General features: G+C 59.4%; 61 protein-coding genes (1 of these 61 running past the window's edge). 41 read left to right on the top strand and 20 right to left on the bottom strand.

The window, feature by feature from the left end:
* The 9 genes from DFP86_RS14205 to DFP86_RS14245 all read left to right on the top strand — a co-directional run.
* The coding region (locus tag DFP86_RS14205; RefSeq protein WP_133682376.1) for a DUF2345 domain-containing protein at window positions 1-1419 on the top strand (1419 nt) is incomplete at its 5' end.
* Window positions 1416-1934, top strand: a complete 519-nt coding sequence (locus DFP86_RS14210; RefSeq protein ID WP_133682378.1) for a hypothetical protein — start codon at window positions 1416-1418, stop codon at window positions 1932-1934. The genes DFP86_RS14205 and DFP86_RS14210, both read left to right, overlap by 4 nt.
* Window positions 1934-3772: a LysM peptidoglycan-binding domain-containing protein gene (locus DFP86_RS19755; RefSeq protein WP_133682380.1), complete on the top strand. Its 1839-nt coding sequence runs from the start codon at window positions 1934-1936 to the stop codon at window positions 3770-3772. Before DFP86_RS14210 ends, DFP86_RS19755 begins: the two co-directional genes overlap by 1 nt.
* Window positions 3732-4373, top strand: coding sequence for a hypothetical protein (locus DFP86_RS14220; RefSeq protein WP_133682382.1), 642 nt, complete (start codon window positions 3732-3734; stop codon window positions 4371-4373). Before DFP86_RS19755 ends, DFP86_RS14220 begins: the two co-directional genes overlap by 41 nt.
* On the top strand, window positions 4339-4911 hold the full coding sequence (locus tag DFP86_RS14225; protein ID WP_133682384.1) for a hypothetical protein: 573 nt from the start codon (window positions 4339-4341) through the stop codon (window positions 4909-4911). Before DFP86_RS14220 ends, DFP86_RS14225 begins: the two co-directional genes overlap by 35 nt.
* A 43-nt stretch (window positions 4912-4954) precedes the next feature.
* The gene (locus tag DFP86_RS14230) at window positions 4955-5521 is read left to right on the top strand and encodes a hypothetical protein (RefSeq protein WP_133682386.1); all 567 of its coding nucleotides are present in this window, start codon (window positions 4955-4957) and stop codon (window positions 5519-5521) included.
* 314 nt (window positions 5522-5835) lie between these two features.
* Window positions 5836-6093 (top strand): hypothetical protein, encoded by a 258-nt coding sequence (locus DFP86_RS14235; protein ID WP_133682388.1) that lies wholly within the window; start codon window positions 5836-5838, stop codon window positions 6091-6093.
* 252 nt (window positions 6094-6345) lie between these two features.
* On the top strand, window positions 6346-7413 hold the full coding sequence (locus DFP86_RS14240) for a hypothetical protein (RefSeq protein ID WP_133682390.1): 1068 nt from the start codon (window positions 6346-6348) through the stop codon (window positions 7411-7413).
* Between the two features lie 20 nt (window positions 7414-7433).
* Window positions 7434-7925 carry an Ivy family c-type lysozyme inhibitor gene (locus DFP86_RS14245; protein WP_133682392.1) on the top strand — a complete coding sequence of 164 codons (492 nt, stop codon included), beginning with the start codon at window positions 7434-7436 and terminating at the stop codon, window positions 7923-7925.
* Window positions 7926-8092: 167 nt separating this feature from the next.
* On the opposite strand, the gene DFP86_RS14250 is transcribed toward DFP86_RS14245, so the two are convergent.
* The 5 genes from DFP86_RS14250 to DFP86_RS14270 all read right to left on the bottom strand — a co-directional run bounded on the left by DFP86_RS14250 (window position 8093) and on the right by DFP86_RS14270 (window position 12776).
* Complete coding sequence (locus tag DFP86_RS14250; RefSeq protein ID WP_133682394.1) at window positions 8093-8833, bottom strand: M48 family metalloprotease; 741 nt, start codon at window positions 8831-8833, stop codon at window positions 8093-8095.
* 173 nt (window positions 8834-9006) lie between these two features.
* The gene (locus DFP86_RS14255) at window positions 9007-9534 is read right to left on the bottom strand and encodes a NuoB/complex I 20 kDa subunit family protein (RefSeq protein ID WP_208108348.1); all 528 of its coding nucleotides are present in this window, start codon (window positions 9532-9534) and stop codon (window positions 9007-9009) included.
* A gap of 78 nt (window positions 9535-9612) precedes the next feature.
* Window positions 9613-10485 (bottom strand): AraC family transcriptional regulator, encoded by an 873-nt coding sequence (locus DFP86_RS14260; RefSeq protein WP_133682396.1) that lies wholly within the window; start codon window positions 10483-10485, stop codon window positions 9613-9615.
* 210 nt (window positions 10486-10695) lie between these two features.
* Window positions 10696-12186, bottom strand: coding sequence for an aldehyde dehydrogenase (locus tag DFP86_RS14265; protein WP_133682398.1), 1491 nt, complete (start codon window positions 12184-12186; stop codon window positions 10696-10698).
* Window positions 12187-12230: 44 nt separating this feature from the next.
* On the bottom strand, window positions 12231-12776 hold the full coding sequence (locus DFP86_RS14270) for a cupin domain-containing protein (protein ID WP_133682400.1): 546 nt from the start codon (window positions 12774-12776) through the stop codon (window positions 12231-12233).
* 266 nt (window positions 12777-13042) lie between these two features.
* On the opposite strand from DFP86_RS14270, the gene ald reads away from it, so the two are divergent.
* The 9 genes from ald to DFP86_RS14315 all read left to right on the top strand — a co-directional run bounded on the left by ald (window position 13043) and on the right by DFP86_RS14315 (window position 22636).
* Window positions 13043-14167: an alanine dehydrogenase gene (gene ald, locus DFP86_RS14275; protein WP_133682402.1), complete on the top strand. Its 1125-nt coding sequence runs from the start codon at window positions 13043-13045 to the stop codon at window positions 14165-14167.
* A gap of 13 nt (window positions 14168-14180) precedes the next feature.
* Entirely contained in the window at window positions 14181-14936 is a 756-nt protein-coding gene (locus tag DFP86_RS14280) for a gamma-glutamyl-gamma-aminobutyrate hydrolase family protein (RefSeq protein ID WP_133682404.1), read from the top strand.
* 61 nt (window positions 14937-14997) lie between these two features.
* Complete coding sequence (locus DFP86_RS14285) at window positions 14998-16332, top strand: glutamine synthetase family protein (protein WP_133682406.1); 1335 nt, start codon at window positions 14998-15000, stop codon at window positions 16330-16332.
* Window positions 16333-16422: 90 nt separating this feature from the next.
* Window positions 16423-17787 carry an aspartate aminotransferase family protein gene (locus tag DFP86_RS14290; protein WP_133682408.1) on the top strand — a complete coding sequence of 455 codons (1365 nt, stop codon included), beginning with the start codon at window positions 16423-16425 and terminating at the stop codon, window positions 17785-17787.
* A gap of 159 nt (window positions 17788-17946) precedes the next feature.
* Window positions 17947-18807: a flagellar motor stator protein MotA gene (gene motA / locus DFP86_RS14295; protein ID WP_133682410.1), complete on the top strand. Its 861-nt coding sequence runs from the start codon at window positions 17947-17949 to the stop codon at window positions 18805-18807.
* 15 nt (window positions 18808-18822) lie between these two features.
* A complete protein-coding gene (gene motB / locus DFP86_RS14300) occupies window positions 18823-19719 on the top strand; it encodes a flagellar motor protein MotB (protein WP_133682413.1) in 897 nt (298 codons plus the stop codon).
* Window positions 19720-19763: 44 nt separating this feature from the next.
* Window positions 19764-20474, top strand: coding sequence for a class I SAM-dependent methyltransferase (locus DFP86_RS14305; protein ID WP_243729408.1), 711 nt, complete (start codon window positions 19764-19766; stop codon window positions 20472-20474).
* On the top strand, window positions 20461-21789 hold the full coding sequence (locus DFP86_RS14310) for an HDOD domain-containing protein (protein ID WP_133682417.1): 1329 nt from the start codon (window positions 20461-20463) through the stop codon (window positions 21787-21789). Before DFP86_RS14305 ends, DFP86_RS14310 begins: the two co-directional genes overlap by 14 nt.
* A gap of 52 nt (window positions 21790-21841) precedes the next feature.
* Window positions 21842-22636 (top strand): TrmH family RNA methyltransferase, encoded by a 795-nt coding sequence (locus DFP86_RS14315; RefSeq protein WP_133682419.1) that lies wholly within the window; start codon window positions 21842-21844, stop codon window positions 22634-22636.
* Here DFP86_RS14315 and DFP86_RS14320 read toward each other — a convergent pair.
* The 6 genes from DFP86_RS14320 to DFP86_RS14340 form a co-directional block, all read right to left on the bottom strand.
* Window positions 22618-23199, bottom strand: a complete 582-nt coding sequence (locus DFP86_RS14320; RefSeq protein ID WP_133682420.1) for a GNAT family N-acetyltransferase — start codon at window positions 23197-23199, stop codon at window positions 22618-22620. The genes DFP86_RS14315 and DFP86_RS14320 overlap by 19 nt on opposite strands.
* A gap of 62 nt (window positions 23200-23261) precedes the next feature.
* On the bottom strand, window positions 23262-23993 hold the full coding sequence (locus DFP86_RS14325; protein ID WP_133682422.1) for a helix-turn-helix transcriptional regulator: 732 nt from the start codon (window positions 23991-23993) through the stop codon (window positions 23262-23264).
* A 154-nt stretch (window positions 23994-24147) separates the two neighbouring features.
* Complete coding sequence (locus tag DFP86_RS14330; RefSeq protein ID WP_133682647.1) at window positions 24148-25371, bottom strand: multifunctional CCA addition/repair protein; 1224 nt, start codon at window positions 25369-25371, stop codon at window positions 24148-24150.
* A gap of 14 nt (window positions 25372-25385) precedes the next feature.
* Entirely contained in the window at window positions 25386-27302 is a 1917-nt protein-coding gene (locus tag DFP86_RS14335) for a lytic transglycosylase domain-containing protein (protein ID WP_133682424.1), read from the bottom strand.
* Window positions 27303-27633: 331 nt separating this feature from the next.
* Entirely contained in the window at window positions 27634-27780 is a 147-nt protein-coding gene (locus tag DFP86_RS19360) for a hypothetical protein (protein ID WP_166642281.1), read from the bottom strand.
* An 80-nt stretch (window positions 27781-27860) separates the two neighbouring features.
* Entirely contained in the window at window positions 27861-28439 is a 579-nt protein-coding gene (locus DFP86_RS14340; RefSeq protein WP_133682426.1) for a LexA family protein, read from the bottom strand.
* A gap of 205 nt (window positions 28440-28644) precedes the next feature.
* Here DFP86_RS14340 and DFP86_RS14345 point away from each other — a divergent pair, with 205 nt between their 5' ends.
* Complete coding sequence (locus DFP86_RS14345) at window positions 28645-28872, top strand: hypothetical protein (protein ID WP_133682428.1); 228 nt, start codon at window positions 28645-28647, stop codon at window positions 28870-28872.
* 9 nt (window positions 28873-28881) lie between these two features.
* Here DFP86_RS14345 and DFP86_RS14350 read toward each other — a convergent pair whose 3' ends face one another.
* Window positions 28882-29517 carry a LysE family translocator gene (locus DFP86_RS14350; RefSeq protein WP_133682430.1) on the bottom strand — a complete coding sequence of 212 codons (636 nt, stop codon included), beginning with the start codon at window positions 29515-29517 and terminating at the stop codon, window positions 28882-28884.
* 215 nt (window positions 29518-29732) lie between these two features.
* Between DFP86_RS14350 and DFP86_RS14355 the strand changes: the two genes are divergently transcribed.
* The gene (locus tag DFP86_RS14355) at window positions 29733-31250 is read left to right on the top strand and encodes a peptide MFS transporter (protein WP_208108349.1); all 1518 of its coding nucleotides are present in this window, start codon (window positions 29733-29735) and stop codon (window positions 31248-31250) included.
* Window positions 31251-31298: 48 nt separating this feature from the next.
* Here DFP86_RS14355 and DFP86_RS14360 read toward each other — a convergent pair whose 3' ends face one another.
* Window positions 31299-31850, bottom strand: coding sequence for a thymidine kinase (locus DFP86_RS14360; RefSeq protein ID WP_133682434.1), 552 nt, complete (start codon window positions 31848-31850; stop codon window positions 31299-31301).
* Between the two features lie 153 nt (window positions 31851-32003).
* On the opposite strand from DFP86_RS14360, the gene DFP86_RS14365 reads away from it, so the two are divergent.
* Complete coding sequence (locus DFP86_RS14365) at window positions 32004-32489, top strand: YajQ family cyclic di-GMP-binding protein (protein WP_133682436.1); 486 nt, start codon at window positions 32004-32006, stop codon at window positions 32487-32489.
* Between the two features lie 90 nt (window positions 32490-32579).
* Here the strand turns inward: DFP86_RS14365 and DFP86_RS14370 are convergent, their stop codons facing one another.
* From DFP86_RS14370 to DFP86_RS14385, 4 genes are all read right to left on the bottom strand, one after another.
* Window positions 32580-33563, bottom strand: coding sequence for an FUSC family protein (locus tag DFP86_RS14370; RefSeq protein ID WP_133682439.1), 984 nt, complete (start codon window positions 33561-33563; stop codon window positions 32580-32582).
* Complete coding sequence (gene nudC, locus DFP86_RS14375; RefSeq protein ID WP_133682441.1) at window positions 33560-34360, bottom strand: NAD(+) diphosphatase; 801 nt, start codon at window positions 34358-34360, stop codon at window positions 33560-33562. Before nudC ends, DFP86_RS14370 begins: the two co-directional genes overlap by 4 nt.
* Before the next feature lie 63 nt (window positions 34361-34423).
* The gene (locus tag DFP86_RS14380) at window positions 34424-35539 is read right to left on the bottom strand and encodes a YbdK family carboxylate-amine ligase (protein ID WP_133682442.1); all 1116 of its coding nucleotides are present in this window, start codon (window positions 35537-35539) and stop codon (window positions 34424-34426) included.
* Window positions 35540-35557: 18 nt separating this feature from the next.
* Window positions 35558-36757 carry a cation:proton antiporter gene (locus DFP86_RS14385; protein ID WP_133682444.1) on the bottom strand — a complete coding sequence of 400 codons (1200 nt, stop codon included), beginning with the start codon at window positions 36755-36757 and terminating at the stop codon, window positions 35558-35560.
* 127 nt (window positions 36758-36884) lie between these two features.
* Here DFP86_RS14385 and DFP86_RS14390 point away from each other — a divergent pair, with 127 nt between their 5' ends.
* From DFP86_RS14390 to DFP86_RS14485, 20 genes are all read left to right on the top strand, one after another.
* On the top strand, window positions 36885-37070 hold the full coding sequence (locus tag DFP86_RS14390) for a hypothetical protein (RefSeq protein WP_133682447.1): 186 nt from the start codon (window positions 36885-36887) through the stop codon (window positions 37068-37070).
* Between the two features lie 137 nt (window positions 37071-37207).
* The gene (rpsB, locus tag DFP86_RS14395; RefSeq protein ID WP_133682449.1) at window positions 37208-37936 is read left to right on the top strand and encodes a 30S ribosomal protein S2; all 729 of its coding nucleotides are present in this window, start codon (window positions 37208-37210) and stop codon (window positions 37934-37936) included.
* Window positions 37937-38015: 79 nt separating this feature from the next.
* Window positions 38016-38882, top strand: a complete 867-nt coding sequence (tsf, locus tag DFP86_RS14400) for a translation elongation factor Ts (RefSeq protein ID WP_133682451.1) — start codon at window positions 38016-38018, stop codon at window positions 38880-38882.
* Between the two features lie 110 nt (window positions 38883-38992).
* On the top strand, window positions 38993-39718 hold the full coding sequence (pyrH, locus tag DFP86_RS14405) for a UMP kinase (RefSeq protein WP_133682453.1): 726 nt from the start codon (window positions 38993-38995) through the stop codon (window positions 39716-39718).
* 77 nt (window positions 39719-39795) lie between these two features.
* The gene (frr, locus tag DFP86_RS14410; protein WP_133682455.1) at window positions 39796-40353 is read left to right on the top strand and encodes a ribosome recycling factor; all 558 of its coding nucleotides are present in this window, start codon (window positions 39796-39798) and stop codon (window positions 40351-40353) included.
* A gap of 8 nt (window positions 40354-40361) precedes the next feature.
* Entirely contained in the window at window positions 40362-41111 is a 750-nt protein-coding gene (locus DFP86_RS14415) for an isoprenyl transferase (RefSeq protein WP_133682649.1), read from the top strand.
* Between the two features lie 2 nt (window positions 41112-41113).
* A complete protein-coding gene (locus tag DFP86_RS14420) occupies window positions 41114-41920 on the top strand; it encodes a phosphatidate cytidylyltransferase (protein ID WP_133682457.1) in 807 nt (268 codons plus the stop codon).
* Between the two features lie 68 nt (window positions 41921-41988).
* A complete protein-coding gene (gene ispC / locus DFP86_RS14425; RefSeq protein WP_133682459.1) occupies window positions 41989-43170 on the top strand; it encodes a 1-deoxy-D-xylulose-5-phosphate reductoisomerase in 1182 nt (393 codons plus the stop codon).
* Window positions 43170-44513, top strand: a complete 1344-nt coding sequence (gene rseP / locus DFP86_RS14430) for an RIP metalloprotease RseP (protein ID WP_133682461.1) — start codon at window positions 43170-43172, stop codon at window positions 44511-44513. The genes ispC and rseP overlap by 1 nt, the downstream gene beginning before the upstream one ends.
* 10 nt (window positions 44514-44523) lie before the next feature.
* Window positions 44524-46806 carry an outer membrane protein assembly factor BamA gene (gene bamA, locus DFP86_RS14435; RefSeq protein WP_133682463.1) on the top strand — a complete coding sequence of 761 codons (2283 nt, stop codon included), beginning with the start codon at window positions 44524-44526 and terminating at the stop codon, window positions 46804-46806.
* Between the two features lie 14 nt (window positions 46807-46820).
* Window positions 46821-47309: an OmpH/Skp family outer membrane protein gene (locus tag DFP86_RS14440; protein WP_243729409.1), complete on the top strand. Its 489-nt coding sequence runs from the start codon at window positions 46821-46823 to the stop codon at window positions 47307-47309.
* Between the two features lie 47 nt (window positions 47310-47356).
* On the top strand, window positions 47357-48403 hold the full coding sequence (gene lpxD / locus DFP86_RS14445; protein WP_133682465.1) for a UDP-3-O-(3-hydroxymyristoyl)glucosamine N-acyltransferase: 1047 nt from the start codon (window positions 47357-47359) through the stop codon (window positions 48401-48403).
* A complete protein-coding gene (fabZ, locus tag DFP86_RS14450; RefSeq protein WP_133682467.1) occupies window positions 48396-48851 on the top strand; it encodes a 3-hydroxyacyl-ACP dehydratase FabZ in 456 nt (151 codons plus the stop codon). The genes lpxD and fabZ overlap by 8 nt, the downstream gene beginning before the upstream one ends.
* Before the next feature lies 1 nt (window position 48852).
* Entirely contained in the window at window positions 48853-49638 is a 786-nt protein-coding gene (gene lpxA / locus DFP86_RS14455; protein WP_133682469.1) for an acyl-ACP--UDP-N-acetylglucosamine O-acyltransferase, read from the top strand.
* A 3-nt stretch (window positions 49639-49641) separates the two neighbouring features.
* Window positions 49642-50808 (top strand): lipid-A-disaccharide synthase, encoded by a 1167-nt coding sequence (lpxB, locus tag DFP86_RS14460; protein WP_133682471.1) that lies wholly within the window; start codon window positions 49642-49644, stop codon window positions 50806-50808.
* Between the two features lie 2 nt (window positions 50809-50810).
* Window positions 50811-51392 carry a ribonuclease HII gene (gene rnhB, locus DFP86_RS14465; protein WP_133682653.1) on the top strand — a complete coding sequence of 194 codons (582 nt, stop codon included), beginning with the start codon at window positions 50811-50813 and terminating at the stop codon, window positions 51390-51392.
* 7 nt (window positions 51393-51399) lie between these two features.
* A complete protein-coding gene (locus tag DFP86_RS14470; protein WP_133682473.1) occupies window positions 51400-51897 on the top strand; it encodes a DNA-deoxyinosine glycosylase in 498 nt (165 codons plus the stop codon).
* 11 nt (window positions 51898-51908) lie between these two features.
* Window positions 51909-52127 carry a hypothetical protein gene (locus tag DFP86_RS14475; protein ID WP_133682475.1) on the top strand — a complete coding sequence of 73 codons (219 nt, stop codon included), beginning with the start codon at window positions 51909-51911 and terminating at the stop codon, window positions 52125-52127.
* Window positions 52128-52140: 13 nt separating this feature from the next.
* Window positions 52141-52488 carry a 2Fe-2S iron-sulfur cluster-binding protein gene (locus DFP86_RS14480; protein ID WP_133682477.1) on the top strand — a complete coding sequence of 116 codons (348 nt, stop codon included), beginning with the start codon at window positions 52141-52143 and terminating at the stop codon, window positions 52486-52488.
* Between the two features lie 26 nt (window positions 52489-52514).
* Complete coding sequence (locus DFP86_RS14485) at window positions 52515-53525, top strand: alpha/beta hydrolase family protein (protein ID WP_133682479.1); 1011 nt, start codon at window positions 52515-52517, stop codon at window positions 53523-53525.
* On the opposite strand, the gene fliD is transcribed toward DFP86_RS14485, so the two are convergent.
* The 3 genes from fliD to DFP86_RS14500 all read right to left on the bottom strand — a co-directional run.
* A complete protein-coding gene (gene fliD, locus DFP86_RS14490) occupies window positions 53515-55002 on the bottom strand; it encodes a flagellar filament capping protein FliD (RefSeq protein WP_133682481.1) in 1488 nt (495 codons plus the stop codon). The genes DFP86_RS14485 and fliD overlap by 11 nt on opposite strands.
* Before the next feature lie 80 nt (window positions 55003-55082).
* Complete coding sequence (locus DFP86_RS14495) at window positions 55083-55733, bottom strand: DUF1345 domain-containing protein (protein ID WP_133682483.1); 651 nt, start codon at window positions 55731-55733, stop codon at window positions 55083-55085.
* A gap of 7 nt (window positions 55734-55740) precedes the next feature.
* Window positions 55741-56081 carry the 3' portion of a DUF2827 family protein gene (locus tag DFP86_RS14500; RefSeq protein ID WP_133682485.1) on the bottom strand. It continues 814 nt past the right edge of the window, so the window shows 341 of its 1155 coding nt (coding positions 815-1155); its start codon lies off the right edge, out of view; it ends in the stop codon at window positions 55741-55743.

Genomic DNA, 56081 nt, shown 5'->3' on the forward strand with positions numbered 1-56081 from the left:
CGCTCCAGCTGCTGGGTGCGCGTCGCCATGCCCAGTGCCGGCGCCGCCTGGGGCCACCAGTTCATCCCGCGTATCGGCCAGGAAGTGCTGATCGACTTCATCGAAGGCGACATCGACCGCCCGGTGGTGACCGGGGTGCTGTACAACGGCAGTCATAACCCGCCGGCCTTCTCCGCCGCCGGCAACCTGCCGGGCAACAAGACGCTGTCCGGCATCAAATCCAAAGAACATCAGGGTCAGGGCCATAACGAACTGCTGTTCGACGACACGCCGAACCAAGTCCGCACCCGGCTGGCGAGTACGCACGGCGCCACGCAGCTCAACCAGGGCTTCCTCACGCACCCTAGAGCGGACGGCAAAGCCGAAGCGCGCGGCGAAGGCTTCGAACTCAGAACCGACCAGCACGGCGCTGTCCGCGCCGCGCACGGCCTGCTACTTTCCACCGAAGCGCAACAAGGCGCTGCCGGCAATCAACTGGCACGCACTCACGCGCAAAGCCAACTCGACGCCGCACTCGCCTTGAGCCAAAGCCTGGGCGAAGTCGCCACCGCGCAATTGGCCGACACCATGGAAACCGGCCCGCAGCAGATCAACCCGGACAACAGCCCGGGCAGCAAAACCGATCAGGGCCATCAGCAGCACCTGAGCGAAGCGCTGAAAGCCTGGGAGGCCGGCACCAACACCGGCGCCAATACGCAAGGCGCCGGTCAACAGCCACTGCTGGTCATGAGCGCCCCGGCCGGCATCGCCAGCCTGACCGAGCAAAGCCAAACCCTCGCTGCCGGTACCAACCTGGACCTGGTAGCCCAACGCGATCTCAACCACACCGCCGGCCGCCGCTGGCTTGCCAACGTCGGTCAACACCTCAGTCTGTTCGTTGCCGGGGTGAAAGACGCCGTTAGCCTGAAACTGATCGCATCCAAGGGCAAAGTGCAGGTACAGGCGCAAAGCGGCGAGATGGAGCTCACCTCGGCGCAGATACTGCAGATCACCTCCACCAAGGGCAAGGTGACGCTACATGCCGACAAAGAGATTCTGCTGACCAGCGGTGGCGGCTACATCCGCCTAAAGGGCGGCGACATCGAGGTGCATTGCCCGGGCGACGTCAGCATCAAGGGGGCGAATCATGCGCTGGCGGGGCCTGCACAGATGCATCTCCCCATGCCCCAATTTAAGTCAGACTATGCGGGCCAATTCAGAATTCATGACCAGAATGGGAATTCATTGGCCGGGCATCCATACATGATGAAAATCGATGGCAGCCACAAAGTGATCGGGAAGACTGATGCGGATGGCTTAAGCCTTCCTGCATATACTGACGGGGAAAAGGAAATTAAATTGACCCCGATATTTAAGAATGATTGGGATGAGGTTGGGCAAAATTTGCTTCATCCAGACGCCGAGGATATATGGGAATGAAATTTTTTGAAAAGACACTATTGGCGATAGCCGTGTTTAACATTGCAAATGTAGCTTTTGCGCAAGATGTCTATAAAGAATATGTGACTGATTTTTCATGCGGGCGCATGACTGTAGCAGTGATCGCCACATGCAAGCATTCAGAAGATGGGTTTCAACCTGGTGATTGCAAAATGCCGTTCGGAATGCGGTTTTTGAAGGATGGCAAGATCTTAAAAAGTATTTCTATTCCTGCGCTATCTGCTCGTGAAGTTGGAAAATATAATAAAGCAGGCACTTATTCTACGTTATTTCCTCGTGCGCTAGAATGTGTGCAAGATAACAGAAAGCAATACTTGCATGTATTTTATTATGGAAGCTCAAATGCCAGCCCGTTTAATGAATTGCATGAGTATTATCAGGGCGATAACGAGAAGGTGAATGAGGGGGGGGCGAATGCTTTATATCAGCGCACAATGTCGGTAACAGTTTCGCCGAAAAGTGTTGATGTAAATATTGGAGTTGATAAAAGATAATGAGTGATTTGTATTCGCTGCTGTACTGCAAAAAGCAGAAGGAATATAGGGAAAGCTCTATTAAGCCTTATTCGTTGGTGAAACTGCCCATCGAAAAATCGGCAGGCGAACTGGCAGGAAATTCTCGTGTTGGTGGGGACGCCTCTGCTGATACTCAATCCAAGGTGGTCGATAAGATCGTCGAGGTTTGTGTTAGATATGGACTGTCCTTCAGAGAGACTGCTTTCGTTTTGCTAATGGTAAAGGTGGAGTCCGGGTTTAATCCAGATGCTGCTGCAGGCACTACGTCCGCTGCTGGATTGGCCCAATTCACAAATGGTACGGCAAAAGATGCAAAGGGAATGTCAAAGCAGTGGCTTGGTTTTGAGCTAGATATCCTCCTGCCAAAGGATCGTTTTGATGCAGAGAAGGGGGCGTATTCTGCAGTGCTTGCTTATATGAAGTGTAAATCTAAAGCAAAATTGGTGGATGTCACTTCGTATGAAAAATACATATATATATTTCACCATGAAGGTTGGAATAAAAAAGTAGATAAAACAACTGCAACTTCGCTAGATGCATACAAGATTTCTAATGAAAAAATTATTCCGTTTCTTGATTGTGTTGAGTCGGCGTTAAAAAAAGAGAAGAAGGTTTCGTTTTCGCTCAAAGACAGTAAAGGTGATCCAGTATCAAACCAGGCGTATCTGGTGGGGCAAGAAGTTGGTGCTAGTAAAGCGGATCCTGCGCGAGCTAGCTCAGGTAGCCAAGTGAAATGGAGTAAAGGTGTCACTGATGGAGCAGGAAAAACAGCCCCAATCGACTTGAAGGGTGTGGGAGAAGTGGTTTTTGCTATTATAAACAATTCAGCTTTGAATTTTTTTCTTGGCGAAGACCAGGTCGGCAAACGAGAAGTCCATGTGGTAAAAAGAGGGGAAACGCTCTCTAAAATCGCTAAACAAAATAATACAACTGTGGATGAACTGGCAAAAATCAATGCCATCAAGGATCGCAATAAGCTACCGGAAGGTGCGACACTTGAGTTGCCGAAGATAAATTATACGTCAAGAAGTCCTGATGTTTCGATGCTTTCTGGTGCTCTGGCGAAGATGGGGCTTGTCGACGGGGCGATGCTTGATATTGTTGAATATTTTAAAAGCCATGTAGTATTGCCGCGAAATAGCAAAACGCATGCGAATGATACAATCTCTATTAAAGCGGCCCCTGCGAAAACAGTGCCTGCCACCCAGAATAATAAAATGGCAAAGCATAAAACAAAAAAAGATGAAAAAAGTGTAAAGGATACGGCCGTCAAAGCGAGCGACGCAGTGGTGAAGCTTGATTTTTCACTGGATGTTGCAAAGCCAGAGCTTGTGTCTTCTTACACCAAAGACATGATAAAAACGATCATGAAAACCATTGGATTGGATGAGGCAATAATAACAAGTGGGATTAGAACAACCGAGCGACAAGCAAAGACCATGTATGATAATATTGAAAGCTATGGTGTTGATTCCCAGTTAAAATTATACGCACAGCCAGGCAGGGAGGTTGTGGGTTGTTATGCCAAGTTAAAAAAAGAAAATACAGAGAAAAGACAGATAATATCTGCAATGAAAGAGAAGATTGAAGAGCTTTTGACAAATGGTCATCGTGTTTCAAAACATTGTGTAACTGAAGATTTTTATAAAAAATTAAATGTAATAGATATATCGCATAAACGAATGAGATCTTCAAAGAGGAAGGCATTTGAGGCGGAAATAAAAAAATTGCATACCAGTGGTAAAATTTCAAAATTTATTACACCGGGGATGAAAGGTGGAGAACCTGCGTACCATTTGGAAATTCCACAGCCGTAGTATACTTATGGCTGTTTTTTTGTTTGCATCTGCAACTGCTTCTGCGTGCACGATGTTGGGTGATGGCGTTTTTGTTGCAGATGATGACTCAGACTCTTTGCAAGATGGTGGACGCTTGGAGCGGGTCATTTCGCAAATAAATAGCAAAGGAATTCAACAGAAATACTGGGGAACTACGGCGAATTTTTCGTATGCATTTGTTGGTAAAAACGGCAAATTTTCTGTTTTTAGAACAATATCAAATGCAATTGATGAAAAATATGAATCATTGAACGTTTACCTGCCAGCAGTAGTTAAATTAAGCTGCTCAGGTGATTTTTCTATAGAATATGTTGTGACCAATTACTATACTTCGCCTATAAAAATTGGGGCTGAACCGAAGTCCAAGCCGAAAAAATCTCCGGACACAATCAAGGCGAAAGTTTCTGGGCATGCCACCTCAGCAGGGAACATCTTTGTTTCAAAGTGTGATGCGTTTGAGATGAATAACGGCCTCTGGGAAAAAACAACAGATGATCTTGGTGTTTGCCAGCGTAGAAACTTTACGATGTTTAATGTCATGCCTTATGTTTCAGGAAAAAAGGGTTGGGAAATTAATTAAAAATTTTCCATTTTGTATAAAAATGGAACTTGTGACGGCGTTTTCCGTCGCCAGTGCATGTGGTATGGCCTATGGCCAGGACATGCTTACAGTCAAAGACTCACTTTTTCAATTGGCAGCCAAACAAAGCAATGTACTGGGCGCAAATGGCATGAAGTTGGTCGAAGAGACCAGCAAAAAATGTAAAGAGATTGGGTCCGCTAGCTTGAAAGGCCTGCAAGTTTCGACCTACGAGAAGGTGTTTACTTGCACGCTGGATGGTGGCACGGTGAAAGTCGCGTTCCACTTCGACTATACCGGGAAGAAACCCATGGTTGATCGGTTTGGAATTGTGACGGCAATCGCTGATTACGATGCCTTGCTGAAATATGCAGTCGCTGTAAATGGCAAAGATTACACGCATGATGATGGCAAAGATTATCAATCGGCTGCCTGGACTATCAACAAAAAAGGTGGTATCCAAATTTCGCTCGATTTGAGTAAGTATTTTGTGAAAAATGCCACGATTTACCAAGTCGATGTGAATTCCGGCAATTGATGCTGCTGCTCGAATGTTGCCCTGTCGTATTTTAGGAGTTAGCGTGAAAAAGTTTTTGTTTTGCCTTTGTTTTTTCAGTGCCGCCGTACTAGCCGCCGATGAAGTGGCACACCACGCCTCACCGGATCAATCCACTGTCATTGAGCATTCTTGCGGCGAACAAGGGTGCTCTGCCTGGGTTGCCGGTACCAGCGGCAAGACCATGATCGTCGATGAGGCTCACACGCAAGACATCGCCGTGCAGTGGCTGAACAACGATCTGGCCGATGTGCATTTCTCCTGCGGCAGCCCTTGTACTGCACACTTCTTTTACGACAGGCATCGTGGTGTATCGCGACCGATTGGCGATGTGATGGCAGTCGACACCAAGCGCTTGTGCGCATTGCGGCCTACGCAGGAAGGGCTGGAAGTGGTGCCGATGTACGGCCCCAAAGGGCCACGTTTTTGGCAGGTTCGTTATAACGATCCGAAATACGCGTTCGATACCGGTTCGGTGGTGGTATTCGCCGGCATCGAGGCACGCTTTCAAGCGGATGGCGGCCTGTCACTCAACTATACCGACCGCAACGGGCGCCGGGCCAAGCGGCTGGTTCAGCCAAAGTGCCTGTAAGGGCGCCCTCTCTGATTCTACAAAGGCCTCCGCGACGGCAACAACCCATCCTTCGTGGAAAAGCTGCGAGGGTAGCTCGGTGGTCTCGCTGCAAGAGAATGGATGGCCAAGTTACAGCTGTGTCATTGCCACGTCGGGATCGGTATGACGGGGGTGCAATTTTCAGCCTTTTCTGACGGTCACGCTTGGTTGTCAGTTTGTGTCTTGCTGGCTAAGGTAGCGGGTGCGGTATCTGCCGCTAAAGAGGCGCGGGCCCGGGGTGTTGCGAGCACCACCGAACCCGCTAACCAAACCAACTTACAGGACAAGTCAGAATGGCTACTCAAGATGGTAATGCAACCCTCGTTTCTTTTCCAAACCCGGATTCCCGCCAACAGCAGTTACTTTCCCTGATTTCCGTGTTGTGCTTGCCGCGGCGGAGTCGTCCAAATTCTGACGAGTGCCGTTTGATCGTCGATAGCCGCTTGCCATGGGCGTTCGAGCCGATCGATGGCAACACTTCATGGCTGTATCTGCCTAAGGCCGCACAGGCGCGTAGCCTCGCGGGTTGTCTGGTTCTAACGGCCGATTAACGGCCTTTTCCGGAGGCGGGGGGCTAGGCCCCCTGGCCGGGTGCAATTACATCGATTCTCCATAGCGATCCGAAATATGCGTTTAAGAACACGCTCCCGCGAAGGCAATGGGCGACTGTAGGAGCGGCTTAAGCCGCGATATGCCCGCAACCCACGGCGCTGTTCGCGACTAAAGTCGCTCCTACGGGCTCTGTGTGTGAGCAAGCAAACTGCCCGTCGGGGTGTTACTGAAAGTGTGTAATGAAAAAGAAAATGCTACTGATTGTTGGCTTGCTGATTTGGTCGGCAGGCAGCTTCGCGGCCGGGGTGCCACCTTGGCTGGGCATCTGGCATGGCACGCTCGGCAAGCAGGAGGTGATGGTGTGCTTGGCGGACGAGTCGGCCATGGGCGGCTCTACTTATTATTACGTCAAATATCAGTCCAGCATTCCCTTGACCAGCGAGACGCCGCAAAGCGGGCATTGGCAGGAGGGTAATCGCGATAAGCCAAGCGGCATCTGGCAGCTTGGCGCCGTGCAGGGCGATAGCTTGAGTGGGCAATGGTCTGCGCCCGGCAAGGCCGGCAAGCTGCCCATTGCCTTGAAGCGGATTGCTGCGCTGGGGCAAGACCAGTATGCCGCTTGCGAAGTGCCGGCCTTCTTTGCGCCGCGCGATGCCAAGTTTCAAGTTATGAGCGGTAAGGCGCATGTCGTCGATGGCAAGGCTTATACCGAGATCCAGGTCAAAGGACGCGACTTGGCTTCCTTGTGGCTCTCCGGCGCCACGGCGCAGATCGCCAGCATCAACGCTAATTTGGCGCGGCAACTAAAGCGGGATTACTGGTCCTATTTCACCTGCCTCTCAGAGGGGAAGCGCGAGGCGCTCGGCGGCGATTACAGCAGTTGGGCCAACGTCGTGGCCTGGGGACAGCGCTGGTTGGTGATCGGCACAGCCGTCGATAGTTACTGCGGTGGGGCGCATCCGAACCAGGATCTTGATTATCAAACCTGGGATCTGACAACTGGCCAAATGGAAAACCTTTGGCGCTGGTTCAATGCCAAGGGAACGACGGGCGACAAGTCGGCCATGTGGGCATCGCCCGAATTGACCAAGGTGGTCTTGCAGTCGGTCGAGCCGAGAAAAGACGAGTGTGGCGACGATATGCAGAGCGCTTCGTTTTATCGCCTGCGTTTATCCCGGCAAGGGATGGTGTTTATTCCTTCGCTGGGTCATGCCGACCGCGTTTGCGAGGAAGAGGTGACGGTGTCGTATAAAAAACTGCTGCCGTTTCTCAATGAGCGGGGGCAGCACGAGTTGTCTAAGCTGCCGTCGGCGTTTTAGTGAACCCAAAGAACAATACAATGAAAAAAATACTGCTTACGCTGTTTGCTGGGCTGACTGTATGCCAGGTGATGGCTTCGCCATTGGCGTCGGCTGATTGCCGGCATTACCAGGCGTTCTTTTATCAGTTAGCAGAGCAGGGATATACCGACGATAGCGGACAGGTCGCCTATGATGCGCAATTCGATCGGGCCTTCACGCATCTGGTCGCGCCGCTGGTATCGAAAGACCGGCGCTTTCGAGACAAGATCACTTCCGGTCCGTCGACGAGCGGCGAGGTATTTGCCGATGGACAGGGCGTGTACGTCCGGCATGAGCTTTGCCAGGCGCATCAATGTGCGGATTACAAAATGATCACGCTGTACGACGTACGTAGCAAACGCATGGTCGGGTTGTTGCTCGATCACGGCAAGCAACGACCACTGGGAAGTCCGTCCGGCGATGTGTTGCCGCTACTGACAGCCAGCCAGGCAAACAGTCGGTTGGCGCTTTGTGTTTCAAAAGCGCCGTAGCGTGCATTCGCCGAAGGCAATGCACGTTCTGGATATCGCCGAAGTCGTGCGTTGCTTTGCGAACGCACGCTACCCGAAAGACGGTTTGTTAGAGGCGTAAGCGGTGCTGCACCACGAAAAAAGCCAAGCCCGTGGGCTTGGCCTTTTTCATGAGAGCGGGAGGGCGCTTATTCGCCGACCAGCTTCTTTAGATTGGCGACGCGGTCGCTCGAGGCCGGGTGGTCGGCCAGCCAGCTATGGTCGTCGCTGATGGTGCGGATCTTGTCCATCGAGGTGACGGCGGCGTGCAGATTGAATTGGTGTCTTTTCAGGAAGCCCACGCCGTAGGCATCGGCATCGGATTCCTCTTTCTGCGAGAACTGGGCGTTGACCACGGCTTCGGCCAGGTCGCCAAGTGCGGATTGCGACAGTTGTGCCGCTGCGGTGTCGGTGGCTGCGGCGGCGTCGCGGGCGGCGGAGGTGGCGTAGGCGACTTGCAAGGCCTTGCGGACGTGGCCCAGCTTGGCGTGGCCGATTTCATGGCCGAGCACGAAGCGCAGTTCGTCGTCGTTCATCATGTCCATCAGGCCGGAGTAAACGCGCACCGAACCGTCCGCCGTGCAGAAGGCATTGATGTCTTTGGTCAGATAGACCTTGTAGTTGAGCTGCAGGCCGTCTTCGTTGCGCATGTCGCGGGTGAGGTTGGCCAGGCGCTTGCTGTATTTGCTGCTGGCCGGCGCGATGTGGCTCTTGGTGTCTTCTTGCTTGATGCTGGCCAGCGACAGCGACTTGGCGTCGTCGTCGGAGAGGGTGCCGGCGGAGACGAGTTTCATGCCGGCGCTCAGCATGCCGTTCAGGTCGATGGCGTGGCTCGGCGCGGCGGCCAATGCGGCGAGCAGCATCGGCAGGGTGAAAATGTGCTTCTTCATTAGTTCTATTGTCCTTATTCACATTTATGCATTTTTCATGCGCATATATTATATAAAATCCACAATGTATTGTGTAGCGTTTGCTTTTGATTGCTGGGCGTGAATAGAGGGAAGTGTTGCAAATTAGGTGGTTATTTTCAAGTTCATTGTCATTTTTGTGGTGTGTTTATATCTCATTCGGGTAGGGGCGACATAGAAGAGGCTGAATACCCAGGGCGCACGATCTCGCGCGTGCTGGCGGTTTGATTGCGCCGCACTTTCTCTTGCAGCTGCATCAGTCCATAGAGCAGTGCTTCGGCGGTGGGTGGGCAGCCTGGAACGTAGATATCTACCGGAACAATACGGTCGCAGCCGCGCACGACGGCGTAGCTGTAGTGGTAGTAGCCGCCGCCATTGGCGCAGGAGCCCATCGACAGTACGTAGCGGGGCTCGGCCATCTGGTCGTAGACCTTGCGGATGGCGGGCGCCATCTTGTTGGTGAGGGTGCCGGAGACGATCATCAGGTCGGCTTGACGCGGCGTGGCTCGCGGCACCATGCCGAAGCGGTCCATGTCGTAACGCGCGGCGGCGGCGCTCATCATTTCGACGGCACAGCAGGCCAGGCCGAAGGTGAGGTACCACAGACTGTTGCTTTGGCTCATGCCGAATAGGCGGTCGACGGTGGTCAGTAGATAGCCGTCGTGTTCGAGAGTGGGATACATGGCGTTCATCCTGGGTGGCGTCAGGATGACTTTAACCGCGCGGTTTGGGGTCGGCTTGTACCGAGGCGACATGGTCGCTTAGTGCTGGCCGACGCTCAGTCGGATGTCTTCGTTGCCGTTGTGAAGCACCAGCCGCTGCTCGATGGGGCTGTATTGCACGGCGCTGGTTTCCAGTGTGTAGGCGCCGTGAATGCGGCGGGCCAAGTCGCCTGGCGTGTGGCCGGTCAGGGCGCGAAAGTCTTTCGTCATATGGGCTTGGTCGAAATAGCCGCAATCCTGTGCCAGCGATGCCAGCCGGCCGGTGGCATCCGGCCGCGCTATCAGTAGGGCCAGCATATTGATGTAGCGCGCCATGCGGCGCGTGTCGCGCAAGGTCATGCCGTAGCTGCTTAGAATTTTGCGTTGCAGTTGACGCACGCCCAGCCCGTAATGCCGCGCGAGTTCTCGGCTGTCGTCGTATAGCCGCGATGGCGGTAGGAGCAGTGTCGGCGTGTTGTGCGCCGAGCGCGCGGCGAGGTGTTGCGTCAGCCAGCGATCGAGTGCTTCCGCTATGCCGGCGGTGGCGGTCGCTTGCAGCCGTTCGAATAGTTCGTTTTCGGTGCGTTGGCCGATCAGTTCGTGTAGTGGCCAGGCCTGGTTGGCAAGTAGTTGGGTTGGCAGGCCGAACAATACGGGCAGTTGGCCGAGGCGCAGCATGATCGTGGCGAATCGGCTGCCTGGCGCGAGTTGTAGCGTGACCGGGCGATCGAAAGGCCCAGTCACGAAGCAGGGTGGCGATGCGATGGGCGGCAAGGTGTCGACGAGGGTGTGGCTTTGGCCGGTCAGGATGAAGCCGATGCTGGGGAAGGGGGTGGCGGGCAGGTGCATGATGCCGCCGCAGTCTTCCTGTAGATAGTAGTGGCGCACGACCGATCCCAGCGCGGGGTGTGGTGGAATCAGTCGTCGTGTCATGGCGGTTTTCCCGAGTGTTGTATTCCGGAGACGTTAGGCGGGGAGCAAACCGGCGACGTTTGGCGTGGCGCCGGCCGCTTGGGTGTTTAGAATCTCAAACATCATATAGTGTATTTAACTGTATAATTGTAGTTTAGCCAGTTCATTGCACTGGCTGAATGAAAAATCGCCATCGATAAAACGATGGCGATTGGCTTTTTGGCAGTTAAATTAAAGCTTGATCAACGTGCTCTTTAGTTCGGTGTACTTCTCCAGTGCATGCAGCGACTTGTCGCGGCCGTTGCCGGATTGTTTGTAGCCGCCGAACGGGAAGTTCATGTCGCCGCCTTCGTCGTAGCAATTGACCCAGACGGTACCTGCGCGCAGGCGGCGCGATACTTGATGGGCGGTGGTCAGGTCGGCGGTCCAAACCGCGGCGGCAAGGCCATACTCGGTGTCGTTGGCGATGTGCACCGCCTGGTCGACGGTGTCGAACGTGATCACCGACAGCACCGGCCCGAAGATTTCTTCGCGGCAGATGGTCAAATCCGGCCGTTCGCAGTCGAAAACGGTCGGTTCGATGAACAGCCCTTGCGGGTGAATGCCCGCCGATTTGCCGCCGGCTAGCAGCTTGGCGCCTTCGCTTTGCCCCTTGTCGATATAGGACAGCACCTTGTCGTACTGGATGCGGTCGACAATGGCGCCCATGCGGGTGGCCGGGTCGAGCGGATCACCTGGCTGGTAACGCGCGGCGGCCTTTTTCAGTTCGACCAGGAAGGCTTCGCGGATGTCGCGTTGAACTAGCACGCGCGAGCCGGCGGTGCACATTTCGCCCATGTTGTAGAAGATGGCGCCGGCCGCCGCACGCGCGGCGGCGGCGATGTCCTTGCAATCTTTGAGGACGATGTTCGGGCTTTTGCCGCCCAGTTCCAGCCAAACACGCTTGAGGTTGCTCTGCGCGGCATAGCCCGCGATCAGCTTGCCGACGGCGGTGGAGCCGGTGAAGGCCACGCAGTCGACGTCGAGATGCAGTGCCAGCAGTTTGCCGACGTCGCCGGCGCCGGGGAGCACCTGGAAGATGCCGTCGGGAATGCCGGCATCCCGGGCCAGTTGGCCGAGGCGGATGGCGGTGAGCGGCGATTTTTCCGAGGGTTTGAGTAGGACGGCATTGCCGGCTGCCAGCGCCGGGGCGAATTTCCAGCTGGCCATCAGGATCGGGAAGTTCCACGGCACGATGGCGGCGACCACGCCGATGGGCTCGCGGCTGACCAGGCCGACCAGGCTCGGGTCGACCGGTGCCAGTTCGCCGCCGACCTTGTCGATCGACTCGGCGAACCATTCGGTGCAGTAGGCTGCGCCGGGTACGTCGACGCTCAAAGTGTCGCCGATCGGTTTGCCCGCGTCGAGGGTTTCCAATAGTGCCAGTTCTTCGAGGTTCTGGCGTATCAAGGCGGCGAAGCGCTTGAGGATGCGGGCGCGTTCGCGCGGCGCCATGCGCGGCCAGTCGCCGTGGTCGAAGGCCATGCGCGCGCTGGCGACGGCGCTATCGACTTCGGCGGGGCCGCACCAGGCGATCTCGCACAGCGTTTGGCCAGTGGCCGGATTGACGGCGGGGAAGCGTTTGCCGTCGTGCGCGTCCTGGTAGGCACCGTTGATGAACGCGCGCCCTTCGATTCGGATCGCGGCCGCCCGGGCTTGCCAATCTGCATGGGTGTGGCTCATCTCATCTCCTTTGTGTGTGTGCTGCTTTTGTGTCTTGTTCTGGATTAGAAGGTCGGCGGCGAGCTGGCGCTGACGACTTCGCAAGTGCCTTCGCCGACATTGCGGAAGCGATGCGGCAGACGGCTGTCGAAATAATAGGCGTCGCCCGGCCCCAATATCTGGCTTTCGCCGTTGACGGTGACTTCTATCTGCCCGCTGATGACGACGCCGCCTTCTTGTCCCTCGTGGGCCAGCATGTCCGGGCCGGTGTCGGCGCCGGGCTGGTAATGTTCGCGCAGGATGGCGATGTCGCGATGGTCGTGCGCGGTACCCACCAGCAGGAAGCGGATCTGATCGTTGCCGAGGTTGGGTAGTTCTTCCGCCTGGTAGAACACTTTTGGCGTTTGCGGCTCGGCATCGAAGGTGAAGAAGTCGGCCAGCGTCATCGGCAGTCCTTCCAGTACCTTTTTCAGCGAGCTGATCGACGGGCTGACCCGGTTTTGTTCGATCAGCGATATGGTGCCGTTGGTCACGCCCGCGCGCTTGGCCAGTTCTCGCTGCGATAGGCCGTATCGGTCTCGTACCATCCTCAGGCGTGCGCCTACATCCATTGTGTTTCCTCGGCTTGTTTCGATGCCGTGCCGACTGTGCTCGACACTGGCCCGCTATGAATTTTAATGTTAATAATTTTAGACGTTACCGCGATGTGCTGACCGATGCAATCGGCTCGAGTTGCTGCGATGCAAAATCGATAGTGCTTTGCAATACGCAAATTTTATAGTCAAAATCAGTAACAGACAGCAACTTGCATGTAAATTTTTTTAAACGGCTGTCTGAATCTCAATCCGAACCCAGACATCAATCACAGGAGAGAAGTATGTTAATCGGCGTTCCTAAGGAGATCAAAAATCACGAGTACCGCGTTGGCCTGACGCCAAGCGGCGCACGCGAGATGATCGCCCATGGTCACAAGGTGCTGGTTGAAACCCAGGCCGGCCTGGCTATCGGTTTTACCGATGAGCAATACATTGCCGCTGGCGCTTCCATCGCGCCGAGTGCCAAGGCTGTCTTCGATCAAGCTGAAATGATTATCAAGGTCAAGGAACCGCAGCCGGTGGAATGCCGCATGCTGCGTCCGGGCCAGATTCTGTTTACCTATCTGCACCTGGCTCCCGATCCCGAGCAAACCCGCCTGCTGATCGAGTCTGGCGCGATCGCCGTTGCCTACGAAACGGTGACCGACGAACGCGGCGGCCTGCCGCTGCTGGCCCCGATGTCCGAAGTGGCTGGCCGGATGGCGATTCAGGCCGGCGCGCATGCGCTGGAAAAGGCGCAGGGCGGCCGTGGCGTGTTGCTGGGCGGTGTGCCGGGCGTGGCACCGGCCAAGGTGGTGGTGATCGGCGGCGGCGTGGTCGGTTTGAATGCTGCGCGCATGGCCATGGGCATGGGCGCGGATGTGACCATCCTGGATAAGTCGCTCAACCGTTTGAAAGAAATCGATATGGTGTTCGAGGGTCGCATCAAGACCCTGGTGTCCAACACCTCTAATATCGAAGAGCAGTGCGAGGCCGCCGATCTGGTGGTCGGCGCCGTGCTGGTGCCGGGCGCCTTGGCGCCGAAGCTGGTGACCCGCTCGATGCTGAAGAAGATGCAGGCCGGCGCTGTGCTGGTGGACGTGGCGATCGACCAAGGCGGTTGTTTCGAGACCAGCCATGCCACCACGCACCAAGAGCCGATCTACGTGGTCGATGGCGTCGTGCACTACTGCGTGGCCAATATGCCGGGCGGTGTTGCTCGCACTTCGACGCTGGCGCTGTCCAACGCCACCTTGCCGTTCGCGCTCGAATTGGCGAACAAGGGCTGGGCTGGCGCATTGCTCGACAATGTCCATCTGCGCAACGGTCTGAATATCTGCCGTGGCAAGGTGACCTACGAAGCCGTTGCCAAGGATCTTGGCTATCAGTACGTTGAGCCGGTCGAGGCAATCAAGGCATCTTCCTAAAAAAGAGGTGTACATGCAGCAAGCGATTATCGGCATTCCATGCGATAACAAGATGATCGGCCTGCTGCCGTTCCACGCGGTCGGCGATAAATATATCGCCGCCGCGGCGGACGGCGTGGGAGGGGTTCCCATCCTGATCCCTTCTCTTGGAGACGCCTCCCATCGGGAGGCCTTGCTCGAGCTGGTCGATGGCGTCCTATTGCCAGGGTCGCCTTCCAATATCGAACCGCATCATTACAATGGCGAGCCCAGTCGTCCGGACAATCCCATCGATCCGGCACGCGACGCCACCACCCTCCCTTTGATTCCCTATCTGATCGAACGCGGTATCCCGGTGCTGGGTATTTGCCGGGGCTTCCAGGAAATGAACGTCGCTCTCGGCGGCGAGCTGTTTCAGTATGTTCACGAACAGCCGGGCTATCGCGATCATCGCGAGCCTGAGGTCGAGGATATGGCGCTGAAGTATGCGCCGGCGCACGCCGTGCATTTCCCGGAGGAGGGGTTGTTTCGTCAGTGGCTCGGCTTGTCCGAGGCTCGGGTGAATTCGCTGCATGGGCAGGGGGTGCGCCGTTTGGGTCCGGCTTTGCGCGCCGAGGCGTTGTCCGACGATGGCTTGGTCGAGGCATTTAGCGTGCCCGAGGCGCGGGCGTTCGCCATGGCTGTGCAATGGCATCCGGAGTGGCGCTTTGCCGACAATCCGGTGTCGATGGCAATTTTTAATGCGTTCGGCGAGGCATGTCGCGCACGTCGTGCGCAACGCAGCTGCTGAGCAGCGCGTTTTCTAGAGCCGTTTTAGCGGCCGGAAAAGAGAAAGTCGAGAGGGATTCTGTATGAACAACGAAATCATCGAGTGGATGCGAGAGCATCACATCACCGAAGTCGAATGTATTTTGCCGGACATGACCGGCGTGGCGCGCGGCAAGATCGTTCCGCGCGACAAATTCATCAGCGATCCGGAAATGCGCCTGCCCGAGGCGGTGCTGATTCAAACGGTGACCGGCGACTACCCTGACGATAGCTATTTGGACGTGACCGACCCGGATATGGTGTTGTTTCCGGATGCCAGCACGCTGCGTTTCGTACCGTGGGCCGCCGACCCGACCGCGCAAATGATCTACGAGTGCACGCGCTCCGATGGCACGCCGGTGGATGTGTCGCCGCGCAATGTGCTCAAGCGCGTGTTGTCGCTGTTCGACCAACATGATTGGGAACCGGTGGTGGCGCCGGAGATGGAGTTCTATCTGCTGTCGCCCAACCCGGATCCGGATATCCCGTTGGCGCCGCCGATCGGCCGCACCGGTCGCGCGGAGTTCGGCCGCCGTTCTTATTCGATCGACGCGGTCAACGAGTTCGACCCGCTGTTCGAGGATATTTACGACTACTGCCATGCGCAGAATCTGGAAGTCGATACGCTGATCCACGAAATCGGCACGGCGCAAATGGAGATCAACTTCCTGCACGGCAATGCCGTGGCGTTGGCCGATCAGGTGTTCCTGTTCAAGCGCACGGTGCGCGAGGCGGCGTTCCGTCACAATATGTACGCCACCTTCATGGCCAAGCCGATGGAGAACGAGCCGGGCAGCGCGATGCACATTCACCAGAGCATCATCGACCGCAACACCGGCAAGAATATCTTCACCAACCCCGACGGCTCGCCCAGCGAACACTTTTTCCATTTCATCGGCGGTCTACAAACCTACCTGCCGCACGCCATGCCCTTGTTCGCGCCGTTCGTGAACTCTTTCCGGCGTCTGTCGCGTTATACCGCGGCACCGACCAATGTGCAGTGGGGTTACGACAACCGCACGGTGGCATTCCGCGTGCCGCATTCGTCGCCGCAGGCGCGCCGGGTGGAAAACCGCGTGCCGGGGGTGGATGCCAATCCGTATATCGCCATGGCCGCCACGCTGGCCTGCGGCTATCTCGGCATGATTAACAAGATTCCGGCTTCCGAGCCGTGCCAGAGCGACGCCTACGAGCTGCCGTTCCAGTTTCCGCATGGTTCCGAGGAGGCGTTGATTCGACTGCGCGAATGCCCGGAGCTGGCCGAAGTGCTGGGGCCGCGTTTCGTGCGCATGTACGTGGCGCTGAAGGAGAAGGAATTTTCGGAGTATTTCCGCGTGATCAGCCCGTGGGAACGCAAGTTCCTGCTGTTGCACGTATAACAATATCGCGGCAAATGCACGCTACCCCAGGGCGTTCGGTGCGATCGCGTAAGCCCGCACCGGCGCCGGGGAATCAACAGGAGAAAAGAGATGAAGCAGCACAATACCGAAGCCCTGCGCCAGCAGGATGCCGCGCATCACCTGCACCCGTTTTCCGATATGCAGTCGCTCAACCAGCAGGGCGCACGGGTGATTACCCATGCGGACGGCATTTATTTGTGGGACTCGGAGGGTAACAAGATCATCGACGGCATGGCCGGGCTGTGGTGCGTCAATATCGGTTACGGCCGCAAGGATCTGCCGGAAGTCGCCAAGAAGCAGATGGAAGAGCTGGCCTACTACAATACTTTCTTCAAAACCACGCATCCGGCCGTGGTCGAGCTGTCCACGCTGCTCAACGAAGTGGCGCCGCAAGGCTTCAGCCATGTGTTCTATACCAACTCCGGTTCGGAGTCGGTCGATACCATGATGCGCATGGTGCGCCGCTATTGGGATGTGCAGGGCAAGCCACAAAAGAAAACGCTGATCGGGCGTTGGAACGGCTATCACGGCTCGACCATCGGCGGTGCCAGCCTGGGCGGCATGACGTATATGCACGAGCAGGGCGATCTGCCGATCCCGGGTGTGGTGCATGTCGAGCAACCTTGGTGGTACAAGCACGGCAAGGATATGACGCCGGATGAATTCGGCTTGCAGGCCGCGCGCTGGGTGGAAGAGAAAATTCTGGAGATCGGCGCCGATAAGGTGGCCGCCTTCGTCGGCGAACCGATTCAGGGGGCCGGCGGGGTGATTATTCCGCCCGCCACCTACTGGCCGGAAGTCGAGCGCATCTGCCGCAAGTACGATGTCCTGTTGGTCGCCGACGAGGTGATCTGCGGTTTTGGTCGTACCGGCGAGTGGTTCGGTCATCAGACGCTGGGGTTCCGCCCGGATATCTTTACCACCGCCAAGGGTTTGTCGTCCGGTTATCTGCCGATCGGCGCGGTGTTCGTCGGCGATCGCGTGGCCGAGGGGCTGTTGGCCGGCGGCGACTTCAATCACGGCTTTACCTACTCCGGCCATCCGGTGGCGGCGGCGGTGGCGCAGGCCAATGTCCGTGCGCTGCGCGACGAGGGCATCGTCGAGCGGGTGAAGAACGAGACAGGCCCCTATATGCAGAAGCGCTGGCGCGAAACCTTCGGCAATTTTGCGCACGTGGACGATATTCGCGGCGTGGGTCTGATTCAAGCGTTCACGCTGGTCAAGGATCGTTCCAAGCGCGAGCTGTTCCCGGATTGGGGCGAGATGGGGATGAAGTGCCGCGATATTTTCTTCCGCAATAATCTGATCATGCGTGCCTGCGGCGATCATATCGTGTCGGCGCCGCCGCTGGTGATCAGCAAGGAAGAAATCGACAAAATGTTGGACGTGGCCGCGCGCTGTGTCGAGACTTTCGAAAAAGAGGTGCTTTTTTAATCCTTTAACATTGTCTACTGTATAGTAGTTATATCTGATTTCTGCTTTGCGCTTTGAATAGCGGATTTGGTATAATCAAATCCGCTATTTTAGTTAAAAATAAAAACAGACAGTCATTAAAATGACTGGACCTCTACTAAATCTATGGGGCAGTGACGCATGTTTGTCGGTATCGGCTATGTGGTGATCCTCCTATCCACGCTCGGCGGCTTTGTTCTGGCAGGCGGGCACCTTGCGGCACTGCTTCAGCCTATCGAGCTGATGATGATCGCTGGCGCGGCCGGCGGGTCTTTCGTGGTGGCCAACGGCGGCCCGGCGCTGAAAGCGACGATTAAGGTCTTCCCGCAGGTCTTCAAGGGTTCCCCCTACAACAAAGCCTTCTACATGGAGCTGTTTGCCATGCTCTATGAAATCCTTGCCAAGGTGCGCAAGGAAGGCTTGATGTCGATTGAAAACGACGTCGACAATCCAGAATCCAGCCCGGTATTCACAAAATATCCCTCCATCAGCAAAGACCATCATGTGGTTGAATTTATTTGCGATTATTTGCGCTTGATGGTGGGCGGCAATCTGAATGCCTTCGAAATCGAAAACTTGATGGACGTGGAAATCGAAACCCATCACCACGAGGGCGAGATCCCGGTGGCGGCAGTCAAGACCATTGCCGACGGCATGCCGGCTTTCGGTATCGTGGCCGCGGTGATGGGGGTGGTGCACACCATGGAATCGGTGGGGATCCCGCCCGCCGAGTTAGGCTTGCTGATCGCCCACGCCCTGGTGGGGACCTTCCTCGGGATTTTGCTTTCCTATGGCTTCGTCGGCCCGCTGGGCACGATCCTGGAGCACCGCCTGAACGACGGCACCCGGGTCTTCCAGACCATCAAAGTCACCATCCTGGCCAGCCTCAACGGCTATGCGCCGCAAGTGGCGGTGGAGTTCGGCCGTAAGGCACTGTCCTCGCATGATCGTCCGTCCTTCAAGGAGTTGGAGGATCACGTCAAGCAGGCCAAGAACCGTTAAGTAACGAGGCCCGTCATGGCAGATGAATCGCAACGGCCCATTATCGTCAAACGCATCAAAAAAGGCGGGCACGGCCACCACGGCGGCGCCTGGAAGATTGCTTATGCCGACTTCGTGACGGCAATGATGGCGTTCTTCTTGTTGATGTGGTTGCTGGGCTCGGTATCGCAAGGTACGCTCGACGGCATTGCCGAGTATTTCAAGACGCCGCTCAAGGTGGCGCTGTCTGGCGGCCAGGGCGCGGGCGATGCAACCTCGGTGATCAAAGGGGGCGGTACCGACCTCACGCGCAAAGCGGGGCAGGTCAAGAAGAGCCCGACTTCCGATCCCGCCAAGGAAAAAGCGCAGCTGACGCAACTGCAGCAGAAGATCCAGAAGACCATCGATGCCAGCGTGCAATTGAAGGTGTACAAAAACCAACTCAAGCTGGAAATGACGCCGGAAGGCCTGCGCATCCAGATTGTCGACGACCAGAATCGCCCGATGTTCGCCTCCGGCAGCTCGACGCTATTGCCGGCCACCAGCGCCTTGTTGCAGGCGCTGGCCAAAGATCTCAACCAACTGCCTAACCGCTTGAGCATTTCCGGTCATACCGATTCGACGCCGTATAGCGGCGGACTCGGCGGCTATAGCAACTGGGAGCTGTCGGCCGACCGGGCCAATGCCGCGCGCCGGGAATTGGTGGCGGGTAGCCTAGGTGCGGACAAAGTGCTGCGCGTGGTGGGGTTGGCCGATGCCGATCCGTTGATTCACAGCGATGTGTTCGCCGCCGAAAATCGTCGTATCACGATTGTGGTGCTCAATAAGGAAGCCGAGCAGACCATTCTCAACGATGGGGTGAAGCCGGCGCTGAACAACGAGCCGATCGGCCCGATAGCACCCGGTACGCCGGCAGCGGGAGCGAAACCCTGATCGGGGCGGCGCTGGCCCGGCTGGCGCGTGCCCTGACGATTCAGTTGCTGGCCGGGGTGCTGGCCTGGTATTTTGTCGCGCCGGCGGCCCATCCGGCCCGGTGGGCGATTGGTGCAGGCTTGGTCGCGGTCGTGCTGGCACTGGTTTGGCAAAGCCGCGGCGCGAAGGCATGGCTGCATGGGCTGCCCATTCCCGCCGCGCTGTTGGCTTGGTGGGCGGGGATCCCGCCCTGGCTGTTCCTGGCGGCTTTTCTGGCGACGTTGGCCTTCGGCCGTAATGCCTGGCAGGCGCAGGTGCCGCTGTATCGTTCGAGTCGCGAGGCCGCACAGGCTCTGGCCGATGCGCTGGCACCCGGAACGCGCTTGTTGGAGGCCGGCGCCGGCGATGGCCGGTTGGCTCTGTGGCTGGCTCGTTTACGGCCCGATTTGCAATTGACCGCGCTGGAGAATGCCTGGGGCAGTTACTGGCTGGCGTGTTTGCGCTGGCGCTTGGCCGGGCGGCCCGAGAATGTGCGGCTGGGGTCGGATGACTTTTGGGGGCGGGACTGGGGCGAGTACGATGCGATCTATGTGTTTCTTTCTCCGGCGCCAATGAAAAGGGTATGGGACAAATTTCAATCGCAAGCCAAACCGGGCGCCGTATTGATCAGCAATACCTTTGCCATTCCCGACGTCCAACCGGCGCGGTGTCTGCCGCTGTCCGGCCGTTTGCAGCAATCGCTGCTGTTCTGGCGGGCCGAGCATGGAGCTGAATAGCTGGCTGAACGCCATTGCCGCACGCCGCTGGCCGATTTTGCCCGGCACCATGGCCGAATTGCGCCAGGCGTGCGCACGTCATAGCGATCTGATCAATTTTACCGACCTGGCCAATCTGTCACTGTCCGATCCCTTGTTGCTGTTCGATCTGATCCGGGTGGTGGGCGGCTCGCGCGCCTTGCAGCGCAACGAGAGCATGCCGTCGATCGAGCAGGCGATGATGCTGATCGGTCTCGAACCGGTCGTTAGCCGCTTCAATTCGTTGACGGTGCTGGAGCCGCTGGCCGGCCGGCTGCATCCGGGCGTGGTCGAGGATATCGCCATGTGGTTGGCGCATGGCCGCGTGGCGGCGATCATCGCCAAGGACTGGCTGTCTCTGGCGGGAGAACACAAGGTGGAGGATTGCTATATCGCCGCCTTGGTCTATAACCTGCCGGCCTGTTTCTATTTGCTTTACAGCAACCGCACGGCCGATAGGCCGTTGCTGCAGGAGGTCGCCGAGGTATTCGGCCTTGATTACCCCAAGCTGCTGGAGCAGTTCGTCAAGACGATCCCATTGCCGATGGGGCTGTTGAATATTCTATCGACCGATGGTGGCGTCAGTCGGCGCAAACAGTTGTTGCGCCTGGCTGTCGGGACGGCCAATGGGCTGGTGCAGGGGGCTTGGCGACCGCAGTGGTGGGTCGGTATCGAAGCGGCGGCGCGCCTGATCGGGGTTAGCCCGGCGGTGGCCTATAGCGCGATTCCCCACGCCTGCCTGCAGGTCGCCCGCACCCCGCGTGCCATGTCGTACAGTTACCCCCTGCGCGAATTCATTATGCTGCCCGGCGCGTTCCATCAGGCCGAAATGCACGCTATCCCGCCGCGCGACGATGAGGGAGAACTGGATGTGGCGCTGCGCGATACGGTGCGCCATCTGGCTCAGGATCTGCATTTCCGCCGGGTGCTGTTCTTGCGCTACGACAGCGAGGGCCATTGCCTGAAGCTGCGCTACCAAGTCGGCCTGCCGCCGGAGCACCCGTTGCGCAATCATGCCGTCGGCACGGCGCCGGGAACGTTTTTCGCGCTCATGTCGAGCAAGCCGCAAAGCTTTCACGCGCCGCCGGCGGCGCGCGCAAAAATCGCCGAGAGCTATCCGGACGAGTTCTTCAGCTTGCTGGATGGCGATGCGTTCGCCGCCATGGCGATCTTCACCGGCCACCAACTGGTCGGCGTGTTCTATGTCGATTACGCTGACGAGCCGCGCGAGCTCGATGCCGAGATTTATCAACGTTTCAAGGAGCTGGTGGTGTCCCTGACGGGGGCGCACACCTAAGGCTCACGCCGGGCTCACCCGGCGTGCTTCACCGATTCAGAGAGTCCCTGACATGCAGCCGTCCATCAAGCAGATTTCTTCTTCCCATAACGACACATTCAAGCAACTAGTCCGTTTGCTTGAGCAGGGTCGCGAGCGGCGCAAGCAGGGGCTCTTGGTGGTCGAGGGCATTCATGTGGCGCAAAGCGCGCTGGCCGCGGGTTTGGATTGTGGTCAGCTGTTCGTCAATCGACAGGCGCGCGACAAGGCGGAAGTGGCGGACTTGATCCGGGCGCTGCCCGCCGAGGCGTCGGTGTTCGAGCTGGATGAAGGGTTGTTTGCCCGGGTCAGCGCGCTGGCGACGGCGCCGGAGGTGCTGGCTGTTTGCCGGCGGCCCGCGCCGCAGCCGGCTCCGCCGGAGCAATCGCGTATTTTGCTGGAAGACATTCAAGACCCGGGCAATATGGGCACGATCCTGCGCTCTGCGGCGGCGGCCGGCGTGACGCAGGTGTATCTCAGCACCGGATGTGTCGATGTCTACGCCCCCAAGGTACTGCGCGCCGGTATGGGTGCGCATTTCCACTTGTCGTTGCATGAGCAGGCCGACTTGTCGCATGTGCTGGGCGATTTCAAGGGGGTGCGCTTGGTGACGAGCCTGACCGGCGACCGTTCGCTCTATCGGCAGGATTTGACGGGGCCGGTGGCCTTTGTCTTTGGCAACGAGGGCAGCGGCGTGTCGCCAGGCTTGCACGATGCCGCCGATGCGCGGGTGCGCATCCCGATGCCCGGCTACGCCGAGTCGTTGAATGTGGCGATGGCGGCCACCTTGTGCCTATTCGAACGGGTGCGTCAGCTAGAAGAAGTCTGAGCGCGCCAATCGCCGGCTGCGAGTCGATAGAGGACGTGGCGTGCCAGAGGGTGTTCCGGCGGCAATTGCGGGTGTAGAAAATCGCCGTCGATATCGCGCCGCATACCGATGGCCTGCATGACGGCTAGCGAACGCACATTGCCGGGCACAGTGAAGGCGACGATTTCAGCCAGTGCCAACTGTGTAAAACCTAATGCCAGCGCCGCTCGCGCCGCCTCGCGCGCGTAGCCCTGGCGCCAGTACGGTCGTGCCAGGCGCCAGCCGATTTCCACGCAGGGCGTGAAAGCGGCCTGCCACTGCGGCCGATTCAGGCCGCAAAAGCCGATGAACTCTCCGCTGTGCTTGCGCTCCAGTGCCCAGAAACCCCATCCCTGCTCGACAATGCGTTGCTGTAGCCGCTCGGCCAGCGCGTCGCTCTGTTGGGGGGCTAGCTTGGCAGGGAAATGGGCCATGACCAGCGCATCGCCGTTCAAGGCCCGAAAAGCCGCCAGGTCGCTCGATTGCCAGGCGCGCAGAATCAGGCGCGACGTTTCCGCATAGCGACGAGCAGAGGTGTGGAACACGGCAAGGATCTCCAGAACGGCACTGTGCCAGCATACGAAAGGGGGGCTGTTCTGGCAAATCCTCAAGCGTCTCGCAGGATGAGCGACAGCGAGCGCTTGCACAGCCCGGGCGGTAGGTTGTTCAGGAAGCCTTGCTCAATGGCTTTGTCGATCAGTTCGCTTTTGCTCAATGCGGCGAATTTCTCCTTGAGCATGCCTACATGCCACTCGACGGTGCGCGTGGAGATGCCGAGCGCGCGACCGATCAGCCGGGCGGAGCGCCCGCGTAGCAGCAAGAACAGAATCTCCTGCTGGCGCTGAGTGAGTTTGGGGCCATGGCCCGGGTGGCCGATGATGTAGCTGGTGCGGGAGGTGAGCAAGTTGTTGCCGCTCACGGGGCTATCGGCGATTTTCCCCAGCAGCACGCCGAGCTCCAAGAGTTCATGAGAGTCCAGCTCTTGCCCATGGCCAATGACGCCGATGATGTTTTGATCCTGATCGCGCAGCGGTGCCTTGCAAGTGAGTAGCGCACGCCACTGGTTGCCGCCGTAGCGATGGATATCCAGCATGCGCAATATCTGTCCGCTATGGATAACCTCGCGATCCTGCGCACGGAATAAATGCGCGCTTTCCGCCGCGCCGCAGGGTAGATCCAAGTCGGTTTGGCCGACGAATTCTTCTTTGTGTTGAAGTCCGAGCAGTTCCGCATCATGTTGATTGATGTAGAGGTAGGTGGACTGCACATCCTTGCAGTACCAAAAGCCGGGCAAGGTATCGACCAGATGTTTCAGTTGCGGGGTGATGGGCGAATCCATTCGACGTCTCCTTGGTTGGGCGGTGATGACCTGTGCGCACGCACGGGCATCGGGGTTCGATAAGGAGACGCGGCTCGAGGTTTGTCGGTCGAGTCGTGGTGAGGGGTGGGGCTCAGCCGATTCGGGGGTAGGAAGAATCGGCTGCTTTGAAAAATCAGGTCGGCAGGTGGGTTTTGCGCCAGTCGGCAATCAGCGCGATGCGGGCTTGGTCGATGATTTCGGGCAGGCGATGCTTGTCGGCGGTGCCGGCCGCCAATGCGCCGGCGTCAAGGGAGCGGGCGGCGGTCAGCATGGCGCGCAGCCAGTCGGCCTGTGGGTAGGGCTCCGATTCGTGCCCGGTGCGTCCGCGCGAATCGCAGAGGCAGGCATCGAGCATCTGCTGGAAGCGTTCGGGGCGGCGCATCGCATCGCAGTCCTTGAATAGTTTGAGCGTCGTGGCCGGGCGCAATTCGCCGGCGCAATGAACCTTGGTGTGTTGCAGGACGGTCATGCGCGCCAGATCGCGGCAGTCGGCCGGGACGCGCAAACGCTCGCACAATTCGATGAGCGGCGCTTCGCCACGGGGTTCGTGGCCGATGTGGCGCGGCAAAATGTCGGCCGGGGTCAATGCCTTGCCCAAGTCGTGGGCAAGCACGGCGAAGCGGGTGGCGAGCGGATGGCCGCAGGCCGCGGCATAATCGAGCGCCAGCATGACGTGCACGCCGGTATCGACCTCGGGGTGATAGTCGGCGCGTTGCGGCACGCCGAACAAGGCATCGATTTCCGGCAGAATGCGCGCTTGTGCGCCACAGGCGCGTAGCGTCAGGAAAAACCCCGACGGTTTCTCTTCCATCAGCGCGCGCGCCATCTCCTGCCAGACGCGCTCGGCGACCAGCGCGTCGACTTCGCCGTTGTCGGCCATGTCGCGCATCAGTTGCAAGGTCTCCGCTGCCAGCGTAAAGCCGAAACGAGCGGCAAAGCGGGCGACGCGCAGGATACGCACCGGATCCTCGGCAAAAGCCGGGCTGACGTGACGCAGGATGCCCGCGGCCAAGTCGGCTTGTCCGCCGAACGGGTCGACGATCCGTCCTTGTTCGTCCATGGCCATGGCATTGATGGTCAAGTCGCGCCGCGACAGATCCTGTTCCAGCGTGACATCCGGCGCGGCATGGAATGCGAAGCCGTGGTAACCGGGGGCGGTTTTGCGCTCGGTACGGGCGAGTGCGTACTCCTCATGGGTCTGCGGATGCAGGAAGACCGGGAAGTCTTTGCCGACCGGCTTGAAGCCGAGATCCTGCATGGCCTGCGGGGTGGCCCCGACCACCACCCAGTCGCGGTCGCCCGGCGTGCGGCCCAGTAGCGTATCGCGCACGGCGCCGCCGACGATGTAGGCGCGAATCGCCGATGGAAAGATCATGGTGCCATCTCGGTCGTTTGGCCGCCGCGCGCCGGGATGGTGCCCATGCGGGCTTTGAGCGACTGGTGGCCGTTGCCCATGGCGGTGCCGTAATAAGTGGCGTTGGTCATCACTTTTTGCACATAGTCGCGCGTCTCGCCGAAAGGAATGGTCTCGGCGTAGATCGTGCCCTCTATCGGCGCGCTGCCCTGCCAGGCACGGGCTCGGTTGGGGCCGGCGTTATAGCCGGCGGTGGCGAGCACGGGGTTGCCGGACAGCGAGGTCAGAATGTATTTCATATACCAGGTGCCGAGCTGGATGTTAGTGTCGATGTCGCCGACCGCCGGGGCGTTGCCCAGCCCCATTTTCTTGGCGACCCAGCGCGCGGTGTTTGGCATGAGCTGCATCAGGCCGGAGGCGCCGGCGCTGGAGCGCGCCACCGTGATGAAGCGGCTCTCCTGGCGGATGAGGCCGTAGACCCATGCGTCGTCGATGCCGATTTGCTTGGCGTAGCGCTGCGTGATTTCGCGATAGGGCGTCAGGTAGCGCAAGGAAAAATCGTGCTGAGTCTTGGTGCGTTCGGCGCTATAGATGGCCATGTCGTAGAAGCCGGCCTGGCGTGCGATTTCCGAGGCCGCCAAAAGTTGCATGTCGCTGCGGCCGCGCATGGCCCAGCGCCACTCCGCCTGGGCATCGGTGCGCAACTCTGGCTTTCTCGCGCTCTGGGCAATGTCGTGGAGCGCGAGCGCCCTTTCCACGGCCGGGTCGGCTTTCATGGTGGCGCTATCTTGATCGCTCGGCGTGACACGATCCGGCATCGCGGTGAGTGTGGTGCCCAATTCGTCCAGCGCCAGCAATCCATAGTAGCCGCGATCGAGGCTCGCTTTGACGAGCAGTAGATTGGCTTCGTTGACGTGGTTTTGTGCACGCAACGAGCGCGCCAGCCAATACTGCCAAGCGGGCTTGGCCGCCAGCGCGGCGGGCATGGCCTGTATCACCGACTGCACGGTGTCCCATTGCTCCTGCCGCAAGGCCGCGCGTGTCCACCATTCCCACTGGTCATTGTTCAGTTGCGCGCGATCGGCCTTGGCGAACCATTGCAGCGCATCGCCCATTTGCTGTTTGCGCGCCGCTAGCAAAGCCAATTGTCCCCAGCCGTAGCCCGAAGCGGATTTTCCGACCGTGGTTTCGACGCTTTGCAGGGTTTGCGCGGCTTGCGACAAATTGCTGCGCGCCTTCATTTCAACGGCATACAGCATGGCCTCTTGCCCCTGACGGGTATTCAGATCGGCGCGAGCCGGGCTGTTGAGGAGAGCCGGATTGAAGGTTAGGTCGTTGGCGGCCGCGAGCTGGCGCGCCTGAGTCGTGTAATTGCCGGCGAGCAACTGACGTAGCCGTTGCCACAACCAGTCGCGACTGATGATGCCGCGAGCCGCCGCCGCGTTGATCAAGGCGTTGCAACCATCGGGCAATGCGCGACCTTCGAGCAAGCGGTCGAGGTTGTCCGGCGCGCGTCCTTGGCGTAGCGATAACAGGTCGCCATAGCACTGGGTCTCTTCGTCGCGGCTCTCGGCCGGCAGTTTGCTCCATTCGCTTTCGAACGTCCCCCAGTTTTGACGCTTGGCCAATTTTTTCAGCCATTCGCGCCGAACTCGTTCATTCAGCAGGCTGGGCTCGCCTTGAGCAAGAAATTGTGTGACTTGCGCATCGTCGTCGCGATCGAGCGCCTTGAGCGTGAGCCAGTAGGCGGGATAGCGCCGCAAGGGGTCGGCTGGCATGCTGTCGGCGAGTTGCGCGAGTCGAGTGACGTCGTTGGCACGGTAGGCGTCAAGTGCCGCGATTAGGGTGTCCTGGGCGGATGCCCAAGCCAACGCCGGGGCGGAAAGCACCAGGGCGAGTACGGTAGGGCGAAAACAGCGGGTAAAAACAGTCATGCGTCTAGTAATCCTTGAGCGGAGGGAGGCGACTGCGCCGCTTTCCGAGGAGCGCGCCGCCTGCGTGATCGGCGTGGTTTTGCTCTTATTCTACTGGCTGCTTGCCGGCAAGGCAGCAAGTGCGCGGCCTTTATTATAAATATCTATCACGTGGCGCTTGGCGGTAATCGCCGGCAATTCGACTGGCAGACTAGCCAGGCCGCATGGCAGGCAACGGCGCCGTGGCAGTGTACGGCACTTGGCTGGGGAGGGTAGGTTGGCGCAGCAAGGTTGAATCGCTGCGCCTAGCGACCGTTAAGGAAGGGTGAAACGATGCGGTCGGGCGTTCGAGTTAGACGAATTCGACCGGGACAAAGAAGTTGCGACCCGTGCGCGATACCAGTACTTGCGGCTGGCCGGCGACGACGCTGCGAAAAGCGCGTGGCAGGCGGCGCCAGTCCAGGAACTTGATCTTGATGAGTTGCTCGTTTGTTTGCATCTTGTTCTCCTTGTTTTGTCCGCCATGGCCGATGCGGACGGGCAGGCTCCCAGGTCGTCGGCAAAGCCGGGGCTCCGCACTTACTCCACTTGATGGATGACGCGCGTCACCACGCCCCAGATGAAGAACGACGCCTCCTCTGGGACTTCGATCGGAGAAAAATCCGGATTTTCAGGCATGAGCCGAATGCCTGTGGATGTCTTTTCCAGTCGTTTGACCGTTAGCTCGCCGTTGAGTACCGCCACGACGATCTTGCCGTTACGCGGTTCGAGCGAGCTGTCGACCAGCAGCATATCGCCGTCGAGAATGGCCGCGTCGCGCATGGATTCGCCCTTGACGGTGACCATGAAGGTCGAGTCGGGTCGACGCACGAGCAAGGTGTTCAGGTCGACGTCGGCTTCGCGCAGATCGTCTGCCGGCACCGGTGCGCCCGCGGGTACGCGGCTGGCGAACAGCGGTAGCGATATCGCGGATAGCTGGTGGCCCAGCGTGCGAAAATCTTCCGCTTGGCTGTTTTGGACCGTGCGCAACGCACGGTAGTCTGCCAGCCATTGATCCAGCAGGGGCTTTAACGGCTCCGGTACGCGCATGGCGACCGTTTTGTCGGCGCCGAAGCGGGGTTTTCGGCCGGCACCTTCGCGTTTCCCACCTTGTGACATGAGCGCTCCTCAATGTTTTTTTGATTATGTACACAATCACAGGCAAGAACAAGTTTACTGCTTGCCATTGTTGCGTGCGTGCATCACTACTCGGGAATATTTATTTTTTTTCAATGGCTTGCTGGCGGGGCGGGGGTGGGGCGATTGACATGATCTGGCTGCGGCCTACAATCAGAACATTGCTGTCCCGCCCTGAGAGCCTGTCATGTCCGATGTCGCCCCTCTGCTGATCTGCCCCAAATGCTGTTCGCTGGACATCGAGGGCTCAGCCTCCCCCGATGAGCATGATGAGCTGCGTTGCCGCGACTGCGGTCATACCACGACCTACGCTGAAATGAACGCCGAGTTCAGAACGGCGCTTGACGATGCGGTGCGTCTGATCCATCTGCGCGTGGCGCGCAAATTCAAGCTGCCGGCATCGCCAGCCGCCTGATCGTCTGCCTCATTTTCCCTGCGACAGCGCCAGCTTCGCTCCTAGCAGAATGAATACGCTGCCGGCCAGGCGGTCCAGCCATTGGCCGATGCCGGGTTTTTTCTTCAGCGCTTGCCCCACCATCCCGGAAAAGTAACCGAGCACGCCGAACAGCACGGCTCCCTGCATGGCGAATAGCGTGCCAAGCACGGCGATTTGCAGGCCGACGTGCCCACGCTTCATGTCGACGAACTGCGGCAAAAAGGCCAGGAAGAACAGGACGACCTTGGGGTTGATGGCCGAGGCCAGTACGCCGCGGACCAAATATCGGCGCCAAGGTTGGGAGGGCGACGGGGCGCCGGACTCGAAGCGTGCGCCGCCGCTGCGCAGGGCCTGTACGCCGAGATAGATCAAATAGGCACCCCCGGCAAGCTTGAGCAGGGTGAAGGCAGTGGGGCTGGCGGCAATCAAGGCGCCGACACCCAGTGCCGCCAGCACCGTGTGGTTGAGGCAGCCCAGCGCACAGCCGAGGCCGAATAGCATGCCTGGCTTGCGCCCATTGGCAATGCCCAGACTCAATACCGCGAGGTTGTCGGGCCCTGGCGCCAGGGTAATGAGAACCGAAGTGGCCAGAAAGGCGAGCAGTTGGTCGAGGGTGACGGGCATTTGATCCTCCTGAAAGCAAACGACCAGTTTTTGCGACAAGGGCTACTGTTGGCAAGCCCGGTATCGGGGCGCGCATGTCCCCTGCCGGCTGATTCGTGTCGATTGTCGGACAATGCGGCATTTATTTGTGGTGTTTTGAAAAAAACATGGCATAAAGTTTCATGCTTTGGTATTTATATGCATACCTCATTGCTAAGATGGAGATAGGTCATATCGTGAACGCCTCCCCTCAAAGTCAATCATCGCCGTCCGCCGCTACGGGCGGGTCGGTCGCGCTATTTTTTATTCAGATCTTCGCCACACTCGGCTTTGCCGTGCTGTATTCCACACTGGTGCTGTATGCCACCAAACGGCTGGGTTTCAACGAAAGTAGCGCCAATGCCATGATGGGCGTGTTCGGCGCGTTCAATTACGGCTTGCACATGTTCGGCGGTTACCTCGGCGGGCGTTTTTTGAGCAACCGCAACCTGTTCATTTTGGGGATGGTGCTGCAGGTGTTCGGCTGCTATCTGATCGCCGAGATGGGTGTGCTCGGTTTGTATTGGGGCTTGGCGATGTTCTTGACCGGCAGCGGTCTGAACGTTACTTGTCTGAACATGATGCTGACCCAGCGCTTTGCGCCGGATGACGAGCGTCGCGAAAGCGCCTTTCTGTGGAATTACGCCGGCATGAACCTGGGCTTCTTCCTTGGTTTTACCGTTGCCGGTTATTACCAACTATCTGGCGACTATCATTCGCTATTCCTGTTCGCCACTATCGGCAACGTGTTGGCCATCCTGATTTCGCTGTTGTGCTGGCGCACCCTGGCGGACATCAGTACGCCGCTCAAGACGCATCGCGGTCGCCCGTTCTATCTACGCATGCTGGTCGGTCTATCGGTGCTGGTGCTGTTGGTGCCGGTGATCCGCGTATTGCTGACCCATACCGAACTGACCAGTTCGTCGGTGATTGTGCTAGGTCTGGTGGTGCTGGCTTGGTTGACGATGCTGACGTTGCGGCACCCGCATCGCGGCGAAAAGAAGCGCATGGCCGCTTATCTGATTCTGGCGCTGGGTTCCTTGGTGTTTTGGTCGTTGTATCAGTTGGCGCCGATGGGGCTGATGCTGTTCTCCGAACATAATATCAATCTGAACGTGTGGGGCTGGCAGGTGGCGCCGCAATGGATCCAGAACATCAATACCCTGGTGATCGTTGTGGGCGGCCCGTTGATGGCCTGGTTGTTCAATCGTATGCGTAGCCGCGGCCGCGCCATCGATATTCCGGCTCAGTTCGCCGCCTCCCTGTTCTGCATGGGGCTTGGGATGCTGGTGCTGCCGATCGGCATCTCGCTGGCGGGCGCCGATGGTCTGGTTGCCTTCAAGTGGATCGCGCTGAGCTATCTGCTTCAAAGTATCGGCGAATTGCTGATTTCGCCGATCGGCTACGCAATGATCGGCAAGCTGGCCCCCGCGCGCTATCAAGGGGTGATGATGGGTTGCTGGATGATGGTGACCGGTGTGGCTTCGGTGTTGGCCGGCTATATCTCCGGCCTGATGCCGCAAAACGTCGGTTCGACCCCGGTTGCGACCAACCCCGGTTTCAGTTCGGTCTTCAATCAACTCGGTTGGGGGTCGGTGGCGACGGGTGTCGTGCTGCTGCTGTTGATTCCCTTCTTGCGCAAGCTGATCGGCGAAGCGCAGCTCTCGGGAGAGCGACCGGCCGAAGGGTTGGCCCTCGCCGAACAGGCCGAGTAAGGAGTCACGAGGCCGCTGCCCCGAGGTTGGGGGGCGGCCTTGTTTCGTTCAGTCGTAAAAGCAGCGGGCACATACCTGGCGATAGATGCTCGACTCGATCTGTATTTGCTCGCCTTCGCGGATGCGCTCGCCTTGCGCGGTGGTGCGAATATTCATGGTCGCCTTCTTACCGCAGCGGCAGATGGTCTTGATCTCTTCGAGATGGTCGGCCAATACCAGGAGTGCGGCCGAGCCCGGGAAGGGCTCCCCCCTGAAGTCGGAGCGGATGCCGAAACACATGACGGGCACGTTGTGCAGGTGTGCGCAGCGATGCAACTGCCGAACTTGCGCGGGCGTGAGGAATTGCGCTTCGTCGATCAAGACGCAAGCCGCATCGGTCTGCTCGAGCAGCGCAAAGAAGTCGGTGCTTTCGTCGTAGGTCGGCACCTCGCGCTTGAGTCCGATGCGCGAGGAAATGACGCCGACGCCGTCTTGCATGTAGAGGCTGGATGTGAATAGGGCGACATCGCGGCCGTTTTCGTTGTAGTTATGGGCGACCTGCAATAGGTAAGTGGATTTGCCGGCATTCATCGCCGAATACCTAAAGTAAAGACTTGCCAACGACTTGCTCCTTGATGGGTTCGTGCTCGATGCGGCGCCATGGTAACAAAGCGCACGGCGCCAAACCAGTCGAACATTGGTGCGAACAGTGACAAGTCGGGCGCGCGACACTAGAATTTCAGGGTTTACTGAATATCCTCCAAGTGATTTTATATGCCGTCATTCGATATTGTTTCCGAAGTCAATCAAGTGGAAGTCCGCAACGCCGTGGATCAGTCCAATAAAGAGGTGTCCACCCGTTACGATTTCAAGGGCAGCGATGCGCGCATCGAGGTGAGTGAGAAGGTGCTGACGCTGTTCGCCGACGCTGAGTTTCAGCTAGACCAGGTCAAGGATATTTTGCTGGGCAAGCTGTCCAAGCGCGGCGTGGACGTGCGCTGCCTGGATCATGGCAAACTGGAAAAAGTCAGCGGCAATAAGGTCAAGCAGGCGATTACGGTGCGCGAGGGGATCGAGACCGAGCTATCGAAGAAGATTGTGCGCTTGATCAAGGACTCGAAGCTCAAGCTGCAAGCCAGTATTCAGGGCGAAGCGGTGCGCGTCAGCGGCGCCAAGCGCGATATCTTGCAGGAATGCATCGCGCTGATCCGCAAGGAAATCACCGATTTTCCGGTGCAGTTCAATAACTTCCGCGATTAAAACCCGGTTCGGCTGCAGGAGCGGCGTAGGATGCGTTCGCGCAGCAACGCATCAACCTCGGCTTGGCGGGTTGCCTTCGGCGAACCCGCCCTACAGTAACTCCTGCTCGCCGCGCAATTTCGGCAGCAACTGGTCGAGCGATATCTCCAATTCCTCCAAGTGGCGCGCGAGCGTGGCAATCAGCCATGCTTGCTGCGGATTGGTCGGTGTGGAGAGGGCCGGAATCCCTTTTGCGATCGGTAGATCGAAGCGTTGTGCAAGTCGGCCCAATACGTCGATCACCCTGATCTCATCTGCCTGCGTGCCGCCAATCTCCCGCGCCGGGTCGCCGGCTTCGCTGGCAAGAAATTCGATGGAAATCTGCACCCGGTGCAGCAGGCTGAGCGCGCCTTTGAGCTGCTTGGTCGTCAGGCCGGACTCCCGCGCCGCGGCGACGATCAGTTCGCGCATCTTGCCGTGCCGCTTGCTCAACCCCTCTGCCAGGGTGCTGTCGTACTGGCCGCGTGCCGCGAATTCCCGATATAGCCAATTCAATCCTTCCAGGCTTTCTTCCAACATGAAATACCAGTGGTCGCGTGCCCGTTCGGGAAACAGCATGCCGAACGCGATAGCCAGTACCACGCCGGCGTAGACGTTGACCATGCGCCACAATCCGATGTCGAAAGCGCTGTCGGTGGAAACGATGGCAAGCGTAATGCAGGTCAGTAGCGCAATGTAGCCGCCGCCGCGTACCGCCCAGTAGCCGCTGTAGCCGATGATGGCCAGAATGGCGAGCGCGGCCATCGTCGGGCTCTGGTGTGTCAGGAAGATCACCAAAAAGCCGCCGAGCGCGCCCAGCGTGGTGCCTAGAAAGCGCTGTTTGCCTTTTTCGACGATGCTGCCGGTGTGCGGCAGGCTGCCCATGACCACAGCCACGGTGACGGTCATCCATACGGCGTGAGGCTCGTTGATGAACTCGCCGATCCAGCGGGCGGCCAGAAAAGCGAGCGCTAAACGCAGGCCGTGAATGGTGGCCAGCTGACTGTAGCGGAAACGCGGGTGCATCCAGTGGCTGACGAGTCGGCGTAGCGTCATGACGTTGCGGCATCCTCGTGGCGGTGTTGCTCGACGACATGTTGGATCAGTGCCCAGGCGATGCTGGCGCGTAGCGGTAGCGTGGGTAGGGCATCGATATCGAACCAGCGGGCGTCTTCGATCTCGCCGGCTTGCGGCACGATTTCGCCATCGAGATAGTCTGCAACGAAAGCCAGCATCAGCGAGTGCGGAAATGGCCACGATTGCGAAGCGACATAACGCAGATTGGTGATGCGCACGCCGACTTCCTCCATGGTCTCCCGGTGCACGCATTGCTCCAGGGTTTCGCCGGGTTCGACGAAGCCGGCTAGCGCGCTATAGACGCCTGGGGCGAAATGCGGCGCGCGGGCGAGTAGCAATTGCCTGCCGCGCATTACAGCCACCATCATGGCCGGCGCCAGTCGAGGGTAGACGTGCGTGCCGCAACCCGGGCAACGCTTGCCGCTATCGTGATCGTTCTGCAATAACGGCGCGGCGCAAGCGCCGCAGTAGCGGTGTTCGCGTTCGAAGGTGAGTAGTTGGCGCGCGCGCGACAGCGCTTGCTGTTGCGCGACGTCGAGTTCGGCCAACAGCGGGCGCAATGCGCGCCATTCGCCGTTTGCCGGCGACGGGCCGATCAACTCGCCGCTGAAACAGTCGCGGCCATCGATGGCGCCGATGTGCCGACGATGCGTTAAGGTCAATCCCTCGGCCGAGGCGGGCAGCCTTCCGTCGACGGTGAGAACCTGCCCCTCGTGCCAGATGATCCATAGCGCCGCGCCGCCGACTTGCTGTTGTGTTCCGATTGTCAGGCCCACCGGGTTCTCCACGCCTTTGTTCAAGCGCCGATTCTAGCAAGCCCATCGTTTGGCCGATAGCTCTTAAGCGTCGTACATCCAGCGTTCGCTCTGATGGCGCACGGTGTCGGAGAGCGAGCCACTGGTGGCGTATTGCGCGCGCAGCCAGTCGCTGTCGTTGTGCCGTTTGGCGACCCGTTCGCGCAGTTGCAATCGACAATCGTCCAGGTCCAGCGCGTGAGCGCTGTCGCTCAGGCGGTCCAGTGTGCCGAGCAGATCTTCCAATAGGCTGATGCGCTCGTGCCCGCAGCCCGGGATGATGTCGCCGGCGAGGCCGAAGCGGCAGGCCTGGAAGCGGTTGTAGGTGTAAGGCAGGTAAAGCGCCGGTTCGATGCGGTTCCAGCCGGTTTCCAAGCAGTGGTGCGCCAGCATGCGCGCATACCCCGCCAAGAGCGGCGCGAGCCCGAGGGTGAGCGGGGTGTCGCAGATGCGGATCTCAACCGTGCCGAATTCGGGCTTCGGGCGAATGTCCCAGTAGAAGTCCTTCATGCTGGCGACGATGCCCAGTGCGTGCATTTGGCCGAAGTAGTGATTGAATGCCTCCCAGTTGCGCACTTGGGGCATGCAACCCGATAGCGGAAAGGCATTGACGTTCGATAGGCGCGAGGTCTGGAACAACGTGTCGGCCCCCTGGTAGAACGGCGAAGAGGCCGATAGGGCGATAAAGTGCGGAATATAGCGCGACAGGAAATGCGTCAGACGCACCGCGCTGTCGCCATCCGGACAGCCAACGTGGATGTGCTGGCCGAATACGGTGAATTGCTTGGCCAGGTAGCCGTACAATTCGGAAACCAGCTGGTAGCGCTCTTTGGGGTAGATGCGCTGTTCGCCCCAGCGTTGGAAGGGGTGGGCGCCGCCGCCGGCCAGTCCCAGGTTCAGTTTTTCGGCGCATTGGTTGAGTAGGGCGCGAATTTCGCCCAGTTCGTGGCGCATGGTGGACAGATCTTCGTGGATGCCGGTGGCGATCTCGATCATGCCTTGGGTGATTTCCGGCTTGATGTCGTAGCCGTGGCGGTGGCGTGCAAGCAGCGATAGTAGGTCGTCGGATCCGCGGGTGAGGTTGTAGTCGTGTCGATTGACGATCATCAGCTCTAGTTCGACACCGAGAGTCAGCGGCTTGCTGTTTTTGAATTCAAGCATCGAGGGCTCCTTGTCCGTTTAGGTGTGCGGGCGAGTTTCGCCGGCCAACTTCAGTGCGAGCTGAGTCAGCGGCGGGCCGATGAGCTCGGTCAGACATAGCGTGGCAATGGCCAGCGGTAGAATGGCGGAGGCCGAAGCCGGCAGTAGGGCGGGCGAAGTGAGCAGAGCGAGATTGGCCGTGCCGGACATCGGCATCAGTGCCAGCCCCATCAGCGCGCCGCAGCGCCTGGCGAGGCCATTGGCGTGCGCCATCAGCGCGCCGGTCAGAATGTGCAAGGCGCTGCGCACGCAGACAAACAAAAGCGCCAGCGGCAGGTGGTCGCCCAAGACGCGCAGATCGAGCCGGGAGCCGGCGATGACGAACAGTGCGGCGAAGAACACCACGCTGTAGCGCATCACCCAGGGGCTGCCGACGGCATAACCCGACGGCATGTTTCGGGTTGAGAGGCCGAAGATCAGCAAAGCCAGCGCAGGTAGCATATGCAGTGCGCTGGATAGGCCGACGGTCAGCGCAATGAGCGCGAACAGCAGGACTTCCTGGGCTTCGCGGTATTGGGCGCCGATCCAGCGGTTGGCGTTGATGGCGACTAGACCGGCCATGAGTCCGATGCCGGCCGAGCCGAGGAAGGTCCAGCTTGGTTGCAGTAGCCAGCTTTCCAACGCCAGCCCGCCGTTTTGACGGCTCCAGCCAAGCGTCAGACAATACCCTGTCAATGCGAGCAGATTGCCGATGCCGGCGTAAGTCACCAGCCGTTCGCTGACCTGTCCTTCGGCGCGGGTTTCGCGCAATACCTCCAGTAGGGCGGCCGGCGAACAGGAGAGCGCCAGTATCGCCAATACGGCCGCGGTCTCCTGATGGACGCCGAATAGCGATAGTGTTAGGTAGAGCGCCAAAAAGCAGACGGCGCCACCGCCCAATGCCGTGACAAGCAAGGCGCGTTCGTGCCGCAGCCAGCGTAGGTCGATGCGGCGCCCCATCTCGAACAGTGCAATGCCGAGCGCGAGTTGGACGAATATGTCGGAAGTGTCGATCAACGGTTGGCTGATCAAGCCGAGCCCGTGCGGGCCGATAATCAAACCGGTCACGATATAGCCGGTCAGTGTTGGAATGGCGCTGCTCTTGCGCGCGATCTGCCCGCCGAGGATGCCTAGCGCCAGGATGATGCCCAATGCGGTCAGTGGGTTAAGTAAGGAAGTCGAAGCGAAGGGGAGAGTCATAGGTTCTCCTTTTCTTGTTGGCGTAAACTACTGGGACATATATGCGTTCGGTTAAGTTCATGTGGTTGTTCTACTGTCCCGGCGCCGACGGCGTTGTGCCGTCGCGCTCGTCTGGCGCGGAGCCGGTATGTTGATTGTTTTGTTGGCATGGCTGTATGTGGTTGTGCTTTTTGCCGTGGCGCAATCTTCCGTTGCGTCGGCGCTATCAGTGTTGGTGTTTCTCGGTGCCCTGCCTATCTGGCTAATGGGACGGGTGTTGCGGCGTCGGCGCAGGTTGCGGCTGGCGCGCGCGGAAAATCGAAGCAAAACTTGAGTTTGTCTTGTGCGGGATGATAAAATCCCGCGTCCCCCATTTCCGGGGGTAATAACGCACATCCGCGCTAAAGGGTGCCCTGCTTCGGCTGGGGTTGTCTGCACGGATGGAGGCCTAACCCTTTAAGGAGTTTTTGTATGTCCACCAACGTTACCATGCGTCAAATGCTGGAAGCCGGCGTTCACTTCGGTCACCAGACCCGTTTCTGGAACCCGAAGATGTCGCAGTTCATCTTTGGCAGCCGCAACAAGATTCACATCATCAACCTGGAAAAGACGCTGCCGCTGTTCGTGGAAGCCCAGGAGTATGTGCGTCGTCTGGCTGGCAACAAGGGAACCGTACTGTTTGTCGGCACCAAGCGTCAGGCGCGTGAGATCGTGCGTGAAGAAGCGACCCGTTGCGGTATGCCGTTCGTCGATCATCGCTGGCTCGGCGGTATGCTGACCAACTACAAGACCGTCAAGCAATCCATCAAGCGTCTGGAAGACAAGCGCGCCGTGCTCGAAAACGCCGGCGAAACCGGTTACAACAAGAAGGAACTGTTGGAACTGGAACGTGAAGTCGCCAAGCTGGAGCGCTCGCTCGGCGGTATCAAGGATATGAAGGGTCTGCCGGACGCCATTTTCGTCATCGACACCGGTTATCAGAAGGGTGCGATCGTCGAAGCCAAGAAGCTGGGTGTCCCGGTTATTGGTGTTGTCGATACCAACAACTCGCCGGAAGGCATCGACTACGTCGTTCCGGGTAACGACGACTCCAGCCGCGCCATCCGCCTGTACGCTCGCGGCATCGCCGACGCGGTACTGGAAGGTCGTGCTCAGTCGATCCAGGAAATCGTTGCTGCCGAACCGGCAGCGGCCGAATAAGGTCGAGGCAGAAAGGGGCGTCAGCCCCTTTTTTTGACCCGAGCAATACGCATACGGATTAATTTAAGGAGTTCCTAGCATGGCGGAAATTACCGCAAAAATGGTCGCCGACCTCCGCGCCTCGACCGGCATGGGTATGATGGAGTGCAAGAAGGCACTGGTTGAAGCCGAGGGCGATCTGAAGCGCGCCGAAGAAATCCTGCGCATCAAGTCTGGCGGCAAGGCAGCCAAATTGGCTGGCCGCACCGCCGCCGAAGGCGTGATCGCTACCGCCACCGAAGGTGCCGTCGGCGCCATGGTCGAAATCAACTGCGAAACCGACTTCGTTGCCAAGGATGAAACCTTCCTGGCGTTTGCCAAGGCTGCAGCCGAAGCCGTCGTCAAGGCCAATCCGGCCGACGTCGAGGCGCTGGGCGCCGTTGTCGTGGGCGGCCAGTCGGTCGAAGAAATCCGCAAGGCGGCTATCGCCAAGCTGGGCGAGAATATGTCGGTGCGTCGTTTCGTTCGTTACGAAACCGCTGGCAAGATCGCCACCTATCTGCACGGCAGCAAGATCGGCGTCATCGTCGACTTCACCGGCGAAGAACAGCTCGGCCGTGACGTTGCCATGCACGTCGCCGCTTCCAAGCCGATCTGCGTTTCCAAGGATCAGGTTCCGGCCGAAACCCTGGAAACCGAACGCCGCATCTACACCGAGCAGGCTGCGCAAAGCGGCAAGCCGGCCGATATCGTCGCCAAGATGGTCGAAGGTCGCGTGACCAAGTACCTGGCCGAAGTGACCTTGATGGGCCAGCCGTTCGTCAAGGATCCGGATCTGACCGTCGAGAAGCTGTTGGCCCAAAAGGGCGCCAGCGTAAAGGCGTTCGCCATGTTCGTGGTTGGCGAAGGCATCGAGAAGAAGGTCGTGGATTACGCCGCCGAAGTGGCCGCCGCCGCCAAGATCTGATTTTCCTTTGCAAGTAGTGGCACAACGACGGCACCCTGTATCAGGGTGCCGTTTTGTCAGGCGCGCCTGACAGTACGTATCTGATTAAAAACCATTTCGAGGTCTCCGCGATGAGCCAAGTACCCGCCTTCAAACGCATTCTGTTGAAACTTTCCGGTGAGGCCCTGATGGGTGATGACAGCTACGGCATCAACCGGGCCACGATCGACCAGATCGTGCAGCAAATCAAGGAGGTGGCCGACCTGGGGGTACAGATTGGCGTCGTTATCGGCGGCGGCAATATTTTCCGCGGCGTGGCGCCGGCCGCGGCCGGCATGGATCGCGCGACGGCCGACTATATGGGCATGATGGCCACGGTAATGAACGCGTTGGCGCTCAAGGATGCCATGACCCGCGCAGGCCTGGTGGCGCGCGTGCAATCTGCGCTGACCATGCAGCAAATCGCCGAGCCCTATGTGCGCGGCAAGGCGATGCAATACCTCGAAGAGGGCAAGATAGTCATCTTCGCCGCCGGTACCGGTAACCCGTTCTTCACCACCGATACCGCCGCCGCGTTGCGAGGCATGGAAATGAACGTCGACATCATGTTGAAGGCAACCAAGGTGGATGGCGTCTATACCGACGATCCGAAAAAGAACCCCGAAGCGACCCGCTACAGTTCGTTGACCTTCGATGAGGCAATTTCCCGCAATCTCAAGGTGATGGATGCGACCGCTTTTGCGCTGTGCCGCGATCAACACCTGGATATCAAGGTATTTAGCATCTTCAAACCGAGCGCGCTCAAGCGCGTGGTGCTTGGCGAAGATGAAGGCACGCTGGTACACTGCCAAGCCTGAATATGATGATCGGGCGGAAGCGGCGAGCTGCCGCTTCCGCCTTGTTGTTTTTTTCCAGTTTCACTGTTGGAGTCAGCATGATTAACGAAGTCAAGAAATCGGCCGAGCAGAAGATGCAAAAATCTCTCGAAGCCTTCAAACACGATTTGGCCAAGGTGCGTACCGGCCGTGCGCATACCGGCATTCTTGATCACGTCATGGTGGATTATTACGGCACCGACACGCCAATCAACCAGGTAGCTAACGTAACGCTGATCGACGCCCGAACCATCGGTGTGCAGGCATGGGAAAAGAGCATGCTCGCCAAGGTGGAAAAAGCGATTCGCGATTCCGACCTGGGCTTGAATCCGGCCGCCATGGGCGACATCATCCGCGTGCCGATGCCGATGTTGACCGAGGAGCGTCGCCGCGATCTGATCAAGGTGGTTCGCGCCGAGGCCGAAAACGCCCGCGTCGCGGTGCGTAACGTGCGCCGCGATGCCAATAACGAATTCAAGACCCTGCTCAAAGACAAGGAAATCACCGAAGACGATGAGCGTCGCGGCCAGGACGATATCCAAAAACTCACCGACAAGTTCGTTGCCGAGATCGATAAGGCACTGTCGGTCAAGGAATCCGAGTTGATGGCGGTATAAGCGTGGCTCTGTTCGGAAGTTCGACTCAGGCGGTGCCGCCGGTAGCTGCCGTGCCCCGTCACGTCGCCATCATCATGGATGGCAACGGACGCTGGGCCAAGAAACGCCTATTGCCCCGTGTGGCCGGCCACAAGCGCGGCCTCGATGCGGCGCGCAATGTCGTCACCGCCTGCCGTAAGCTGGGTGTCGAATACCTGACCCTATTCGCCTTTTCGACCGAAAATTGGCGCCGCCCTCAGGACGAAGTGTCGTTTCTGATGGAGTTGTTTCTGCGCGCGTTGGAAAGCGAAGTCGGCCGGCTGCTGGAGAACAATATCCGGCTGCGCGTGGTGGGCAACCGTGAGCGCTTTGCGCCGTCCTTGGTCGAGCGTATCGCGGCGGCGGAAGCCCGTACCGCCGGCAATAGCGGGCTCGTGCTAACCATTGCCGCCGACTACGGCGGCCGCTGGGACGTGCTGCAGGCCGTCAATACGCTGCTGGCGGAGGGGGCGACGCAAATCGACGAGGCGGCACTTTCCGAGCGTTTGACCATGGCGTACGCCCCCGAGCCGGATCTCTTCATTCGCACGGGCGGCGAAGAGCGAATCAGTAATTTCCTGATCTGGCAATTGGCCTATTCGGAGTTGTATTTCACCGACGAGCTCTGGCCCGACTTCGATGCCGATTCGCTGGATAGGGCCATTGCTTCCTATCGCGAACGCGAGCGCCGCTTCGGCCGCACGAGCGAGCAGCTGCCTGAAGCGCAGCGGCGGGGCTGATCATGCTGAGAACCCGGATTCTGACCGCCCTGGTATTGCTGCCGCTGATGCTGGCGGCGCTATTCTTGTTCCCCACGCCGGCCTGGGCGGTATTTTCCGCACTGGTATGCGGCTTGGCATTGTGGGAATTTGCGCGCATGGTCGGTTTTTCGCCCTTGCGCAACGCCCTCTACCTGTTGGTGAGCGCACTCATGGCGGCCGGACTCTGGTGGCGTGGCGGCGTGACGTTCTTGCCATTGCATGCGTTGGCGTTGGCCTTTTGGCTGCTGATGGTGCCTCTCTGGCTCAAGCGGCGTTGGCGGGCGCCATCCGGCGTGGCCGCAGCAATTTTGGGTTGGCTGCTGATGTTCCCCGCCTGGTTTGCCATGCTGGATTGGCGCAAGGTGGCGGATGCTGCGCATGCGCGGCAATTGCTGGCCATCATGGCGCTGGTCTGGGTGGCGGACGTTGCCGCCTACTTCGCCGGCAAGGCGTTCGGCAAGCGCAAACTGGCGCCGGCCATCAGTCCCGGCAAAAGCTGGGAAGGCGTGCTGGGCGCGCTGATCGCGGTGGCGTTGTATGCGCTGTGGGTTAGCCATATGGGCTGGATGATGCTGCCGCTCGCCGCATGGCAATGGCTGTTGCTGGCGCTGCCGCTGACCATGGTCAGCGTCGGTGGCGATCTGCTTGAATCCTGGTTCAAGCGCTGTGCGGGCATGAAGGATAGCAGTGCTTTGTTACCGGGGCACGGCGGCGTCTACGATCGCATCGACAGCCTGATCGCGGTTTTGGCGGTCAGCAATGCCTTGCGGGCGCTGGCCGGCTGGTAACTGCTCCGCCTTAGGGTCTTTCGCCGCGCGCCCAGCGTGCGGCGCAACGTTGATTCCCGAGTAAAGTCATGAAACCTCAAGGTATTGCCGTACTGGGCGCGACCGGCAGCATCGGCATCAATACGCTCGATGTGCTGGCGCGTCATCCCGATCATTACCGTGTCGAAGTCCTGACGGGCAATCGTCAGGTTGCGCGCATGCTGGCGCAATGTCTGCAGCACAAGCCCCGTGTGGTCGTCATGGCCGACGAGACGGCCGCCGGCGATTTGCGCCGAGCGCTGGCCGAGCAGGCTTTGTCGCACATCCAGGTTTGGCACGGTGCCGAGGCCTTGGTCGAAGCGGTGCGCTTGGCCGAGGTCGAAACGGTGATGGCGGCAATTGTCGGCGTAGCCGGGTTGCCGTCCGCCATGGCGGCCGCGCAGGCCGGCAAGCGGGTCTTGCTGGCTAATAAGGAAGCGCTGGTAGTGGCCGGACGGCTATTCATGCAGGCCGTGGCGGCCGCTGGGGCCACGCTGCTGCCGGTCGACAGCGAACACAGTGCGATCTTCCAATCGCTGCCGGCCGATTGGTGCGGCGACCTGGATGCCGCCGGGGTCGACAAGATTATCTTGACCGCGTCCGGCGGGCCGTTCCGTACCCGCGCCGCGGGCACCTTCGACGACATTACGCCGCAGGACGCCTGCAACCACCCCAATTGGGACATGGGCCGAAAAATTTCGGTGGACTCCGCCACGCTGATGAATAAGGGCCTGGAGGTCATTGAAGCGCACTGGCTGTTCAACGCGCCGGCGGATCGTATCGAGGTGGTGGTTCATCCGCAAAGCGTCATTCATTCCATGGTGCAGTACCGCGACGGCTCGGTAATCGCTCAGCTTGGGTCGCCGGACATGCGTACGCCGATCGCCTGTGCGCTGGCCTGGCCCGAGCGCATTGTGGCCGGCGTGCCACCGCTGGATCTGTGTTCGCTATCTGCGCTAACCTTCGAAGCGCCCGACCTCGCGCGCTTTCCGAGTCTCGGGCTGGCCTTTGCCGCGCTTTCTGCCGGCGGCGATGCGCCGGCGGTGCTCAATGCGGCGAACGAAGCGGCCGTGGCGGCGTTCCTGGCGGGAAAAATTCGCTTTACCGACATTTCGGCGCTGGTCGACGCCGCGTTGTCGCGCATGGATCTGAGCGCCAGCGATTCGCTCGACGGACTGCTAGCTAAAGACCGGGCTACGCGCGACTATCTTTCGACCCGGATTGGAGTCTGATGTTTACCCTCATTGCTTTCCTGGTGGCGATTGGCGCCCTGGTCACGTTCCACGAATTGGGCCACTACACGGTCGCCAAGCTGTGCGGTGTCAAGGTGCTACGCTTTTCGATCGGTTTCGGCCGGCCGCTAGTGGCCTGGCGCATGTTCGATACCGAATGGGCGTTGTGCCCGATCCCGCTCGGCGGTTATGTGCGCATGCTCGACGAGCGCGAAGCGCCGGTGAGCGATGACGAACGGCCTCATAGCTTCAATGCCCAGCCGGTGCTCAAGCGCATGGCGATTGTCGCCGCCGGCCCGCTGGCCAATTTGCTGCTCGCCTTCCTGCTGTACTGGGTGGTGATGGCGCACGGTGTCGTGCAATGGCGCCCCTGGGTCGGCACGGTGGTCGACAACACCCCGGCGGCAAGCGCCGGTTTTCGTGCGGGCGATCGTGTCGTGGCGATCGGCGATCGCGCGGTGGCCAACTGGCAGGAAATGCGCCTGGCGCTCTTGGATGGGCTGGCCGGCCGCACGCAACCGCTCGACATCCGCGTCATGACCGAGGCGGGCCCGGCGGTGCGTCACCTTGACGTGGCACGCTTCTCGCAGTCGAATGCTCAGGCTTTCGAGTCCGGCGATATCGGCATCATGCCAGTGCGCTATTTGCCCGAAGTCGGCGCATTGGAGCAGGATGGCGTGGCGATGCGCGCCGGGCTGCGTCCCGGGGATCGTATGTTGTCGGCCGATGGCCGTACTTTGCCCGATTGGCAGTCCTGGGTGGCGGTGATTCGCGACAACCCCGGCCGTGCGCTGTCGGTGAACATACTGCGAGAGGGTAAGCCGATGACGATTGTGCTGCGCCCAGCCTCGGTGGATAGCGGGGAAGGGTTTGTCGGTCACGTCGGCATCAGCCCTCGAACCGACGATAGCTGGCGTGCCGCGCTGCAGTTCAGCCAACGCTTCGACTTGCCGCATTCGGCGCAGGCGGCCTGGAACAAGACCTTCGATACCAGCTGGATGAGCCTGAAATTCCTGGGCCGCATGCTGGTTGGCTCTGCTTCGACCGACAATATCAGCGGCCCGCTGGTCATCGCCAGCGTCGCGGGCCAGAGCGCGCGCGAGGGGCTGATTGCTTATCTGGAGTTTTTGGCGCTGATCAGCGTGAGTATCGGAATACTCAATTTGCTTCCGATACCGGTTCTGGATGGCGGGCACTTAATGTATTATACGGCGGAGCTTGTCAGGGGGAGGCCGCTGAGCGAGCGAGTGCAGCTCATCGGACAGCGGGTTGGTTTTGCGCTGCTGTTCGGACTCATGGCCTTTGCAATGCTAAACGATATCAGCCGCCTTTTTGGGGGTTAACAAAGATCCTATGAAATTGAAACTCGTCGCGGCGGCCGTGCTGGGGCTGTCCTCTGCTGCCTGGGCTGTCGATCCGTTTGTCGTCAAGGATATCAAGGTCGAAGGTTTGCAACGTACCGAGGCCGGTACGGTTTTCAACTATCTGCCGATCAAGGTTGGCGATACCTTCAACGACCAAAAGGCGGGCGATGCGATCAAGGCGCTGTTCGCCACTGGCTTCTTCAATGACGTACGGATCGAATCGTCCGAAGGGGTGGTGATCGTCGAAGTGGCGGAACGTCCGGTGATTTCGCAACTGACGATTTCCGGCGCCAAGGAGTTCGATAAGGATCAGTTGAAGAAAGCGCTGAAGGAGAACGGCCTCGCCGAGTCGCGCGTTTTCGATCAGGCACTGCTCGACGGCGCTGTGCAGGAACTCAAGCGGCAGTATTACAGCCGCGGCAAATATTCGGTTGAAATCAACCCTCACATTACCAAGCTCGACCGCAACCGCGTGTCGATCTCGCTCGACATCACCGAAGGCATTACCGCCAAAATTCGCGAAATCCGCATCGTCGGCAACCAGGCGTTCGATACCTCGACACTACTCGACCAATTCGCCCAGACCACCGGGAGCTGGACGTCCTGGATCAGCCACGACGACCAGTACTCCAAGCAGAAGCTGACCGGCGACTTGGAAAAGCTGCGTGCCTTCTATCAAAACCAGGGCTATCTCGAATTCAACATCGACTCGACCCAGGTGTCGATCTCGGCCGACAAGGAGTCGGTCTATTTGACCATCAACCTTACCGAGGGCCAGCGTTATACCCTCGGCGACCTGAAGCTCGGCGGCGACCTCAAGGTGCCCGAGGCCGACTTGCGCTCGCTGTTGCTCGTCAAACGCGGCGATGTCTTCAGCCGGGAAAAGGTCAACGAATCGGTCACGGCGTTGACCGACCGGCTGGGCAAGGAGGGTTATGCCTTCGCCAACGTCAACGTGGTGCCGGATCTCGACCGCGAACACAATATCGCCAATCTGATGTTCTTCGTCGATCCGGGCCGCCGCACCTACGTGCGCCGCGTGAACATCAGCGGCAATACCAAGACGCGCGATGAAGTGATCCGCCGCGAAATGCGCCAATTGGAAGGCAGCTACTACAACAGCGCCAACATCAAACGCAGCAAGGAACGGATCGACCTGCTCGGCTATTTCGAGGATATCAACATCGAAACGCCGGCAGTGGGCGACGCGCCGGATCAGGTCGACGTCAATGTCAGCCTTAAAGAGCGCTCGACCGGTAGCATCAGCGCAGCGGTCGGCTTCGTACAAGGCGAGGGCCTGCAATTGTCGGCCGGGATCTCGCAAAGCAACGTATTCGGTTCCGGCAAGACGGCCGCGCTGAACGTATCGACCGGCAAGGTCAACAAAGTGCTGTCGCTGTCGTTTACCGACCCGTACTACACGGCGGACGGCGTCAGCCTGGGCTACAACGTCTATCATCGTAGCTACAACCCGGACACCATCGACCTGTCCGAGTACAAGACCACCAGTACCGGCGCCAGCGTGACCGCCGGGGTGCCGATTAGCGAGCGAGACCGGGTGAATTTCACCTTGGGCCTCGATCGAACCAACATCACCACCTTCGACAATAGCCCGCAGCAGTACCTGGACTACGTCAGCAAGCATGGCAGCAACAGCACAACGCTCAGCGCCGGCGTGAGCTGGGGGCGCGATACGCGCGATAGCGCCTTGTGGCCGACTCGCGGTTACACCACCGGCATTTCCTTCGATGCCGGTTTGCCGGGCGGCAACGTCAACTATTACCGCCTGGGGCATAACGAGTCGTGGTTCTTCCCGCTCTCCAAGACCTATACATTGATGGTGGGTGGCGAGGTTGGCGCGATCAACGGTTACGGCAAGACATCCACCGTACCGTTCTTCGACAACTACTACCTGGGTGGCATCGGTTCGGTGCGCGGCTTTGAAAGCGGCAGCATGGGGCCGCGGGATGCAAACAACTACGCCTTGGGCGGCACGCGCAAGATGGTGCTGAACACCGAGCTGCTGTTCCCGTTCCCGGGGATGCGCGATAACAAGTCGGTGCGCATGAGCCTGTTCGCCGATGCCGGCACGCTGTGGGACGACAAGACGCCGGGCTCGTCGGCGAACCAGGCCTTCCGCTATTCGGGCGGCCTAGCCTTTACCTGGTTGTCGCCTGTCGGGCCGATGAAGTTCAGCTATGCGGTACCGATGCACAAGCAGGATGGCGATAAGATCCAGCGCCTGCAGTTCCAGCTTGGGACCGTGTTCTAAACGGAGGAGTTTCTGTGAAGCCGAACAAATGGTTTGGGCTGGCCGCCGGGATGCTTTTGGCCTGGCAGTGTCAAGCCGACGATTTCAAGCTGGGTTACGTCAATATCGAACGCGTCTACCGCGAAGCTACTCCGGCACTGGCCATCATGAAACGGCTGGACCAGGAGTTCGGGCCCCGCCGCGAAGAGCTCAAGGGCTTGCAGGCCAAGGGAAAAAAGCTGGAAGCCCAGTTGGTCAAGCCCGATTTGCCCGATAGCGAACGCAAGAGCGATCAGCGCGAGCTGGATGCGGTCATCCGCGACTACAATGCCAAATCGGCCTCGTTGAGCGAAGATTTCAACCAGCGCCGGGCGGAAGAGTTCGCCGCCTTCCTGCAACGTGCCAATCAGGCGGTGCGCGATATTGCCGAGAAGGGGCACTACGACCTGATCTTGCAGGATTCGGTGTATGTCAGTCCGAAGTACGATCTGACCGACACCTTGCTCAAGGCGCTCGATCAATAACCCTATTACAGTCGGGAGAAGCCGGCCCCGGGTCGGCTTTGTTTTTGATGTCATATACTTTATCGGAAATTGTTGCCAGATTAGGCGGGGAGTTGCGCGGAGCCGACGTCGTCGTGGCTCGCGTTGCGCCGCTCGAGGCCGCGCGCCCCGGTGAACTGAGTTTCATCACCCATGCCAAGTATCGTCGCCAACTGGACGACTGCGAGGCGAGCGCGATTATCGTTTCCCCGCGCATTCTGGAGTCGGTATCCATCGAACTGCCGATGATCGTCACCCCCGACCCCTATTTGTACTTTGCAAAAGTCGCCACCTTGTTCAATCCGCCTCAGATTGCGGTGGCCGGCGTGCATCCGTCGGCCGTGCTGGGCAGCGATAGCCGTGTGGCCGCCAGCGCCGAAGTGCGCGAGCATGTCAGCATCGGCGCGCGGGCGGTGATCGGCGAGCGCTGCAGACTAATGCCGGGCGTCGTGGTTGGCGACGACTGCGTGCTGGGCGACGATGTGGTGCTTTATCCTAATGTCACCATTTACCACAACTGCGTATTGGGTGATCGTGTGACCATCCATTCGGGCGCGGTGATCGGCGCCGACGGCTTCGGGTTGGCTTGGGCCGGCGACGCCTGGTTCAAGATTCCGCAAACCGGCCGTGCGGTCATTGGCGACGATGTCGAAATCGGCGCCAACACCACCATCGACCGCGGCGCGCTGGCCGACACCGTCATTGGCCGCGGCGCCAAGATAGACAATCTGGTACAGATCGCCCATAACGTCCAAATCGGCGAATACACGGCGGTCGCCGGCTGCGTCGGCATCGCCGGCAGCACCCGCATCGGTGCGTATTGCACCATCGGCGGCGCCGCCATGTTCGTCGGCCACATCGAAATCGCCGACCGCACCCATATCGGCGGCGGCACCCTGGTATCGAAGTCCATCCGCCAGGCGGACACCTACGCATCGTCGTATCCGTTGTCCACAATGAAAGACTGGCTGTCCAACGCGGTTCACCTGCGCCATCTCGATGAGCTGGTGGGGCGCGTGAAGCAGCTGGAAAAAGAGATCAAAAACATTAGAAACAAGGAAGCCCCGAATGACTGAACATGCCGTGTCGATTGATGTGCGCGAGATCATGCGCTACCTGCCGCACCGTTACCCGTTCTTGCTGGTCGATCGCGTCATCGAATTCGAAGCGGACAAGCGAATCGTCGGTCTCAAGAATGTGACCATCAACGAGCCGTTTTTCCAGGGGCACTTCGAACAATACCCGGTCATGCCGGGCGTCCTGATCATCGAAGCGCTGGCCCAGGCCGCCGGCGTGTTGGCCATTCGTAGCGCCGGTCACGACCGCAAGGATAACGAACTGTACTTTTTCGTCGGCATCGACAAGGCGCGCTTCCGTCGCCAGGTGGTGCCGGGCGATCAGCTGACGCTGGAGGCGGTCCAGCTGCAGAGCAAGCGCGGCATCGCCAAGTACAGCGCCATCGCCCGCGTCGGCGGCGAGATCGCCTGCGAAGCGGAAATCATGTGCGCCCAACGGGAGGTGTGACGTGACCCAGCCTCAACGTATCCACCCGACGGCACTCGTCGATCCGGCCGCGCGGCTGGCCGACGACGTCGAGATCGGCGCCTACAGCATCATCGGGCCGCACGTTGAAATCGGCAGCGGCACTCGTGTCGGCCCGCATGTGGTCATCGAGGGCCATACCCGCATTGGCGCCAACAACCGCATCTTCCAGTTCGCGTCGCTCGGCGCCGAACCGCAGGACAAGAAATACGCCGGCGAACCGACGCGACTGGAAATCGGCGACAACAACACCATCCGCGAGTTCTGCACGCTGAATACCGGCACGGCGCAGGATGTGGGCGTGACCAGAATCGGCAACGACAACTGGATCATGGCCTACGTGCACATCGCCCATGATTGCCAGCTCGGCAATCACACCATCCTGGCCAACAACGCCACGCTGGCCGGCCATGTGCACCTGGGCGATTGGGTGTTCCTGGGCGGCTTCACCGCCGTGCACCAGTTCGTCATCATCGGCGAACATGCGATGACCGCCTTTTGCAGTGCGGTGGCTCAGGACATACCGCCCTTCGTCACTGCGCACGGTAATCGCGCCGTCCCCTCCGGCATCAATAGTGAGGGGCTGAAGCGACGCGGTTACAGCCCGGAAGCCATTCGCGACGTAAAGAACGCCTACAAGACGCTCTATCGTCAGGGTTTGCCTTTCGAAACGGCACGCGAGCAGATTCTCGCCCAGGCGGAGACCAGCGTAGAACTGGCCCCGTTTACCCGATTCTTCGCGCTTTCCGAGCGCGGCATTATTCGTTGAGCCATGCCAGAGATCACTCATAACTTTGACAAGACCTTGCGCGTCGCCATGGTTGCCGGAGAGGCATCGGGCGATCAGCTTGGCGCGCAGTTGATGGAGGCCATGATCCGCCGTTATCCGCGGATCGAATTTTTCGGCATCGGCGGTCCGCACATGGAGGCAAGGGGGTTGCGCTCCATGGTGCCGCAAGAAAAGCTGGCGGTACGCGGCTACGTCGAGGTGCTCAAGCACCTGCCCGAACTTTTGCGCATCCGTAACGAACTGCGTGTCAGCCTGATCAAATCGCGCCCGGATGTCTTCGTCGGCATCGATGCGCCGGATTTCAACCTGCCGCTGGAAGCCAAGCTCAAGCAGGCTGGGATTCCGACTGTCCACTACGTCAGCCCGTCGGTATGGGCCTGGCGGCCCGAGCGCATCCAGCGCATTGCCCGCGCCGTCAGCAAGGTATTGTGCCTATTTCCGATGGAACCGCCGCTATACGTCAAAGCCGGCGTGCCGGTATCGTATGTCGGCCATCCGTTGGCGAGCGAAATTCCGCTGGCCACCGACAAGGAAGCGATGCGCGAGCAATTGGCCTTGCCGAAAAATGCGCCGATTTTCGCTTTACTGCCGGGCAGCCGGATGAGCGAACTCGACTACATGGCGCCGATTTACATCGAAACGGCCAAGCTACTGCTGAAGAAATTCCCCGAGGCGCAATTCATCGTGCCGTTGGCCACCCGTGCCACGCGCGATCGCTTCGATGCCATCCTGACGCGCATGAAGGCCTGGGAACTGCCGATTCGCAAGCTGTTCGGCCATGCGCAAATGGCCATTATCGCCAGCGACGTCGTCTTGGTCACCAGCGGTACCGCCACGCTGGAAGTGGCGCTGTGCAAGCGGCCGATGGTGATCAGCTACAAGCTGTCGACACTGACGTATTGGTTGGTCAAGCATAAGCTGCGCCTGCCGTATGTCGGGCTGCCCAATATCCTGTGCGAACGCGCGGTGGTGCCGGAGTTGCTGCAAAAGAACGCCCGGCCGGAGAAATTGGCCAACGAACTCGAACGCATCTATCACGACAAGGATTACCAGGAAGAATTGTCGGTGCTGTTCGACGAGTTGCAATTGCGCTTGCGCATGGATACTTCGGAGCAGGCGGCGGCCGACGTGCTGCAGGTGGCGCTGTGAGCCTGCTTTGCGGTGTCGACGAGGCGGGGAGAGGGCCGCTGGCCGGCGCCGTATACGCCGCCGCCGTGATTCTCGACCCGGCCCGTCCCATCGACGGGCTGGCCGACTCCAAGGTACTGAGCGAAGCCCGGCGCGAAGCGCTGGCGCTGGAGATCCGAGAACGCGCGCAGGCCTGGTGCATCGCCAGCGCCTCGGTGGAAGAGATCGATCGGCTCAATATCCTGCAAGCCACCATGTTGGCCATGACCCGCGCCGTCGAAGGGTTGTCGGTTCGGCCTGACTTGGTGCAAATCGACGGCAACCGCGTGCCGAAACAGCTGACCTTGCCGGCCGAAGCGATCGTCAAGGGCGATGCCCGCGTGGCCGCTATCTCCGCCGCCTCCATCCTGGCCAAGACAGCGCGCGACGCCGAACTGATCGCACTCGATGCGCGCTGGCCCGGCTATGGCTTTGCCCGCCACAAAGGCTACCCGACCGCCGAGCATCTGGCCGCGCTCGCCACCCTGGGCGTGCTGCCGGTGCACCGCAAAACCTTCGCGCCGGTGCGCCAAGCGCTCGGCCTGCGGCAGGGCGACCTGTTCTGATCTCCCCATGGCGCGAGACCGCTGTTTCCCTCCGTTGATCGCACCACATACCCGTGTTCTTTTGCTGGGCTCGCTGCCAGGGCAGGCTTCGTTGGCTGCGGGTCGCTACTATGCCCACCCACAAAACCAGTTCTGGCGGCTATTGAGCGATATCCTGGCCTTGCCGCTGGCTTCCTTGCCCTACGATGAGCGCATCGAGTGCATGTTGCAGGCGGGCGTCGGCCTGTGGGACGTCGTGGGCGAGGCTGCGCGCAAGGGCAGCCTGGATGCCGATCTACGCCAGGTCAGTTACAACGATTTGCGCCAGTTATTGACGCAACTTCCCAGTCTCCGTGCCATCGGTTTTAATGGCCAGGCCGCAGCACGCGCCATGCCGTCGGTCGAAGCGTCAGGCGTCGCACTGTTGCCTCTGCCTTCCTCCAGTCCGGCGTATACGCTACCCTATGACAATAAACTTGCCCAATGGCGTAAAATTGGGCGATATTTAGTGTCAGAATCACCTTAAGAGACTGCGCCATGAATCGTTACTGCATCTGGTTTGTTACGCCCGACGACAGCGTCATGCGACGCGCCGAAGTCGCGCTCAATGGCACGATCCATTGCCATCAAGCGCTCGAGGAGATCGAGGCACAACTGGCGGTCGATTGCGGGCTGACACAGGTCATGATCGTCGACTGGAAACGGTTCGAACAGGACGAAACCACCAAACCGGCTCGCCAAGTGCGCGTCGCCTGATACGTTTTCGCGCATGCCGCGCATCCTATTTCTGACGCCGTCAGGCCAACAGCTGGCCGAGATCGGCGCAGAGCCCGGCTCGTTGCTGCTAGACGTCGCGCGCGAACACGACATTCCACTGCACTGGCGCTGCGGCCAGGGTACCTGCGGCACCTGCCGCGTCCAGATCCGCCATGCACAACAACCGCGCATGGCCGGCATGTCACGGAAAGAACGCAATGTACTGATTCGGCAAGGACTGCTACCGGAATCGGCCTTGTCCGGCGAGCCGCTGATCGACGCCCCGCAACAATGGCGCTTGGCTTGTCATTTGCCCGTGGAAGAGGGCGACTGGGTCGTAATCGTACCGCCGATGGAATAATGGATAGGGATAAGAAAGAGATGGGCATGTCACGATCTGCGCTCGGCCACATTTTTTTGTCGTTGTTGCTCGTTAGCGTTTTATCGCCACTCGCGCATGCGGCCGGCTTCAATACGATCGAGGTGCCCGCCGACAGCCACGGCGGCGTATTGCGTGGTGCCGTCTGGTACCCCTGTGCCACCCCTGCCGAACCATTCCAGCTTGGTCCCGTTGTCTTGTCCGGCGTGCGCCGCTGTGCGGCCACCGGCGCGAATTGGCCTTTGATCGTATTGTCGCATGGCAGCGGCGGTTCGTATCTCGGGCATCACGATACCGCCGAGGCATTGGCCGATGCGGGTTTCGTGGTGGTTGCCATCAACCACCCCGGCGACAACTTCCAGGATCTGTCCGATCAGGGGCATTTGCGTGCGCTCGCCAATCGACCGCGCGATATCGAACGCTTGATCGACTTCATGACTCAAGCCTGGCCGGAGCGGGCACGCTTGGCACCGGGAAAGATCGGCCTTTTCGGCTTCTCGCGCGGCGGTTATACCGGCCTGACGTTGGCCGGCGCCGCACCGGACTTCAGCTTGATGGCGCAGTATTGCCATGGTGCGGATTACCCATTTTGCCAAGAGGTGCGGGCGCATGAGCTTCCGCCGTCGCCGAGCGGCGATGGTCGCATCAAGGCCTATGTGATTGCCGATCCATTGAACCTGTTTCAACGCCAAGCGCTGCAAGGTATTACCGCACCCATGCAACTGTGGGCATCCGAATTAGGCGGGGATGGCGTGGCGCTGACGAGCGTCGAGGCGATTCGGCAGGGCTTGATGGTTTCGCCGCAGTATCGTCTGGTGCGCAATGCCGGGCACTTCGCCTTCCTGGCACCCTGCAATCCGCAACAGCGTCTTAGACTTCCGGAACTGTGCACCGACCCGGACGGATTCGACCGCGGAGCCTTTCATCGGCAGTTCAATGCCGAAATTGTGCGATTTTTTGTGCAACACCTGAGCAACGGTTCGGTGCAACAGCCGGCTCAGTCTTCGCTCACGCCATAGCGGAGAAACCGCCGGATTGCCCAAGAGACCCCACCAGTAAGGCCTGAACGGCGAACGGTTCGCCCAGCGCCAACACCGAGGCATATTGCGCCAGCGCCGTGATCTGAGAGCCGCTTAGGTTTGCGGATTGGTTGGATGTGCCGTTACTCATCATGCCCAGCAAACCGGTGAGACTGAACGGGTTCTGATTGCTGTATTGCACCAGCGTGTTTTCACTTTGTACCAGTCGCTGCAGCAAGCCGATATTTTGCGGCAAGATGCCATAACCGGCGCCGGAGTAGGCCGACGACAAAGTATTGAAGCCTTGGGCGGATTGCGACAACAAGTTGGCCGCGCCGCTCTGATCCTGGTTGAAGGCATATTGCAAAGTGCTGCTGTTGAGCGTGAGCGTTCCCACCAGGCCCGCCACTTGCGGCTGCTGCAACTGCACGCCCAACTGACTCAGTATTTGAAGATTGGAACTGCCGTTACTCAGTGTCGCCAACGCCTGGGAGTTCAGTGCTTCTGCCAATTGCCCGGCGATTGCGTTGTCCTGCAGCGCGCCCCCAGTCCCCAGCATGCCGTTAAGACTGGACTGGAAGGTGTTGAACGCCGTCGCCAGGCTCTGAACGCTGCTTGACAGCTGGCTGTAGTCCACGCCCACGGAGACCACGGTCGAACCGGACTGCAGCAAATTGGCGCTGACGCTGCTTGCGAGCGAAACGCCGTTGTTGCTGCTGTTGACCGCACTCACGCCGTTGACCGAGTACGAGGCGTTGCCGCCCGCTTGCACCAAGCTGAGATTTTTTCCGGCGCCGCTACTGGCGGTTGGATCGTAGGCCAACTGCGATAAGCCGGCCAGGTCGGTGTTGTTGCCGTCGCTGTCGTTAACCGTAATGCTGAAATTCTTGAGCGAACCGGTGCTGCTGCTGGCGATCGCCAACCGATAGCCGCCGCTATCCTGCTGCACGCTGGCTGTGACACCCACGCCGGCCGCATTGATCGCCGTGGCGATACTATTTAGCGTGCCGTTGCTGACAGCAATGCTGGCAGGCGTTGTGCCGTCGCTGGTGAAGGTGTTGCTGCCGGAAGTGTAAGTGCCGGTCTGAATGTTCAGTGTGCCGCTGCCGATCACAGTGCTCGCCGGATTGGCGAAGTCGCCGCTTTGCACGGTCTGAGCCTGGGCCAACTGCGTTACGGTCAGATTGTAGGTGCCGGCGATGGCGCCACTCGCCGCGGAGGCGCTAGCGACCGAGGCGTTGCTGCTGCTGGCGGTTAACGGATTGTTGGCAAAGGCGATCTGCTGTAATGCGTACTGGAAGTTGGACAGACTGGACAATAGCTGGCCGTAGGCCGAAATCTCGGTTTGATAGGCGCTGCTTTGCGCGGCGCTGCTGGTGCCGATCAGGTTGCTGGCCGTGCTGTTGAGCGAATTGCCCAACACGGAATACAGGCCGGAAGGTGAAAAGAGCGGAGAAAGACCGTACAGCGAGTTCATGACAATGACCACTGTAAATCAGCACTATCCTCAGCATAGGCGATGAATCTTTGTTCTGCTTAATTGTTCAGCTGGCGCGTTTAGCTCACCAGGCTAGCCGCCACATTGATCGACATGGCCAGGACACTGGTGTTGAACACGAAAGCCAGGATCGATTGTGCCAGCACCACGCGTCGGGCGGCTCGGTTGTTCGGTGCGATGTCGGCTGTCTGCGAGGCGACGGCAATCGTGAAGGCAAAGTAGGCGAAGTCCCAGTAATCCGGCATGGCCGGTCGATCCGGAAACAACAATGGCCGTGCGCCCTCGCGGGCGCCATAGAACATATGCGCGTAGTGCAAGGCGAACATGGTCGGAAGCAATAGCCATGCCGCCACGAGCGTACTGCCCGCCAATATCAGATGTCCGCTGCGTACCCCGCCGTGCAGCGCCTTGGCACTGGCCAACTCCAGCACGATGGCTAGCAAGCTCATCACCACTGCGACGCTGACGGCGGTCAAAACCATGACGGCACTTTCGTCCTCGATGCGCGCGATATGGCGGATGCGTTCCGGTGTGGCACGCAACATCAACACCCACAGCTCCAGCAAGTAGAACCAACTGGCGCTGTTCCACGCCAATAGCGTGCGATCTAGCGGCGGGGTCGAGACAGGCAACAACAGTGTGACGGCGAGCGCCAGCAATAGCGCCAAAACCAGCCGTGGACGGGCGCGAAGTAGGGAGGTTAGTTTCATTGTCGGTTCAGTTCGTGCGGACGCCGCGGCGAGCCGCTAATAGTTCGTGGATGCGCTGCAGATGGCAATGTTGGTTATCGGGGTGTGCGATATCGACGCGCGCCAGCAACCTGTCGACCTGCTGACGGTAATATTCAGCGTGCTGATCGTGCTGGTGCACGGCGGCCAGCAGCGCTCGGGCGCCGGCGTGGGCATCGAAGTCCGGGTAATAGTAACCGACATCGCGCAGATAGGGTGAGTTGTGCACCAACGGATAACCGCCGTAGAGGACGTCGTAATACAGGTAATTCAACCCGTTTTCCCACTGATGGGATACCACGATGTCGGTGTAACGTCCCAAGAACAGCG

This window comes from Paludibacterium purpuratum (genome assembly GCF_004363805.1).
In the GTDB taxonomy this organism is placed as follows: domain Bacteria; phylum Pseudomonadota; class Gammaproteobacteria; order Burkholderiales; family Chromobacteriaceae; genus Paludibacterium; species Paludibacterium purpuratum.

Coding starts and splice junctions, on each gene's coding strand:
- DFP86_RS14370 (WP_133682439.1), bottom strand. CDS start 33,563: ATGACGCTACGCCGACTCGTCAGCCACTGGATGCACCCGCGTTTCCGC.
- DFP86_RS19360 (WP_166642281.1), bottom strand. CDS start 27,780: ATGCAAACAAACGAGCAACTCATCAAGATCAAGTTCCTGGACTGGCGC.
- DFP86_RS14390 (WP_133682447.1), top strand. CDS start 36,885: ATGTTGATTGTTTTGTTGGCATGGCTGTATGTGGTTGTGCTTTTTGCC.
- frr (WP_133682455.1), top strand. CDS start 39,796: ATGATTAACGAAGTCAAGAAATCGGCCGAGCAGAAGATGCAAAAATCT.
- motA (WP_133682410.1), top strand. CDS start 17,947: ATGTTTGTCGGTATCGGCTATGTGGTGATCCTCCTATCCACGCTCGGC.
- DFP86_RS14485 (WP_133682479.1), top strand. CDS start 52,515: ATGTCACGATCTGCGCTCGGCCACATTTTTTTGTCGTTGTTGCTCGTT.
- bamA (WP_133682463.1), top strand. CDS start 44,524: ATGAAATTGAAACTCGTCGCGGCGGCCGTGCTGGGGCTGTCCTCTGCT.
- DFP86_RS19755 (WP_133682380.1), top strand. CDS start 1,934: ATGAGTGATTTGTATTCGCTGCTGTACTGCAAAAAGCAGAAGGAATAT.
- DFP86_RS14350 (WP_133682430.1), bottom strand. CDS start 29,517: ATGCCCGTCACCCTCGACCAACTGCTCGCCTTTCTGGCCACTTCGGTT.
- rpsB (WP_133682449.1), top strand. CDS start 37,208: ATGTCCACCAACGTTACCATGCGTCAAATGCTGGAAGCCGGCGTTCAC.
- DFP86_RS14385 (WP_133682444.1), bottom strand. CDS start 36,757: ATGACTCTCCCCTTCGCTTCGACTTCCTTACTTAACCCACTGACCGCA.
- DFP86_RS14420 (WP_133682457.1), top strand. CDS start 41,114: ATGCTGAGAACCCGGATTCTGACCGCCCTGGTATTGCTGCCGCTGATG.
- pyrH (WP_133682453.1), top strand. CDS start 38,993: ATGAGCCAAGTACCCGCCTTCAAACGCATTCTGTTGAAACTTTCCGGT.
- motB (WP_133682413.1), top strand. CDS start 18,823: ATGGCAGATGAATCGCAACGGCCCATTATCGTCAAACGCATCAAAAAA.
- DFP86_RS14495 (WP_133682483.1), bottom strand. CDS start 55,733: ATGAAACTAACCTCCCTACTTCGCGCCCGTCCACGGCTGGTTTTGGCG.
- DFP86_RS14340 (WP_133682426.1), bottom strand. CDS start 28,439: ATGTCACAAGGTGGGAAACGCGAAGGTGCCGGCCGAAAACCCCGCTTC.
- DFP86_RS14380 (WP_133682442.1), bottom strand. CDS start 35,539: ATGCTTGAATTCAAAAACAGCAAGCCGCTGACTCTCGGTGTCGAACTA.
- DFP86_RS14290 (WP_133682408.1), top strand. CDS start 16,423: ATGAAGCAGCACAATACCGAAGCCCTGCGCCAGCAGGATGCCGCGCAT.
- lpxD (WP_133682465.1), top strand. CDS start 47,357: ATGTCATATACTTTATCGGAAATTGTTGCCAGATTAGGCGGGGAGTTG.
- DFP86_RS14480 (WP_133682477.1), top strand. CDS start 52,141: ATGCCGCGCATCCTATTTCTGACGCCGTCAGGCCAACAGCTGGCCGAG.
- DFP86_RS14210 (WP_133682378.1), top strand. CDS start 1,416: ATGAAATTTTTTGAAAAGACACTATTGGCGATAGCCGTGTTTAACATT.
- ald (WP_133682402.1), top strand. CDS start 13,043: ATGTTAATCGGCGTTCCTAAGGAGATCAAAAATCACGAGTACCGCGTT.
- ispC (WP_133682459.1), top strand. CDS start 41,989: ATGAAACCTCAAGGTATTGCCGTACTGGGCGCGACCGGCAGCATCGGC.
- tsf (WP_133682451.1), top strand. CDS start 38,016: ATGGCGGAAATTACCGCAAAAATGGTCGCCGACCTCCGCGCCTCGACC.
- DFP86_RS14270 (WP_133682400.1), bottom strand. CDS start 12,776: ATGGATGTAGGCGCACGCCTGAGGATGGTACGAGACCGATACGGCCTA.
- DFP86_RS14345 (WP_133682428.1), top strand. CDS start 28,645: ATGTCCGATGTCGCCCCTCTGCTGATCTGCCCCAAATGCTGTTCGCTG.
- lpxB (WP_133682471.1), top strand. CDS start 49,642: ATGCCAGAGATCACTCATAACTTTGACAAGACCTTGCGCGTCGCCATG.
- DFP86_RS14470 (WP_133682473.1), top strand. CDS start 51,400: ATGGCGCGAGACCGCTGTTTCCCTCCGTTGATCGCACCACATACCCGT.
- DFP86_RS14315 (WP_133682419.1), top strand. CDS start 21,842: ATGCAGCCGTCCATCAAGCAGATTTCTTCTTCCCATAACGACACATTC.
- DFP86_RS14365 (WP_133682436.1), top strand. CDS start 32,004: ATGCCGTCATTCGATATTGTTTCCGAAGTCAATCAAGTGGAAGTCCGC.
- DFP86_RS14225 (WP_133682384.1), top strand. CDS start 4,339: ATGTTTCAGGAAAAAAGGGTTGGGAAATTAATTAAAAATTTTCCATTT.
- DFP86_RS14335 (WP_133682424.1), bottom strand. CDS start 27,302: ATGACTGTTTTTACCCGCTGTTTTCGCCCTACCGTACTCGCCCTGGTG.
- DFP86_RS14235 (WP_133682388.1), top strand. CDS start 5,836: ATGGCTACTCAAGATGGTAATGCAACCCTCGTTTCTTTTCCAAACCCG.
- DFP86_RS14255 (WP_208108348.1), bottom strand. CDS start 9,534: ATGTATCCCACTCTCGAACACGACGGCTATCTACTGACCACCGTCGAC.
- rseP (WP_133682461.1), top strand. CDS start 43,170: ATGTTTACCCTCATTGCTTTCCTGGTGGCGATTGGCGCCCTGGTCACG.
- DFP86_RS14245 (WP_133682392.1), top strand. CDS start 7,434: ATGAAAAAAATACTGCTTACGCTGTTTGCTGGGCTGACTGTATGCCAG.
- DFP86_RS14260 (WP_133682396.1), bottom strand. CDS start 10,485: ATGACACGACGACTGATTCCACCACACCCCGCGCTGGGATCGGTCGTG.
- DFP86_RS14250 (WP_133682394.1), bottom strand. CDS start 8,833: ATGAAGAAGCACATTTTCACCCTGCCGATGCTGCTCGCCGCATTGGCC.
- DFP86_RS14310 (WP_133682417.1), top strand. CDS start 20,461: ATGGAGCTGAATAGCTGGCTGAACGCCATTGCCGCACGCCGCTGGCCG.
- DFP86_RS14325 (WP_133682422.1), bottom strand. CDS start 23,993: ATGGATTCGCCCATCACCCCGCAACTGAAACATCTGGTCGATACCTTG.
- DFP86_RS14285 (WP_133682406.1), top strand. CDS start 14,998: ATGAACAACGAAATCATCGAGTGGATGCGAGAGCATCACATCACCGAA.
- DFP86_RS14240 (WP_133682390.1), top strand. CDS start 6,346: ATGCTACTGATTGTTGGCTTGCTGATTTGGTCGGCAGGCAGCTTCGCG.
- fabZ (WP_133682467.1), top strand. CDS start 48,396: ATGACTGAACATGCCGTGTCGATTGATGTGCGCGAGATCATGCGCTAC.
- DFP86_RS14280 (WP_133682404.1), top strand. CDS start 14,181: ATGCAGCAAGCGATTATCGGCATTCCATGCGATAACAAGATGATCGGC.
- DFP86_RS14475 (WP_133682475.1), top strand. CDS start 51,909: ATGAATCGTTACTGCATCTGGTTTGTTACGCCCGACGACAGCGTCATG.
- DFP86_RS14265 (WP_133682398.1), bottom strand. CDS start 12,186: ATGAGCCACACCCATGCAGATTGGCAAGCCCGGGCGGCCGCGATCCGA.
- fliD (WP_133682481.1), bottom strand. CDS start 55,002: ATGAACTCGCTGTACGGTCTTTCTCCGCTCTTTTCACCTTCCGGCCTG.